A 57,671-nucleotide genomic window follows, 5' to 3' on the forward strand; every position below is an offset into this window, starting at 1 on the left:
GGCTTCACCGGCTATACCGATGCAACCAGCATCTCCAGTTACCTCTCCCGCGTAGAGTATGACTATAAAGGCAAATACTTCTTCTCCGGATCACTGCGCCGCGACGGTTCTTCCAGGTTCTCGCCTGACCGCCGCTGGGGTACCTTCTGGTCCATCGGTGGTTCCTGGAAAATGACGGAAGAAGCCTGGCTGAAGAGCAGCAACTGGCTCGACCTCCTGACGCTCCGCGCCAGCTACGGCGCCCAGGGTAACGATAACCTCGGTTCCTTCTACGGCTACAAAGCGCTGTACGTAGTGAACAGCAACCTCGGCGAAGGAGGTACCTACCGCGATACGCTGGCCAACAGCAACCTGAAATGGGAAACAAACCTCAACCTCAACGTAGGGGTGGACTGGTCCATGTTCAATAACCGCTTCGGCGGTACCGTGGAGTTCTTTGAGCGCAAATCCAAAGACCTCCTGTATCAGCAGCCACTGGCGCCTTCCACCGGTTATCCGTCTATTGCCCGTAACATCGGCGCCCTGCGTAACCGTGGGGTAGATATTACCTTACGCGGCGTGCCGGTTAACACCCGTGACTTCAACTGGACGATCGAATTGAACGCGACCCATTACAAGAACGTCGTTACCTCTCTCCCGCAAAAAGAAATTATCAGCGGCACCAAGAAGCTGATGGAAGGCAAATCCATCTACGAATTCTACCTGCGCCAATGGGCCGGTGTGGATGAAAAAACAGGCGCGCCGCTCTGGTATGTGATTGATGCGAACGGTAATAAAACCACTACTTCCAACTATGCCGCCGGCACCCTGGCCTACGCTGGTTCTGCGCTGCCGGACCTCTATGGCGGTATCAACAACACCTTTACTTATAAAGGCCTGTCGTTCTCCTTCATGTGGGCGTATAGCCTGGGCGGTAAGGTGCTCGACAACGATTATCCGTTCCTGATGCATACCGGTAACAACTTTGGCCGTGCATGGTCCGCCGAAATGCTGAACCGCTGGACGCCGGAGAATACCAAAACCGATGTGCCGGCGCTCACGACCAATAATACCAACTGGACTTCCGCTTCCACCCGTTTCCTCTACGATGCATCCTATGCGCGTCTGAAAACGGTGAACCTGAGCTATCAGCTGCCTAAGGCCCTGATGGATAAAGCCCACCTGAATGGTATTACCGTGTACGTGCAGGGCGAAAACCTCATCACCATTTATAATCACAAGGGTATGGATCCCGAACAGGCTGTCAGCGGTGTAACCTACTACCGTTATCCGGCTATCAAATCCGTATCTGCTGGTATTAACCTTAGCTTCTAAAAACTGAACCATGAAAAAGAACAGATATATTCTAACCGCTATATTGGGCGCCGGGTTGCTGGTATCGTGCAGCAAGAGCTTCCTGGATCAGAACCCAACCAACCAGGTGCCGGAAGAACAGGTATTTACCACCGCCGATAACGTGGAAACGGTGATCAATGGTACCTGGTCCTACGCCATGGAAACCTTCTTCACCTTTTCCGTGCCGGGGTTTACCTCCATCCTCCGCGCCAGCGACGCGATGGGCAGCGATGTGGCCATCACCACCAAATACGGCTTGCGTGACGCCTATACGTTTGTGGAAATGGTGGACAATACCAAAAACCGCGTGAGCGCCTACTGGACCATCCTCTATAAAGTGATCGATAATGCAAACAGCATCATCGCCCGGGTGGACGGCGTTACAGGCGATGAAGCCAAGAAGGCGCGCCTCAAAGGCCAGGCCTACGCCCTCCGCGGCTGGTGCTACCTGACCCTCGCTTCTTTCTACCAGTTCAACCCTATCGTGGATCCAAACGCGAAGGCAGTGCCTATCTACCTGACGCCTACCACGCCGGATACCAAAGGCAATCCCCGCGCTACCATCAAACAGGTGTACGATCAGGCCATTGCTGACCTGGTTGCAGCAGAGCCGCTCGTGCAGGGCTATAGCCGTGGCGATGCCAGCAAGAAATATAAAATCGATATCAACGTAGTGGAAGGCCTGCTGGCCAGGGCTTACCTCCAAACCCAGCAGTGGACGCTCGCGCAGCAGAAAGCGGCAGCCGCCAGGGTAGGCTACCCGCTGATGTCGCCGGATGATTACCTGAAAGGTTTCAACGATGTAAGCAATGCGGAATGGATCTGGGGGCACCCGCAAACGCCCAACCAGAGCAACGCCAGCTACAACTTCCATTTCCTGGATGTAAGCTCCCCGGGCTCTTACTACTATAGCTTCATGGCGGATCCTTTCTTCAAAAATTTCTTCGATAACGGTGACGTACGTACGAAATTATTTGACTGGGATACCCTGCCTTCCCAGGAAGGTTACCTGCGCTATAAAAAATTCCGTTTCCGGGATGAAACCGCGCTGATAGGCGACTTCGTGCTGATGCGCTCCGGCGAAATGGCGCTGATCGAAGCCGAGGCCTATGCCCGCTCCGGTAATACCGCCGCCGCTGCCGCCAGGCTGAATGAACTGCGTACGGCCCGTAGCGCGTACAACTACGTTCCGGGCGCCGGCAATATCATCGATACCATCCTCGTGGAGCGCCGCAAGGAGCTCTGGGGCGAAGGCTTCTCCCTGTCCGATATCATCCGTACCAACGGAACCGTGGTGCGCAAAGCATTCACCGCCTACAACGGTACGGATTCTGTGATCAATGTACCCCGTGGCAACGGTACTTTCAAACAGGTGAAAGCCAAAGGCCACCGCACCCTGCGCTTCCCGGACGGTACGCCGTTTGTGCCGCAGAGCAAGTACTACTTATTCTCCATTCCGTTATCCGAAGTGCAGAATAACCCGAATCTGTAAGTATTCCGATTGTTGATTTAAATGATAAAAGACGCTGTCATGGCGTCTTTTGTCGTTTTGTAACCGCTTGTTTTTTTGGGGGAGAAAAGATTAATATACGAATGGCAGTAAACGTTTCGTCCTCGCCATATATTCACTATACTCACTGCCGAAATTTTCCAGTAGCACTTTTTCCTCCACGTTCATCCTGTACAGGAATGCCGCAAATACAGGAATGACGCCTACTGCCAGGCTGATCCAGTTGTTAAGGCTGATGCCATAGCCCACGAAAGAGAGGAGGGAAGCGGCATACGACGGATGGCGAACATACTTGTACATCCCATCCTTCTTCACCTGGTGCCCTTCCCGGATGCGGACGGATACAGTGAAAAACTGCCCCAGGCTTAGCACTGCCGCCAGGCGCAACACAATGCCCAGCAGGATGATGCCCAGGCCGGCGTACAGCATCGTTTGGTAGGATGGCGCGATGGGCGTGCGGTTCAGCGCAGCAATGTTGCCAGCGGCAATAATGCTCACGATGATGACGATCCAGATGATCACCAGGCTCCCGCTGTCCTTGCGGGTCTTGTCCGAACTGCTGCCCCGCATCACGCGGTTCAGTACGATTTCAGAGAACAACCATAGTAAGTACACAAATGTTGCGGGCGTATTCATAGCGAAAGTATTAGGTTCCAAAATATACAAATAATTCCTGATACCTTGCCGGGGGCCTGCTTTTGTTTCTTTCCCCTTCATCCCTTACATTGCGGTAAAATACGGAACTATGGAAAATCTGCAGACGTTAATCCAATCCTCCACGCCGCTGTTAATCGATTGCTTTGCTACCTGGTGCGGCCCGTGTAAAATGGTACCGCCCATCTTAAAGGAAGTGAAGGACAAACTGGGCGACCGTCTCCGTATCATCAAAATCGATGTCGATAAAAATCCGCAATTATCCGCCCAATGGCAGATCAGCAGCATACCTACATTATTACTCTTCCGGGAAGGGAAGTTGTTATGGCGGCAGAGTGGAGTAGTGCCGGCCCATCAGCTGCTGCCCTTATTGCAGCAGCATATTTGATGCAACAAAAAAGCAGCGGTTCGTAACCGCTGCTTTTTTATGATGAGGAAGGTCTTAGATATTGTTGTAGAAAGTTCTTAATTCCCTTTCCAGGTCACTGTAAATCGGTTTGGTGAACTCGAGGAAGAGCTGGTCCGGCGGTGGCGGCGCCATTTCCCGGCCGCCTATCTGCCGCAGGTCTTCTTCGCTGAGGGCGCGCTTGTCGCCTTTGTAATACCCGTACTCATTCAGCCAGGTGAAGCTGCCGGGGATGCGGTTCTGCCGCAGCGTCTGCCCGTTGGCGGTAGCAATAATACGGTAGTCCAGCAGTCCTTTGGAAACAACGGTTTGTTTCGTCAAAAAGAGTGTAGCCTTCACCGTTATATATTGTTTGATCTCCTTACCACTGGTATCCTTTACCACGCCATCCTGTATTTCCCTGCTCACATCGCGCTGTACGCGGTCCACATAGGTTTGGCCCACCACAAAATCGAAGAAGCGCAGTTCCAGGTATTCGTCTGCCGGAATGTTATTGGCGGCGGCATAGCGGTCGTCATAAAACTGCACAAACCGGTTGATGTTCTGCCGCTGCACGCTTTGCACGAGGTAATCCCGGAACTGGTCCGCCGAAAACTGGAAATAAGGGGAACGCACTTCCAGCTGGCTGATCACCACACGCACTACGCCCAGGTTAAAAGCCTCTTCCTTCAGCGCTTTGGTATCGCGGAAGTTAGGCACGAGCTTTTCCGCGGCGGCAAATTCGCTGTAAGCCTGGCGGGCGCTGGCTTTATCGCCGTTGTTGAGCAGTTGCACGCCACGGTCGTAACGCACTTCTGCGGCATTTTCCTGGGCCCCGGTGATGGCGGCGGAATAATCCTTCGGCTGTACCACGGTAAGGGCGGCAGGGGAGGATTTAATGGCGTTATAGAGATGCTGCATTTGCCGGTATTCGGACCGTACGCTTTCCCATTTAAGTTCGTTGTTGGAGCGCAGCAGCTGGTTTACCCGCTCTTCGTGCTGTTGCAGGGAATGCTGGTAGGCGGCCGGCAGCAGTTGCAGGGCCTTGGCGTCGTTGGGGCGCTTTTGCAGCTTTTTGACGAAGGTTTGCACGGCCTCATCGTAGCGGCCTTTGTTGTACAGCTTTTCGCCTGACTTGCAGGCGCACAGGCACAGCAATGCCAGTCCGCAAAGCAGGGCTTGCAGCTGACGGTAGGATGGGAGATGAACTTTCACTTGAAAAGGGTTTATGGGATAAATGATAGGTGCAACTATTTGAATTGTCGCCTCAGTTCTCTGTCCGACTCACGTTGTTTGATGGACTCGCGTTTATCATGCAGTTTCTTACCCTTACCCAGTCCGATTTCCATTTTAGCGAGGCTTTTCTCATTGATGAAGATACGCAGCGGCACAATGGTATAGCCTTTCTCCTTGATCTTGTTCTCCAGTTTGCGGAGTTCTTTTTTGGTGAGGAGTAATTTCCTTTCCCGGAGGGGATCGTGGTTGGCGGCGGTGCCGTGGGAGTATTCTGCGATGTGCAGACTCTTAACAAACAATTCTCCTTTGTGGAAATAGCAGAAAGCGTCATTAAAGCTCACCTTTCCCAGACGGATGGATTTGATCTCCGTTCCGGTCAATACAATGCCGGCAATATACTTGTCTTCTATTGCGTACTCAAAATATGCCGATCTGTTTCTTAATTCTGCCATAGTGATTGCTTACAAAAATGCTTTATGGATTTGCAGTGTGTGGCTCCAAATCCATAAAGCATGCAATGTAAAGGTTATTTTTTGAACAGGGAGAGTACTGTTGCCAGTTTGGTCTTCAGTTCTTTCCTGTCGATAATAAAATCGAGGAAGCCGTGCTCCAGGAGGAATTCCGCGCTTTGGAAGCCTTCCGGAAGATCTTTCTTGATAGTTTCCTTGATGATCCTCGGACCGGCAAACCCGATCAGGGCGCCCGGTTCGGCCACGTTGAGGTCGCCCAGCATCGCATAGGATGCAGTAACGCCACCGGTGGTAGGATCGGTCATCAGGGAAATATAAGGTAGCTGCGCTTCAGCCAGCTGGGTTAATTTAGCGGAGGTTTTAGCCATCTGCATCAGCGAAAACGCACTTTCCATCATACGGGCGCCGCCGGATTTGGAAATGATCATCAATGGCTTCCTGTTCGCAATGCAGTAATCGATGGAACGGGAAATTTTCTCACCTACAACGGAACCCATGGAACCGCCGATGAAGTTGAAATCCATACATGCCACCACGAGGTCGTTCCCTAACACAGTGCCTGTACCCACGGTCATGGCGTCTTTCAGGCCGGATTTCTTCTGAGCGTCTTTCAGCCTTTCGCTGTAAGGCTTCAGGTCTTTAAAGCCCAGGAAATCAGTAGGGTTAATATTTGGAAACAGCTCTTCGAACTGACCTTCATCAAAGATGATCTCAAAGTACTCTGCAGAATTGATACGGTTGTGGTAGTTGCATTTATCACAAACGTAATAATGCTCCTTCAGATCCTTAACAGTGGTGGTTTTCTTACAGTTCGGGCATTTGTGCCATAAGCCATCAGGAGCTTCTTTCTTCTCACTGGTGGTGGTGGAAATGCCTTGTTTAATTCGCTTAAACCAGCTTGACATATTCTTCTGTTAGATTAGAAAATAGTGGTGCAAGATACGAATTAATGAATTATTTAGATAAAAAATCAAATAATTATAATATAATACGTTATAGATCAGAGAAATTTAGCACCTTTTAAACGGAAAAACGCCCCTACCGGTGGGGTAGGAGCGTTTCCTGCATTATTTCTCAACGAATTAAGCGTTGCGGTTGATACAGTTAAGATCATGGAACGCTTCTTCCAGGCGCTTAACGAAGGTTTCTTCACCTTTACGCAGCCAAACGCGCGGATCGTAGTATTTTTTGTTGGGTTTATCCGGCCCTTCAGGGTTGCCCAGCTGAGCCTGCAGGTAATCTTTCTTCGCTTCGTAGAAGTCGTGCACACCTTCCCAGAAAGCCCACTGCATATCCGTATCGATGTTCATTTTGATAACGCCGTAACCCAGGGCCTCAGTGATCTGATGCTTTGGAGAACCGCTACCGCCGTGGAATACATAGAATACAGGTTTAGCTTTGGTGCCGAATTTCTGCTGGATATATTCCTGGCTGTTGTGCAGGATCACCGGGCGCAGCTCCACGTTACCAGAGCTGTACACGCCATGTACGTTACCGAAAGCGGCAGCTACGGTGAAACGGTTCCCTACTTTGGAAAGGACCTCGTAAGCATAAGCTACATCTTCAGGCTGGGTGTAGAGTTTGGAGTTGTCTACACCGGAGTTGTCCACCCCGTCTTCCTCACCGCCGGTTACGCCCAGCTCGATTTCGATAGACATGCCCAGTTTGGCCATTCTTTCGTAGTACTTGTGAGAGATCTCGATGTTCTCGTGCAGCGGCTCTTCAGACAGATCCAGCATGTGGGAGCTGTACAGCGGCTGACCGTTTTGTTTATAGAATTGTTCGCCGGCGTCCAGCAGACCGTCGATCCATGGCAGCCATTTTTTAGCGGCATGGTCAGTATGCAGTACCACAGGAACACCATAATATTTAGCTACCTCATGTACGTGTTTTGCGCCGGAGATGCCACCTGCAATGTTTGCCTGCAGTTTGTCGTTAGGCATTCCCTTACCGGCAAAGAATTGAGCCCCGCCGTTGGAAAACTGAATGATCACCGGTGAATTCACCTTGGCGGCAGTTTCCAACACTGCGTTTACGGAGTTTGTTCCCACCACATTCACAGCAGGCATCGCAAATCCGTTGTCTTTGGCATCATTATACAGCGCATCCAGCTCTTCGCCGAATAATACGCCAGCTCTGTATTTTCCCATACTCTAAAATGTATTTGATTTTTTAGGAAAGCAAATATAAGGAGTTAAACAGAAGATTTATAATGGAAAAAGATTTTGCCTCCGCCTTTCATTTGTCGGCATATAATCGTAATTTTTACCCCGAATAATACAACATGAAATATTTTAACATCCTTATATTTACCCTCCTGCTCTCGCTCACAGGCTTTACCCGTGCGGCTGCGCAGGCGGCTTCCTCCTCTGAAACATTCTTCCGCTCCTTCGATAATACCCGCATTCATTACACGGTAGCCGGCAAAGGCGAACCGGTAATACTACTTCATGGGTTCATCCTGAATGGGGACTCCTGGCGCAAGACGCCGCTGTACGATTCCCTGCTTAAAGCCGGGTACATGGTGGTCACGCTGGATATGCGCGGCAACGGCCTGTCCGACAAGCCGCATGATTCCGCCGCCTACGCCAATGATGCGGAAGCAAAAGATATCATGGCCCTGGCCGATTACCTGAAACTCGGGAGTTATAAAACGGTAGGTTATTCCCGCGGCGCCATCATCGTATCCCGCCTGCTGTTGATGGACGGGCGCGTGAAATGTGGCGTCATGGGCGGTATGGGCACCGGCTTCACCGATCCGGAATGGCCGCGCCGTAAACTGTTTTACCGCGCCCTCTCCGGGGAAAATATCCCTGAACTGGCCACTATGGTCAAAAGCGTACAGGCAGCAGGGTTAGACCAGCAGGCCCTCGCATTGCTGCAAAAAGAACAACCCGCTACCACGCCCGCAGAACTGGGAAAGATAGCGCAGCCCGTATTGGTTATCGGGGGAGATAAAGATCCGGACAATGATACCGGCGGCGCGCTCGCCGCTATGATGCCCGTTGGTTTCCATGCCACCGTGACAGGCGATCACGGCAGCACCGTTCGTACAGCCAACTTCGCCAGCTGGGTGGTCGACTTTCTGAACAATCACTAAGGTTAACTCACCGTCAGGATATTACCACTGATCGTCACGGTGTAAGGCGTCAGCGGGCTCGCCGCAGGGCCGGTATTCACCGCGCCGCTCGTAGCATACCTGCTGCCATGGCCGCAAGGCGCATTGCATTCAATCAATCCGGTAGTTTTGTTGTAGGTAGATACCGTGCATCCCTGGTGGGTGCAGGTGCTGGACAAGGCGGCAAAATCCGCCGCGGTATTGCCACTGCCCGTGCGGATCAGGATGACGCCGCCGCCGATTTTTGCATCGCCCACCGCCGTCAGCTCATTGTTAAGATTGATGGATAATTTAGCGGTACCGCCACCGGCAGGAGGAGTAGGGTTGGAGTTGTTATATCCTCCGCCACCGCCGCCACAGGCAGCCAGGCCCGCTGTACACGCCAGTGCCAGCGTGATGCCAAGGTTTGCAACAAAGTCGCGTCTTTCCATAATAATAGATTTAGCAGTGAAACAGTTTGTATCTATCCTGTTTACGCTGCCCGCAATTATTAGGTTGCCCCGCGCTGAAAAATTATTGGAAACCGGCTTCCCGCAGGGAAGCGATTAGCCCGGAAAAGTAGGCGGGCGCGCCTTTCAGGCGGCTCCCGTACCAGGAAAAATATTCCCCGTCTACCAGTTGAATATTGGCCGCCGGCATTATCGCCTGCAGCTCCGCAATATGCTTTTCCCTGAAAGGATATGGCTCTGAGGACAATAAGACCAACTCACAGCCGCTGTCGGTCAGTTGTTGGGGAGAGATGGAAGGGTAGCGCGGCACATGGCTGTAAACATTTACCAATCCGCAGCGCAGCAGCATCTGGTGGATAAAGGTATCGTTACCCGCCACCATCCAGGGTTCCCGCCAAATGAAATAGGCCGTGCGGATACCGCTCAACGGTTGCAGCGCGGAAAAATCGCTCTCAATTTCCGCAATCATCGCCGAAGCGCGGGCCGTCGTCTGCGTCAGCGCGCCCACGCCGGCAATCATGCCCAGCGCGTCTTCCAGCGTATGGATGTCGCTCACCCACACGGGAAATTCCTGCATTAACGTCTCAATATCGGATTGGGTATTTTCCTCCTTGTTGGCAATAATCAAATCCGGTTGCAAAGCCCGCACCTGGTCCAGATGCACATTTTTGGTGCCGCCCACCCGGGTTTTGCTGCGGAACCACTCCTGCGGATGGATGCAGAATTTGGTGATGCCTACCACGCGCTCGCCGAGCCCGAGGCTATGCAGCAATTCGGTTTGAGAAGGCACCAGCGACACAATGCGCGCCGGCGCCTTTTCCAATGTTATCGTCCGTTGTAACTGATCTGTAAATTCCATTATCTTCCCAAAGCCTGGATGATATCGTATTTGGTGACGATGTGGTAATCGCCGCTTTCATCTTTGGTTAACACGGCGCCGTTCTCCTTGTTGATATACATGGAAAGTTTTTCTATCGGCGTATTTTCCGTCACCACGGGGAAAGGGGCCTGCATCACCTGCTTCACGGAAGCGTCTTTGAGGTTCGCATCGTCGATCAGGCGGTTAAACAACCCGTTTTCGGATACGGAACCCACCAGCTCCGCGCCTTGTATCACCGGCAGGTGCTCAATGTCGAATTTGCGCATTTTCGCAATCGCCTCGCTGACTTTATCATCCGGCGTAATGCTGACCAGCGGCTGGTTGCGGCGGGAGCTCACCACGTCCTTCACGGTTTTTACATCCAGGAAGCCACGCTCCATCATCCATTGGTCATTGTACACTTTACCTACATAACGGCTGCCATGATCGTGGAAGATCACCACTACCACATCTGTAGGCTTCAGGTGTTCCTTCAGCTGCAACAGCCCCGCCATGGCGGAACCTGCGGAGTAGCCCACGAAGATGCCTTCTTCCTTGGTAATGCGGCGGGCCATTACTGCCCCGTCCTTATCCGTTACTTTCACAAAGCGGTCAATCACGCTCATGTCGTAGTTCTGCGGCACAAAGTCTTCCCCGATGCCTTCCGTAATATAAGGATACACCTCGCTCATATCGATCTGCCCTGTTTCAAAGTATTTTTTCAGCAGGGAGCCGTAGCTGTCTATCGCCCATACCTGTATGTCCGGATTCTTTTCCTTCAGGAATTTGCCCGTCCCGGTAATGGTGCCGCCGGTGCCGGTAGCTACCACCAGGTGGGTGATTTTTCCATCCGTTTGTTCCCATATTTCCGGGCCGGTCTGCTCATAATGCGCATCCCTGTTGGCCAGGTTATCATATTGGTTCACGTAAAAAGAGTTGGGTATTTCCTGCGCCAGGCGTTTGGATACGGAGTAGTAGGAGCGGGGATCTTCCGGTTCCACGTTCGTGGGGCAAACAATCACCTCGGCGCCTACGGCCTTGAGGATGTCCACCTTTTCTTTGGATTGCTTATCCGTAGTGGTGAATATACACTTGTAGCCTTTGATCACCGCGGCCAGCGCCAGGCCCATACCGGTATTGCCGCTGGTGCCTTCAATGATGGTGCCTCCGGGCTTCAGCAGGCCTTTTTGCTCTGCTACCTCTACCATTTTCACGGCCATGCGGTCCTTGATAGAGTTGCCGGGGTTAAAGAATTCTACTTTCGCAAAAACCGGGCATGGCAGCATGGCGGACACGCGATGTAACTTTACTAGCGGAGTATGGCCGATCGTTTCGAGGATGTTTTCACAATATTTCATATTCTATGAGGTTGTACTTTACTAAGATAGGTTTTTTTGCCTTTCACCCCGCATGCCTGATAAATACTATCTTTGCCGGGATGAATAAAAAAATTTTTATAACCGGTACCGGCACCGGCGTAGGTAAAACCGTGACGGCGGCATGCGTGACGGAGGCCTTGCAGGCCGACTACTGGAAGCCGGTGCAGACGGGCCTTGCCGAAGGAACGGACACCCATACCATTCAATCCCTGATCAGCAATCATATCACTGCCTGCCATCCTGAAGTATATGCGCTGGATGCGCCGGAGTCGCCCCACCTGGCTGCCAGGCTGCAGCAGCAAACCATTGATACGGACCTGATCCTGGCCCGGCTGCGGGAGTTTGACCCGGCCCGCCCCCTGGTGATCGAAGGCGCGGGCGGACTGATGGTGCCCATCAACGAAGAGGTATTCACCCTGGAAATGATCTCCCGTATGGAAGCACGTGTCATAATTGCCGCCCAGAACTACCTTGGCAGTATTAACCATGCCATGCTAACGGCCCGCGTACTGCAACATACAGGCGTTCCCGTTATAGGCTGGATCTTCGGCGGGGACTGGCATTCCAACGAAGAGGATATCATCCGCTGGTCCGGCATCCCGCGGATTGGCCGCATCCCGCGCGCTTCAACTGTCGGAAAGGCATTTATACAGGAGCAGGCACAATTGTTGTCCCCCTCGTTACACCAACTGTTATAATGACAACTAAAAAGGATATACGAAAACAGTTCCTGGAACGCCGGCTGAACCTCGACGAACCTGCCGCGGCCCTGTTGAACAAGGCTTTGCTCGAACGGGTATTGGGCCTGGACTTTACGCCCTACCGGTACGCACATATCTTTCTCCCCATACTGGAAAAGAAGGAAGCGGATACCTGGCCCCTGATCGCCGCCCTGAAAGCCCGTTATCCGCAGTTGCAATGGGTGCTGTCCCGCTCCGATATGCAGTCGGGCGTCATGGAGCACCTGTTATGGACGCCCGCTACCATCCTGGTTAAAAACCGGTTTGGCATTACGGAACCGCAAGGCGGGGAGCGCATTGACCCCTCCGCCCTTGACGTCGTCTTCGTGCCGATGCTGGCCTTTGATGCCCATGGCCACCGGGTAGGCTATGGCAAAGGGATGTACGACCGCTTCCTGAAACAGTGCCGCCCCGATGTGCATACCATCGGCCTCTCGCTCTTTGAGCCGGTCGATGCCATACCGGATGCGGATGCATACGATGTGCCATTGCGGACGGTGGTAACTCCGGAGAAAATTTATCAATTTAATAACGAAGCTTAAACATACTAACGTGCTGAAATATTTGTCTGTACTGCTTTACCCCTTTTCCCTGCTGTATGGTTTGGTCATGTGGGTGCGTAATAAACTCTACGACAGGGGACTGCTGACCGCGGTGGAGTTTGACATTCCTACCATTGCGGCCGGCAACCTGTCCGTAGGCGGTACAGGCAAAACCCCGCATGTGGAATACCTCATCCGCCTGCTCAAACAGCATTACCAGGTAGCCACCCTGAGCAGGGGCTATAACCGCCGCACCAGCGGCTACATCCTGGCGGACGCCACTACCACGGCTTCCGAAATAGGGGATGAGCCCATGCAGTTTCACCAAAAATATCCCGATATTCATGTAGCGGTAGGCGAAGAGCGGATGCTGGCTATTCCGCAGCTGCTGATGGACGAACCCGGCACGCAGGTTGTATTGCTGGATGATGCCTTCCAGCACCGCAGCATTAAACCTGGCATGAATATTCTTATCACAGAATACGGTCGCAGGTTTACCAAAGATCATGTGGTGCCCTTCGGGCGTTTGAGAGAGGGAAGGAAAGGCTACCAGCGGGCCAATTGCATCATCGTTTCCAAATGTCCGCCTGATTTATCACTGGCAGAAAAGGCGGCCATCGAAAAAGAAATTGCGCCATTGCCCCATCAGCAGGTGTTTTTTACTACCTTGCAATACGGAGCCATGTACGACCTGATGACACAGGAGCCGGTGAACATCCCCGGGGATGCCACCGTGTTGCTGGCCTGCGGCATTGCGCGGCCGGAGCCGCTCCTGGATAAACTCAGGTCCTCCTTCAGCCAGGTGTACCTGCTGTCTTTCCCGGACCATTACTATTACTCCGAAAAAGATATCGCCAAGATCATCAGGGAGCGTGATGGTTTGCCGGGCAATAAAAAAATGGTCGTGACCACTGAAAAAGACGCAGTAAGGCTGCACCTGCTACAGAAAAACCTGACAGAACAAAACATGCAAATGGCTGTTATGCCTGTTGAAATTGCATTCCTGTTCGATGGAGCAGAAAGATTTAATAATTTTATTTTTGATTATGTAGGACAGTATTATCCTACGGCCAATCAATGAAGAACTACCCTGAAACATGAGTAAAAAGAAAAAACATAAGAAAGGCGGAAACAACCACGGAGGCGGAGGCCCCAAAAAAACCTTTAAAGGTATAGTGGAAGTAACCCGCTCCGGAATGGCCTTCGTAATTGTACAGGGCCTGCCACGCGATATCCTCGTTAAACAGAAAAACCTGAACACTGCCCTGGATGGCGACGAAGTCCTGGTCGACGTATTGAAACCCGGCAACCGCGATAGTCGCATGGAAGGCGTTATAACTGATATCCTTAAACGAAATAAAACGGAATTCACCGGCACCCTGCAGGTAAGCAAGAACTTCGGCTTCCTGATCCCTGAAAAAGGGATGTTCATGCCGGATATTTATATTCCCGCCAACTCCCTCGGGGAAGCCAAAACAGGCGATAAAGCGGTCGTGAAGATCGTAGCCTGGGGCGAGCAGTCCCGCAAGCCCGTGGGCGAAATCATCGAAATCCTGGATGCCAGCGATACCAACGACCTGGCCATGAAGGAAATCCTCATCGAAGCCGGCTTCCCGCTCAACTTCCCGAAAGAGGTGATGGATGAACTGGCGCAGATCGATGAAACCATAACGGAAGAGGAAGTGCGAAAACGCAGGGACGTCCGCAACATCCTCACCTTTACCATCGACCCGGTGGATGCCAAGGACTTTGACGACGCCATTTCCATCCGCCCGCTGAAAAACGGGTTGTATGAGGTGGGCGTGCATATTGCCGATGTAAGCCACTATGTGAAACCCGGTACAGAGCTGGATAAGGAAGCGGAACGCCGGGCTACTTCCGTGTACCTGCCGGACAGGGTGCTGCCTATGCTGCCGGAAAAAATCTCCAACGAACTATGCTCCCTGCGCCCGCATGAAGATAAGTTCACCTTCTCGGCCATCTTCCAGATGAACGACAGGGGAGAGGTGAAGCAGCACTGGATAGGCCGTACCGTTATCCATTCGGACCATCGTTTCACGTACGAGGATGTACAGGAAATTATTGAGAAAAAAGAAGGTAAATATCTCGACGAGATCCTCCTCCTGAATAAAATTGCCCAGACGCTGCGTGCCGAACGCTTTGCCCAGGGCGCTATTAATTTCAGTTCCCAGGAGGTTCGTTTTAAACTGGACGAAACAGGCAAGCCTGTTGGCATCGTAATCAAGGAAAGCAAGGAAGCGCACCAGTTGATTGAAGAGCTGATGCTGCTGGCCAACCGTACGGTGGCCACCTACGTATCCAAGATCCGGGTGAACAAACAGCCGGTGCCTTTCCCATACCGCGTACACGATACGCCGGACCCGGAAAAGCTGAAGGTATTTGCCTCCTTCGCCGGTAAGTTCGGCTATAAGTTTGACCTGAGCACGCCGGATGGCATCGCCCGCTCGTTTAACAAGATGTTGCAGCTGGTGCAGGGCAAGCCGGAACAGCATGTGCTGGAAACCCTGGGCATCCGCACCATGGCCAAAGCCGCGTACACGGTGGAAAACGTTGGGCACTACGGCCTCGGCTTCGAGGACTATTGCCACTTCACTTCGCCTATCCGCCGTTACCCGGACGTGCTGGTACACCGGGTGGTGGCCGAATGCCTCGCCAACGACGTGCATCCGAACAAGCAAATGGAAAAAGAGTGCAAGCACTGCTCTGAAATGGAAAGAAAAGCCATGGAAGCAGAGCGCGCCGCCAATAAATACAAGCAGGTAGAGTACATGCAGCAATACATCGGGGAAACCTTCAAAGGGGTGATTTCCGGCGTGGCGCACTTCGGGTTCTGGGTAGAAACCGTGGACACCAAGTGCGAAGGCCTCGTGAGCGTACATAACCTGAATAAGAAGGAAGACTTCGTGTTCAACGACGCTGAGTACGCGTTGGTGGGCGCCCGCAGCGGACGCAGGTTCCGCATCGGCCAGGAAGTGGAAATCAGGGTGGTAGCCGCCAACCTGGCGAAACGCCAGCTGGATTACGAGCTGGAAGAAGAACTGCAACAGGGCCAGCCAGCCGTACGCGGCCAGCAGCCTAAACAGCAGTTCCAGCAGCCACGCCAGCAACAGCAGCCGCAGCAACAGGGCCCCGGCAAGAAGAAAAAGAAGAAGGACAAACAGCGTTGGCCACAGGGGCAACCGCAGCATCAACCGCAGCCAAAGCCGGCGGCAACCTGGGTGGCGCCTATCAAGGCCGACGTGCCACCGGTGGACCTGCCAGCGATTTCCGACAGCGTGGTAACGCCTCCGGAAGTTCCTGCTATCCTGCAGCCGGACGTAACGCCTGCCGCCCTGCCGAAACCTGTGGAAGCAGCGCCGGCAGCCACCGCGGCCGATACCCCGCTCACCGGCGTGGTAAAAACCAAATCCGGCAGGCCCGCTGCGCCTAAAGGCAAACGCCCGCCGGTGAAGGAACAGCCAGGGGGCATTGCGCCGGAAATAGCGCCTGAAGCGCCGGTAGTAGTAGCCCAGGGGCAGCGTGAAGAGGCGCCGGCGAAGAAAGTCGCCACTAAAAAGGCCGCGGCAAAAGCAGCCGCTAAAACAGCGGCGCCTTCGCCAGCCAAAGCTGCAGCTGCCAAAACTACCACTAAACAAGCCACTGCTACAACCGCCGCTGCAACGCCGGCTAAGAAGGCAGCAACTACCACCGCGAAGAAAGCAGCCGCTAAGAAAGCAACCGCTGCTAAACCTGCCGCTAAAAAAGCCGCCGCAACGCCGGCTAAGAAAACGGCCGCAACTGCTACTGCTAAAAATGCCGCTCCTAAAGCAGCCACTAAAAAAGCTGCAGTACCGGCTAAGAAAACAGCCGCCAAAGCAACGGCCACAAAAGCCACCGCTAAAAAAGCGGCTCCTAAAAAGGCGGCCGTAAAAGCGCCGGCAAAAAAAGCGGTCACAAAAACAACGGCCACAAAAGCCACCGCTAAAAAAGCGGCTCCTAAAAAGGCAGCCGTAAAAGCGCCGGCAAAAAAAGCGGTCACAAAAACAACGGCTTCAAAAGCCACTGCTAAAAAAGCGGCTCCCAAAGCTTCCGCTAAAAAAGCCGCTGCCAAAGCGCCGGTGAAAAAAGCGCCAGCCCGGCAGACAGCTCAAAAAGCCACTGCTAAAAAAGCCACGCCTAAAGCCGCCGCTAAGAAGGCCGCCGCTAAAAAAGCCGCTCCTAAAAAAGCAGCCACTAAAGCGCCCGCTAAAAAAGCCGCCGCCAAAAACATAAAGAAGAAAAAATAATTCATTAACCGTTTCAGAGAAATGCAATCATTTAAAGAGTTAATAGCACAGTTCAGTCAACATTTCGATCAACAACACTTTCCGGCAGAACCGGCAAAACTGTATAAAGCAGCCAGCCATATCCTGGAAATCGGCGGTAAACGCATCCGCCCTGTACTGTGCCTGATGGGAAATGAATTATTCGATGATCTGCATACCGACGCATTTCACGCGGCCAGCGCAATTGAATTGTTTCACAATTTCACCCTGATACACGACGATATCATGGACAAGGCGCCCCTGCGCAGAGGCAAGCCCACCGTGCATACCGTCTACGGCGATACGGCCGCCATCCTCTCCGGGGATGTGATGCTGATTACCGTGTACGACCGCCTGAACCGCGTGAACGCGAAATACCAGAAAAAACTCATCTCCGTATTCAACAAGGCAGCCGTGGAAGTATGCGAAGGCCAGCAGCTGGATATGGATTTTGAAGACCTGGACCCCGAACAGGTGGACTATCAGCATTACGTCCACATGATCGGCCTGAAAACTTCCGTACTGCTGGCCGCCAGCCTGCAGCTCGGCGCCATCATCGGCGGCGGGAGCGAAGGCAACCAGGAACACCTCTATTCCTTCGGCAAAAATGTGGGCATCGCCTTCCAGATCCAGGACGACTACCTCGACGCCTTCGGCGACCCGGAAAAATTCGGCAAGCAACAGGGCGGCGACATCCTCGCCAATAAAAAGACCTTCCTGCTGCTCAAAGCCTTCGAACTTTGCAACGATGCGCAGAAGGCCGAGTTAAAGGCATTACTGGCCGCAAATCCTGCCGATAAGGTGGAAAGGGTACTGGGTATCTACCGGGATTGCAAAGTGGATAAATGGGCGGAAATGGAAAAAGAACGCTTCACCACGGAAGCCTTCTCGCACCTGGAAAAAATTGCGGTGCTGAGTTCCCGTAAGCAGCCGCTGAAGGAGCTGGCCGATTTCCTGCTGAACAGGCAACAATAACAGCGAAATTATATCCTCCGGGGGTAAGGTGCGGGCATGCATAAGGCCGGCGCTTTACCCCCGGCATATTTTGGGGATAGTCCTGCCGCGGATACGGAACCTGCCTGCGGCGCAGCATTTATATCTGCCGAAGGCCCCCATAAAAAACCGCCCACCTGCCGGAATGTAAAAATTTTTTTATAAATTTTCCCCTATATTCGCGCCCAAATCAAAACTGTAATATCCTCGCCGATGTCCAATTCGCTTTTTCGTAAAAAATCAATCGCAACAATATTGAAAGATGCCAACAGTGGGTTGGGAGACGGACATGAAAGCGGAATGCACAAAGTGCTGAAAGTGAAGGACCTCACTGCGATGGGTATTGCGGCTGTAATTGGCGCCGGCATCTTTTCCACCATTGGGGAAGCCTCCTTCCACGGCGGCCCCGGCGTTTCGGTTCTCTTTATTATCACTGCCATTACCTGCGGCTTCTCCGCCCTTTGCTACGCGGAATTTGCTTCCAGGGTACCCGTATCCGGCAGCGCTTATACCTACTCTTACGTGACCTTCGGGGAACTGGCCGCCTGGGTCATCGGGTGGTCCCTGATCCTGGAATACGCCATCGGGAATATTGCCGTGGCCATATCGTGGAGCGGCTATTTTAACAACCTGCTCAACGGGCTGGGGATCGGCTTCCCGGAGTGGCTTACCAATAATTACGACAGCGCGTCGCCGGAGCTGATGGCGGCCGCCCCGCACATCTTCGGCATACCGGTGATCCTCAACCTGCCGGCGTTTATCGTGGTGGTACTCGTCACTTACCTGGCCTATGTGGGTATCCGGGAAAGTAAGCGCAGCGCCAACTTCATGGTAGGCCTTAAAATACTGGTGATCCTTTTCGTGATCGTGGTGGGTTTCTTTTATGTGAACCCCGCCAACTGGTCGCCCTTTATGCCAAACGGCTTCTCCGGCGTGCTGAAAGGCGTGTCCGCCGTGTTCTTCGCCTATATTGGCTTTGACGCCGTCAGCACCACCGCGGAAGAATGCGCCAACCCCCAGCGGGACCTGCCCAAAGGCATGATCTATTCCCTGATTATCTGTACCGTTTTATACATCCTTATTTCGTTTGTACTGACGGGTATGGTGCCCTTCACCGAGCTGAAAGTGGCGGACCCCCTGGCCTTTGTGTTTGACCAGGTACAAATGCCCTGGATCAGTTACATTATTTCCGTAAGTGCGGTGATTGCCACCACCAGCGTGCTGCTGGTGTTCCAGATCGGGCAGCCCCGCATCTGGATGAGCATGAGCCGGGATGGCCTGCTGCCCAGGAAGTTCAGCAAAATACACCCCCGTTTCAAAACGCCTTCCTTCTCTACGATCATCACGGGCATTATCGTAGGGGTGCCGGCGTTATTCCTGAACCTGACCATCGTAACGGACCTGACCAGCATCGGAACCCTCTTTGCGTTCATCCTGGTGTGCGGGGGCGTGTTAATGCTGCCTCCGCAGGAAAAGAGCCATGAAAAACGCTTCCGGATGCCGTATATCAACAGCCAGTATATTGTGCCGATGGTATTGATTGGCACTGCGTTAGTGTTCCATAAGGAGATCCTCCAGCGCCTGTCCATGGCGGAAGGGTGGAACGTATGGAAGCACAATATTCCTTTCTTCTTATTCGTGATTGTGGCGGCTATCACCATGGTGGTGTCTTACCTGCGCAAACTCTCCCTGATCCCGGTGCTGGGCATGCTCAGCTGCTTCTACCTCATGACCGAGATCGCGCTGAAAAACTGGATCGTTTTCACCGTTTGGCTTATTGCCGGCCTTGCTATTTATTTCCTCTACAGTTATAGCCACAGTAAGCTTAAAAAATCATAATATTTCGTAACTTCAGTGTAGCTCTTTGATCCATAAAATTCAATTTTATGAACACGCTACAACGAATCGAAAAATGGGGTGACACGCATCATCCCAAATGGCTTAGCGTTGTCCGTATAGCGCTGGGGATTTTCCTCATGTACGTGGGTATCATGTTTGTGCAAAACAGGGACGCCCTAGTACGTGTGATCGATGAAAGCCCTACGCTGGCAGCTATGTCTATCGGCATCGCGCATTACATTGTATTTGCGCATACTGTAGGTGGATTATTCATTATGATGGGCCTTTTTACCCGCATCGCTTCAGCGCTGAATTTACCGGTGCTGGTGGGTGCGTTGTTCTTTGTTCACTCGCCGACAGGCCTGTTTAATGTTTACCCGGTGTTAGGCCTTTCACTCCTTGTGATGTTTCTGCTGGTCCTTTTCCTTATTGAAGGCAGTGGCCCCATTTCAGTAGACGACTACATGCGCCGTCATCCGGAAAAGAAGCACAGCCGCAACTATTCTGCGGGCATCAAAGATTGAGTCTGTTTTCATACAGGCCTTCACGTTAGACGGGTTTGTTAACCCTGTCTTTTCTTGCCGCCGGGGATCGCCACCCCGACCGTTAATCCTTTTTACGCCTCCTTCCAACGCCTTCTCCACTTCCCGCTGAATCTTTAAAGGAAAAAATTTAGCTTTGCGTTCAAGAATGCAATTATGAAATACGAAATAGGAGATAAAGTTCTGCTGCTCAGTTCCAAGGAAGAAGGAACCGTGGTGGAGATTGTGAATGATAATATGGTCATGATTGAAGTGAAAGGCACCTCTTTCCCGGTGTACCTGGACCAGATTGACTTTCCGTACTTCCATCGCTTTACGAAGGAAAAGCTCGTGAAACCTAAGCCCAGGCTGATTCCCGGGGATGAAATAAAAGTTAACCGCAGTAAATACGAGGACCTGAAGACAGATAAAGGGATGTTCATTTCCGTGCTTCCCGTGTACCATCACGATGGTTTTGATGAAACCATCAAGCTGATGAAATTCCATCTGTTCAACGATACGCCGCATGCCATGCGCTTTTACTTCCAGGTATGGCTGGCCAATAAAATGGAGCTGGAAATCAAAAATGAAATCCATCCTTACAATCATTTTTACCTGACGGATTTGCACTTTGAATCGCTGAACGACAATCCCAGGTTCGAGTTCACCTTTGTGCTGAAAGAGCAGCAGCCCAACCTGGCGTCGTCCGTAAAAAAGACCTGGAAGATCAAAGCCAAACAGATGTTTACCCAGCTGGAAGAACTGCGTACCAAGGCGGAAGCCACGCTGACGATCCCGCTGTTTGAAAAATACCCGGACAAGGCTGAAGAAGCGCCGCCACCGCCGCCGGCTACATCCGCTGCTGCGGCGCCGGGCAAAAAGCAGCAGCAAAAAATCGTGGGCACGGGCACCATGGCCAGCCTGCTGAGTAAGATACAGCTGCAGCCGGAAGCCGCGCTGGAACCCAAGCACGAGGTGGACCTGCATATCGAAAAGCTGGAAAAAAACTGGAAAGGGCTGAGCAACATCGCCATCCTGGCCATACAGCTGAATGAATTCCAGCGTTACCTGGACCTGGCCATCACGCACAAGCTGCATCATATGGTCGTGATACACGGGGTAGGGAAGGGCAAGCTGAAGGATGAGATCCATCACATCCTGCGCCAGACGCCGGAAGTAGCGAACTTCGTGAACCAGTACCATGCCCGTTACGGTTACGGTGCTACGGAAATTACTTTCAGATAATGTTTTAATTCATATCATAGAACTCAATGCAGTAAAGGGATTGGAGCTATCGAACGCTTCAATCCCTTTACTGTTCAAGGTGTGCAAACTTTTCACTACCTTTGCAGTCAACTACAAACCGTGCTACCGTCTTTCAGACATGAGCTGAAAGAAGGAAAGTCTGGACAGCGCAGAGCAACGCACCACCTAACGGGTGGGCCTGTTCGCAAGAGCAGGACAGCCAGTGCCACAGAAAATAACCGCCGGGCAACCGGTAAGGGTGAAAATGTGGGGTAAGCGCCCACGGTATAGGCAGGTAACTGTTTATTCGGGTAAACCTTGCGTGCTGAAATGCCATGTAAACGGTCGCTCGAGGGCTGCTCGCCCGATGACCGAGGGTAGGCAGATACAGGCGATGTGCGAGCATCGTCGCAGATAAATGGTAGCAGTTCCCCGGCTTGCCGGGGATCACAGAATCCGGCTTACAGGTTTGTAGTTTTCTTTTTTACTCCGATTGCTTATCTTCTTCCTAAAATTTATAATCCTACATCTTATGAACGAAAGAGACGAAAGAACCTGGGCCACCCTATTGCATATTGCCGGCGTATTCGCCTATATTTTCCTCAACTGGGGTTGGGCCGGAAACATAGTGCTGGTGCTGGTTTTATGGCTGATCAAGCGCAATGATTCCGCCTTCGTGGATACGGAAGGCAAGGAGGCGCTCAACTTCCAGATCACCATCAGCCTTTGCTCCGCGGCCGTGATGATCATCGGCGGTATAACTTCCGGCATATGGGCGCTGGGCACCGGCATTTTCACCGGAAATTTCAATACGATGCATGTGGGCTTTAGCTGGCTCTGGATCTATTCCCTGCTGAAATTATTCAACCTGATTTTCTCCATCCTCGCGGCTGTGGCTGTGAATAAGGGAGAGCATTACCGTTATCCGTTCTGTTTACGGTTGGTGCGGTAGTGGCGTTTATACCAAATAAAAAGCCCGGTCGTTTGTGGCGACCGGGCTTTTTTTATGCGAACATTTTTTAGTTCTTCCTTACGGGCTTCATCTTCGCCTTTACTTTTTTAGGCTGCACGCGCTCGCCTTTCAGGGTGGCGGCGAGTTTCAGGGCTTCGTAGCTGTTCACGATACCGCCTGATACGGAGAGGTCCGCAAAGGGAACCTGCGTATCTTCCGCGCCTGGTTTGTTCACCATAACGGAGCCGTCAGGCAGTGGCGTCGCGGATTTTTCCAACACATACTTCAGTTGCTTTGCGCTGAGGTCTGGATAGTAGGAAAGAACTAATGCCGCTACGCCAGCCACCACCGGAGATGCCATACTGGTTCCACTCGCTGCTCCGTAGGTAGTACCGCCGGGAATGGTAGAATAGATCTGGACACCCGGGGCAAAAAGGTCCACCCCTTCTTTACCGTAGTTGGAGAAGCTGGCTACCTTATCCTTACCGCGGCCGTTACCGATAGCGCCGACAGTAATGAAGTTGCTGGCTTTGCCGCCGGTGAGGTAGTTCGGGTTAGGGTAGTTGGGTACGGAGTCGTTATTCTCCCCGTCGTTGCCGGCGGCATGTACGAGGAGCACGCCTTTTTCTTCCGCGTATTTCACGGCATCGTCCACCCAGCTTTTATGCGGGGAGAAGCCTTTGCCAAAGCTCATGTTGATGATTTGCGCGCCGTTGTCTACCGCGTAGCGGATAGCCAGGGCTACGTCTTTATCGCGCTCGTCGCCATCGGGTACCGCTTTCACGGCCATAATGCGCACGTTGTCCGCCACGCCGTCCATACCGAGGCCGTTATTGCGCACTGCCGCGATGATGCCGGAAACGTGGGTGCCGTGGAAGCCGAATTTACCCATCACGTCGTTATTGCCGTAATGGCGGTCGGTGATGTCTTCGAACTTATCGCCTACGATCTTTTCCCGGTTGGCGTTGGGCTGCACATCGGTGCTTTCCGCTTTGCGCTTGATTTCGCTGATGTATTCATCGAATTCGGATTTGAATTCGTTGAAGCTGCCGGGAACTTCTTCCCCGGAGGATTTCAGCAGGCGGGAAACGAAGTTGCGGGCCAGCAGCACATCCTGGCTGGTGGTCTGGATGCTGTCCAGCTGGGCCACGGTAAAGTCTTCCTTACCGAGGTAGTTTTTGAGGATGGTGGCGCATTTATTCAGGTTGTCCTGCAGTTTGGACATGGTCTTGTAAGAGACCTTGTACTGGGAGGAAGGCTTTTCCACCTTTGCCTGCAGGCGCTGCCAGTAGGCGTATTCCTTGGAATCCTTGCTGAGCGCGGAATCCGGGTTGATATACAGCTGTTTGTAGCGGTAGTATTCGCGGGTAGCTTCGTCAGAGTCTTCTTTCAGGCTGCTGCCGTCTTTACCGCCGAGGAAGTTCCATCCATGGATATCGTCGATGTAGCCGTTGCCGTCATCGTCCTTACCGTTGTTGGGGATTTCCCTGCGGTTGGTCCACAGGATGGGCTTGAGGTCCTCATGGGTGGTATCGATACCGGAATCGATCACCGCCACGATTACCGGCGTGCTTTTCTTACCTTGTAACAGTTGTTTGTAAGCTTTTTCAGTAGCAGTACCATAAACGGAATCAGTGTCGTAACTCAACAGCTGCCAGTTTTTCGGCACTGGGGTTTTGCTTTGCGCAATGGTTTTGGTATTCAGCGCAGTCGTCATCGCTACACAAACCACCGCGACTGCTATCTCCCGACTAAACAATTTCATGTTCAACATTTTCCCGATATAAGAGTAAAATAAACTAGATAGGTTAAAGGTATGGAAAAAGCGGTATAACATTAAAATTTAATGATAAACGCACCTGAATGTAGTTGACTGGTTATTATCCTCCCTGAATATTTATAAGGATAAGCTTATATATATTAAGGATTTTATTAAAATAATAAGGAATTTGTTATGTAACCCCTTTTTGCTGATGGAATGTTTACTGCCGTAGCACAAACGTTGAATATGAATATTCAAAAATTAGTACCATATTTATGGCCTGAAGAGTATATGATAGCGTCCCTGCTATCAGATATTTTTCTCATAAGCATGGTTTCCGTTTAACGAAAAGCGGGGTTCTCTAGCCTCGCTACTATTTTTGCAAACCATGTACCACGTTGATGTATGTAGAGAAGGCGTTTACCCGGGGCCGCGTCACACCGGGCGGAGTAGACGGACAATTTATCAACCGCTTTTAAAAATCTGATCGGGCAGTAACCTCCTGAAATGAAATTAAAAGCTCCGGCGCAAGGCGTCGGAGCTGGAGAAAAAGAATTCCACCCTTCGTTTTACAGGTCGAACTTGATACCTTGTGCCAGTGGCAGTTTGGTAGAGTAGTTAATCGTATTCGTCTGCCGGCGCATATAGGCTTTCCACGCGTCGGAACCGCTTTCGCGGCCGCCGCCTGTTTCCTTTTCACCGCCAAACGCCCCGCCGATTTCCGCGCCGCTGGTACCGATGTTGACGTTGGCAATGCCGCAGTCGGACCCGGCAGCGGAGAGGAAGGTTTCCGCCTCGCGGAGGTTCAGGGTCATGATGGCTGAGGAAAGCCCCTGTGGCACATCATTCTGGAACGCGATGGCTTCTTTCAGCGTCTGGTATTTCATGACATAGAGGATGGGCGCAAAGGTTTCGTGCTGTACGATGTCGAAATAGTTCTGCACTTCCGCGATACATGGTTTTACATAGCAGCCGGTTTCGTAGCCGGGGCCTTCCAGCACGCCGCCTTCCACGAGGAATTTGCCGCCCTGTTCGCGGATCTTGGCAATACTGTCCAGGTATGCGTTGACGGCATCCTTGTCGATCAGCGGGCCCACGTGGTTATTCTCGTCCAGCGGGTTGCCGATGCGCAGCTGTGCGTAGGCTTTTACGAGCCTTGCGATGAACGCGTCATAAACCTTTTCGTGGATGATGAGCCGGCGGGTGCTGGTGCAGCGTTGCCCTGCGGTGCCCACCGCGCCGAATACCGCGCCGATGAGCGCCATATCCAGGTCCGCATGTTCTGATATGATGATGGCATTGTTGCCGCCCAGTTCCAGGATGGATTTGCCGAGCCTTGCCCCGACGGTGGCCGCTACCGCTTTGCCCATGCGGGTGGAGCCGGTGGCAGAGATCAGCGGCGCCCGCGGGTCGGCTGCCAGCCATTCCCCGGCGTCCCGGCCGCCTATGACGAGGTTGCACACGCCTTCCGGTACGCCATTGGCGGTAAATACGGTTTCGACTATACGCTGGCAGACCAGTGCGGTCACCGGCGTTTTTTCGGAAGGCTTCCAGATGCATACATTTCCGCAAACCCATGCCAGCATGGAGTTCCAGCTCCATACCGCTACGGGGAAGTTAAAGGCGGATATAATGCCGGTGATGCCCAGCGGGTGCCATTGCTCGTACATGCGGTGGCCCGGGCGTTCCGAGTGCATGGTGAGGCCATGCAGCTGGCGGGACAAGCCCACGGCGAAGTCGCATATATCGATCATTTCCTGCACCTCTCCAAAGCCTTCCTGCAGGCTCTTGCCCATTTCGTAGGACACGAGCCGGCCCAGGCCGTGTTTATGCTGGCGCAGCGCTTCCCCGATCTGGCGTACAATTTCGCCGCGGCGGGGCGCCGGCCACTCTCTCCAAATTTTGAATGCCTCATGGGCGGTGACTACCACCGCATCGTAATCCTCTTTGCTGGCTGCTTTCACGGTGGCGATGGTTTTGCCATCCACGGGGGATACGGAGGTGATTTTAGCGCCTCCGCCCGGTAGCCAGTGTTTCCCGGTACTTACGCCGCTTTGCTTGCCGGTGATACCGAATGATTGTAATATCTCTTCCATGATAATAAGGTCTGTCTTAAATTTAAGAAGTTTTTTTCGTCTGGGTGGAGTAGGTGCTTTCGAATATCTTGTCGGCATTGCCGGCTTCGAAGCCCTCCCGGCGGTGTTCCCGCCGTATCTGGTCCGCCGGCAGGGAGGCAAATTGCGGCAGCACCCTGCGCTCTGCAAACTCCACGTACGAGCCGGCGATCTTATACTTTTCCCCGCCTGCAAATTCTGCTTCAATCATGCGGGCTACCGTTGAGCTTTGCAGCAGGTTGCCATCCGGGCTCGCTTTGATTTTTCCGCCGGCATCGTTGAGCACAAACCCGTGTTTTTCCAGGAATGCGTTGAATCCCGCGATGGTGTTATATCCTTCCGGCAGGTTGTGTACACTGACGGTGAAGTGGTTCAGGTAATACCTGTTATAGATGACCCAGGCGGCGTACTCGCTTTCTGCGGCCAGGGTTTTAAAGTCGTCGAGGGTAGGCGTGCGCCAAAGGCCGCTGTGGAGGAAGGTATCCACGGCCTGGCTGTCGTCCAGGTTCAGCTGGTCTACCGGGTCGCTCTTCACTTCGTCCGTATAGCTGCGGATGATGCGTTGGGCTGTTTCACTGAGGTCCTGCACCCGCAGTTCGCTGATGAAGATGCGGGGGTATTGCGGCTCGGGCGGGGCGTACCACCAGGCGTCCAGTTTTTTACCGGCGAAGTAGTAATGTTCCCTTTTCGTATAGCCGTAGTGTAAGAAGATTTTTTCCAGGGATTGTACGCCCAGCAGGGGTACGCCCATGGTACGGAAAGCAATATGGTCGTTTTCAATATCGGAGGCCTGTTGGATGATGCCTTCCCCGATCATTGCGTCAATAACGGCGGCCACGTCGGGAACGCGTTCCTGGTAGCGACTCATAAGGCCATGTAAAATCTCGCTAAGCATAGTAAGCTGTTTAATTCCTGTTGTAATAAATGGCAAATCTGTTGCTGATGAGGTCCTGGAAAATTACGTCTTCCTGGCGGATGAAGCCTTTGGAGGGCAGTGTACCTTTTGCGTGCAGGTCGATGACTGCGCAGGCAGCGCCGGCGGTGGTGAGCTGAATGGCTGTAAACGCTCTCCCGTTTACCTCCTGGTTATAGATTTTGCGGGAGTAGGAGCGCTGCACATAGCGGCCGCCGATCTTTCCGGCTACGGATACGAATACCAGTACCACATCTTGCGGGGTGAAAGGTATGCTATCCTCCATAATTTCTTTCAGTACCTGCCTTTTTTTGTTCAATTTTAACTCATTCAATAAAATCTTCATGAGTTGGCAATGGCCGGGATAGCGCACGGTTTTGTAATCGAGGTTGCTCACGCGGCCTTGCAGGATTTCCGCCAGGGCGCCGAGGCCGCCGGAGGTGTTAAACGCCTCGTACTCCACGCCGTCCAGGGCGAATTTTTCCAGTCCTTCCAGGGGCATGACTTCCTTGCGTTCCCCTTCATCGATGGCGTCGCAGGGGTTGCAGTATTCATTGATCAGGCCATCGGTACTCCAGGTGAGGTTGTACATCAGGCTGTTGGTAGGGAATTGCGGCAATGCGCCTACGCGCAGGCGCACGCTGTCCAGCTGGTCAAACTCTTTGGCGATATCATGTGCGGCGATGCTGATGAAGCCCGGCGCCAGTCCGGATTGCGGCATAAAGCTAACGTCGGCATCGGCGGCAATTTCCCGGATGGCATTGGTGGTGGCTACATCTTCCGTGAGGTCGAAATAATGCGTTTGCGTGGCGGCAGCGGCGGTGGCGATTTTCACGTTGAGGAAATAGGGGCAGGCGCTCAGCACCATGTCCTGCGATTGCAGGGCGCTGGTAAGGGCTGCGGCATCGTTCACATCCAGTTGCAGGCCGGTAACGCCTGGCGAAAGGTGCGCCTTGAGCATAGCAGGATTATTGTCGGCCATGGTAACCTGGTAGTCGCCGGAGTTTTGCAGTAAGAATGCGGCAGTTTCGCCGATTTTGCCGGCGCCGATGATCATGATTTTTTTCATTTGCGATGGAATTGGTGATGATTGAATATGGATGTCCTGCAGCGCTGTGGAAGCGTGGAGGCAGTGATGTATTTATGGTGAATTATTGCGGGTATGGCGTTTAATTCCGGGTAGGATATTTTATTCCGCATAGGGCCTTTTATTCGGCGTATGACGTTTTAATCCGCTTATGACGTTTTATTCCGCTTATGGCGTTTTATTCCGCGTACGACATCTTATTCCGCGTACGATATTTAATCCCCCGTACGGCGAGGAGCGTCGCCAGCTAACGCGCACGCATATACGAATAACGCATACGCCTGCCGCTATGCAGGTAACCATAAAGCCGTTAAAGGAAATTAAACGCTGAAATGCACGTCCATCAAGGCACGTGGGAGCAAGTGCTCCGCAGGTAGGAGAGTAGAGAAAGCTGTATGTTTAACAGGTAGTTCATTTCAGTGAAGCGAATATAGGAAAAAAACTACTGCAAAACAAAAACGACGCACGGGAAAGGTGCGCCGTTTTATATTGGTGATTTTAGTATTGGTCTTTGTTGCAGCGGAAGGCCGCTGATGTGGCGTTAGTACTGTTCCTTATCGTTCGGGAAGTCCCTCGTTTTCACATCATTGATGTAAGCCTGTGCGGCGCCGTATATCTCGCTGTACAAGTCCAGGTAGCGGCGCAGGAAGCGCGGCTTGAAGTCCTTGTTGATACCGAGCATATCATGCATCACCAGCACCTGCCCGTCCACATATTTTCCCGCGCCGATGCCGATGATGGGAATGGCCAGTTCTTCCGCCACGCGTTTGGCCAGCAGGGCGGGGATTTTTTCCAGCACGATGGCAAAGCAGCCGGCTTCCTGCAGCAATTTCGCATCGTTGATCAGTTTGGCCGCTTCGGCTTCTTCTGTGGCTCTTACGGCGTAGGTGCCGAATTTATAGATGGACTGCGGGGTGAGGCCAAGGTGGCCCATTACCGGCACGCCCGCGCTGATAATACGTTTTACGGATTCGATGATTTCTTCGCCGCCTTCGATCTTCACGCCATGCGCGCCTGTTTCCTTCATGATGCGGATAGTGGAGTTGAGGGCTTCCTTGGAGTTGCCCTGGTAGGAACCAAAAGGCAGGTCCACCACTACAAAGCAACGTTTGGCGGCTCTTACCACGGAGGAGGCATGATAGATCATCTGATCCAGCGTAATCGGCAGCGTGGTTTCATGACCTGCCATCACGTTGGAGGCGGAGTCGCCCACGAGCAGAATATCGATGCCGGCATCATCCAGGATGCGGGCCATGGAATAGTCGTAGCAGGTAAGCATGGAAATACGCTCCCCGTCTACCTTCATCTTCTGCAATACGTGCGTGGTTACACGCTTGATTTCTTTATTCACAGACATAAGCAGTCAGCATTTGCTTTCCGCAAAGGTGGGGATATAAATAATAATATGGAAATGTTTTTTACAACTGGCTGGTGGCAGCGGCAATTTCGCTGTGGAGGGCATGGATCAGGCCATCTGCCAAACCTATCTTGGGCACGTAGATTTCCGGCGTATCGGCCCAGCGCATGACGTTGATGTAGATTTGCAAAGCCGGCACGATAACATCGGCGCGGTCTTCCCGGAGGTTGTATAAATGAATCCGTTCTTCCACGGTGAAGCTGCTGAATTCCTTGTAGTAATCTTTCAGCGTTTCCAGGGATAGAGGTTTGCCTTCCTTGCGTTTTGACAAGCTGAAGACCTTGTTGATATTACCGCCGGAGCCAATGGCCATAACGGGGCCGAGGCCTTTGAGGTTGGATTTGATAAAGTCCTTCATCTGCTGCCAGGCGTTCTCGTCCACCTGGTTGTGGAGCAGGCGGATGGTACCGATGTTGAAGGATTCCTTGAATACCAGTTGCTTTTTGCTGAAGAGGGTAATTTCCGTACTACCGCCGCCCACGTCGATATACATGTAGGATTTGGTATTATCCAGCTGCTCGGCCACATGGTTTTCGTAGATGTAAGCCGCCTCTTCGCGGCCGCTGATCACCTTGATGTCGATGCCGGTTTGCTCCTTCACTGCGCGGAGGATTTCCGGGCCGTTGCTTGCATCCCGCATGGCGGAGGTGGCGCAGGCTTTCAGGTATTTCACTTCGTACACATCCAGCAGCAGCTTATAGGCACGGATGGTATCAATGAAGCAGGCGGCGCGTTTTTCAGAGATGGCGCCGGTGGCAAATACATCGAAGCCGAGGCGCAGGGGTACTCTCACGAGGTTTACTTTCGTGAAATCCATTTTCCCGGCGCTGTTCGGCGATGCTTCTGAAATCAGGAGCCTTGCAGCATTTGATCCTATGTCTATCGCAGCTAACTTCATCTATACGAACTGATTAAGAAAGCAAAAGTAATTATTTTCACCAACCCTAAAAAACAATACCAGTAAAAAGCTTACTGGTATTGTTTCTCGTGGAGGTATTTATAAATTTCAACCTGTGACCGGATTTTTTTATCGCCCTCCCTGTAGTATTCGTTTCGCTGCTCATTGTCCAGCACGCGGGCTTTGACATTGCCGCTGAGCTGGATTTTCATGATGTCTACAATTTCCTTGCGTATAGCCGGGTCCGTTATCGGGGCGGCGGCTTCCACGCGGTGGTCCAGGTTGCGGATCATCCAGTCGCAGGAGGCGATGTACACTTTTTCCTGTCCGCCGTGGTGGAAGATGAACACGCGGGCATGTTCCAGGTATTCGTCTACAATGCTGACGGCGTGGATCTGTTTCTTCCACTTTTTATTCTCCGTATAGGCGCAACAGATACCCCGTATCACCATCCTGATATCCACGCCGGCTTTGGCCGCGTCGTAGAGTTTGTTGATCAGTACGGCATCGGAAAGGGAGTTCATCTTGATGATGATGCTGGCTTTCTTTTTATTACGGGCGTTTTTGATTTCCTTGTCGATCAGGCGCAGGAAGGTATTGCGCATATTGAGCGGACTAACGGGCAGGGTTTTACAGTTTTCCAGGATTTTGATATCATGGTGCCCGTTTTCCAGGTAGGCGAAGATCTTATTGATGTCCGCCATGATGGCGCGGTTGGCCGTGAGCAGGCAATGATCGCCGTAGACCCTGGCTGTGCGTTCGTTGAGGTTACCCGTGCTGACAAAGCCGCATTGAATGGTTTTGTTGCCGATGCGTTTTTTGATGACGCATAATTTTGCATGCACTTTCATGCCGGGTACGCCCAGTAGTACTTTCACGCCTTCTTCTTCCAGGCGGGCCTTCCAGTCGAGGTTGGCCGCCTCGTCGAACCGGGCGCGCAGCTCCAGCACGATGGTTACCTGTTTCCCGTTGCGCACGGCGTTGATCAGGGCGTTGATGACCTTGGAGTTTTTGGCAAGGCGGTACGCGGTGATCTTGATGCTGGAAACATTCGGATCGATGGCGGCTTCCCGCAGGAGGTCGATGATGGTATCGAACGAGTGGTAGGGGAAGTGCAGCATTACATCCTGGCGTTGCACCACGTGCATCACGCTGGTCGCGTTCTGGAACAGCGGATGGATAAACGATTTGCGGTGCGAATGCGGCGGGAAGATGGATTCCGGGAAATCCATGAAGTCCTTGAAATTATGGATACGCGCCCCGGGGATCAGGTTGTCCTTCCCGGAGAGGCCGAGGCGCCGGATCAGGTATTCCAGCAGCAGCGGGTCTATATCCTTATCGTACACAAAGCGTACGGGTTTGCCTTTACGCCTGTCTTTCAGTCCTTTTTCGATCTGGTGGATGATACTGTCGGCAATATCATTATCGATATCCAGCTCGGCATCTCTCGTCACCTTGATGATGTGGGAGGTGAACTTGTCGAAACCGAAGTAGGAGAAAATATTCGGGAGGCAGAAACGCACGAGGTCTTCCAGCAGCATGATATCATGCTCTCCTGGTTTGGAGGGCAGGATGATGAAGCGGGGCAGCACGGAAGTGGGGATTTCGATCAGCGCGAACTTCTGGCTGATGGAGTTATCCGCCCTTGCCAGTACGATGGCCAGGTAAATGGATTTATCCCGGAGGATGGGGAACTGCTGGATGCTTTCAATCATCAGGGGAATGATGTTGGTACGCACCTGTTCGTTGAAGTAGTTGAGTACAAACTTTTGCTGTTCCCTGTTGAGTTGTTTTTCCGTGCGGAGGAAGATGTGCTGTGATTCCAGCTCCTGCGCGATATCTTTCCAGATGCGGTCAAACTCGCGTTGTTGCTCCATTACGATGGTTTGAATGGAGTCGATGATTTTGCCGGGGTTTTCTTCCAGGTGCATTTTGGCGGCGGATTTGCCAAAGGAGAGCATACGTTTTAAGGTGGCTACACGCACACGGAAGAACTCATCGAGGTTGTTGGAGAAGATACCGAGGAAGCGGATACGCTCGTAGAGCGGCACAGTTTTGTCGGCAGCTTCCTGAAGTACTCTTGCATTGAATGCGAGCCAGCTGACATCGCGCGCAATCATCTTCTTTTTGGCTGCGGGGGCCTTTTTGCGGGCTAATTTCTTTGAGTTAGATTCTATGGGCATCGTCATAATATCCAGGTTCTCACCTTGCTGCAAACGCATACAGACTAATTTACATTCAAAAAATTCACACTAATTGGCGGTGCGATGATACGGTTTTAGGTCCAGTTTCAGTATTAAATTAAAGTTAACGAAAAGTGGCGGAAAATGTTCAGCGATTGATGGCTTTACCGCGGATCCATTGATTCCAGGCCGTGTACACGAGCAGGAAGAGAAATAACGGGATCACCTGGAACCGGAAACGGTTATTTTCTCCCAGCTCCAGGAAGTTACCTGCCAGCATGAGATACAAAATGTTAAAAGCCGTGTAGCAGGCGGCGATATCCTGCCATTCCCATGCGGCGAGGCCTTTGCGCACCTGTTTCCAACGCCTGAAGCCCGTCCAGGCCAGCATCCCGAAGGAAACAGCGTATAGCAGTACCAGTATGGCATTGGTGAGGAAGATGTAGTCCTTATGGATTTTGATGTAGCCCAGGTTGAAGAAGTATTCATACCCCAGTATCCGGCTCCTGTTCTTTACCAGGTTGAAATAATTGGTAGTAGGGGAAAAGTAGAGAGAATTAGCCGTGAACGTGAGTTTGAGGTATTTTTTAGGATCGGCCTTCAGGCAGGCGATGCCGGCCTTCTGGAACTGATCGGAGATGTAGATGTAGCGGATGTTGTTGAAATTACTTTCGCTGGTGCCCTTGCACCAGTCGTGCAGCGCGCGGATGCCCGGATACTGCTTGTTTTCCGGCAGCCATTGCACGCCGTATTCTTCCAGGCAGCGGAAAGGTCCGATGTCCGCGTAGCGGCGGATGGTATCGTTGGTGATGGAGGGCGGCAGCTGCCTGTCCAGCGGCAGCATGATGCGGGCCACATTCATACCCATCCAGGTGCTGGCGGTAAAATGGCCGAACATGATTTTATTTTTCCCGTACCAGCCGGTGACCAGCAGTAGGGGAAATAACGCGGCGAGGATGGTTTTTTTGCGGAGGCCTGGTTGGCACATCAGCAGTACCAGCGCGGCTGCGGCTACGAGCCATACCAGGTGGAACATGCTGATGGTAAGGCATATGACGGCCAGGGTGAGGAATAACGCGAACCCCCATACGAATTTTTCTGTCCGTAAAAAGCGGATCAGGAAGAAGAGGGAGTAGGAGAGGAAGATCATGCCCAGGTAGGTATAGAAGTACCAGGCTTCGTACAGCAGGAATGCCGGCGTGATGCAGAAGTAAGCGCTAACGGCGAAGCCTGCCCACCGTTTGCCGGTAAGTTGGTATATGGAGAGATACAGCAGTATCGTTTGAACGTAGCCGAGGATGATCCACAAGGCTTCCATTACCATCGTATAATGGTCCGGAAACGCATTCATGAGCAGGCTGCAAAGTCCGTTGAAGAGCGGCGGCTGGGAGTGGAGGTACCACATACATTCCCAGGGATGATCGATGAGTAACTGCTTATCCAGCAGGTGCCAGGTTTCCAGCACGGGAACGGCGTTGAAATCAAAGTGGCAATAGTATCTGACGATAAAGCGGCTGATGACGGTAAGGAGCGTTAACAGCAATATCGCCGGCAAGTGCTTACGGGGCATAAGGTGCATCATATCTGCGGTACGGGATTATATATAGTAGTTAGGGCGGATGCAGGTGCATCCGGCTCCAAAATACAAAAATATTGTCAGTGTGGGGATTAATTCTCCGCTACCGCCTGCAGGGCTTCTTTTTGCAATCTTTTGCGGTTGTAGATGGGGAGCGCCACGAGGCTGACGAAGCCCAGGACGATGACCAGCAGGGTTTGCACCACCCAGATGATCCATCCGAAGGCAAAGCCGATCACTTTATTGATGTGGTAAAGTTCCAGCGTTTTTTGCACGAGCGTTTGATATGCGCCGATGCCCCCGGGGGTAACGATCATGCCTATACTACCGATTACCAGTACGGCCAGTGCGGCGCTGATGCCGAGGTGCGTGGTTTCCTGCAGGCAGTAAAAACCGATATAGACCTGAGAGAGGTAGCAGCACCAGATCAGGATGGATTGAATGATAAAGGCCCATTTATTTTCCATCTTGCCGATAGACAAGATGCCTTCCATGACGCCACGCGCCAGGTTTTTGATGGTGATGGCCGCTTTGGAGCGGGCAAACCTGCGCAGCAGCCAGACGATGATGCCGATGCCGGCAGCGGCGGCCAGCAGGAGCAGAGCCAGTTGCAGGAAGTTGGCATTGGCGAATTTGTTGCCGATGGGGATGAGTATTTCCTTATTGACGTAGGCGCCGAGTACTTCCACCTGCGTGAGTACGGTGATGGCCATGAGCAGGATGAGGCAGACCATATCCACCGCGCGTTCGGCAATCATGGTGCCTACCAGCTTATCAGCGGGAATTTTTTCGTATTGGGCAAGGATGCCGCAGCGGGTTACTTCCCCGAGGCGGGGCACCGCCAGGTTGGCCAGGTAGCCCACCATTACGGCAAAGAAGGTGTTGAGGGTAGTGGGCTGATGGCCGAGCGGCTTCATCAGCAGCTTCCAGCGGGTAGCGCGGAACCAGTGGCTGGCAATACCGAGTATCACCGCAGGTATTACCAGCCAGTAATTCGCCCGTTGAAACGCCTCTTTCATCATCTCCCATTCGCGGGGAGTGAGGTCCTTTGTAACCAGCCAAATCAGTAACACGCCTATGCCAAAAAAACAGATGAACTTAATGACATTCTTCAATGATTTAGGCATAACTAAAGCTGTTTAGGGTGTTACAATATTTACAAATGGTTACAAACCGGCAAGGGTATTATAATTTGTTTCCTTCTTTAGGGAAAATGGCAACAGGCTGATATTTTTTCGCCTCTTCAAAATCCATGGTCGCATAGGAAATAATGATCACTATGTCGCCCGGGGCTACCAGGCGCGCAGCAGGGCCGTTCATACAAATAACGCCTGAACCGCGCTTGCCTTTTATTACGTAAGTTTCCAGTCTTTCGCCGTTGTTCACGTTGAGGACCTGTACTTTTTCGTATTCAATCAGTCCCGCCGCATCCATCAGATCTTCATCGATGGTGATACTGCCAACATATTGCAGGTTAGCCTCTGTCACTACTGCGCGGTGAATCTTACACTTTAAAATTTCAATTTGCATAACTCATATACTCCCTGTGAAAAGGAGCGTCTGCAAAACTAGGGAAAATAATGTTTTGTGCCAAAGCTGACAGCCTCCTCCGGAATGCTGCGGGGAAATGTTTTTTCTGCCCGACTTTGTAAATACTGCATAATTTCCTGAAATTAGTAGCAGCAGCGTAAGAATAACTGGAAAATCCGGTAAAAAAAGAAATGTTAATATGTTTAAGTAATTGTCAACCAGAATCGTATAAAATTAATTTTTAGTTATTTCCTGCGCTGCCGGATCTGTGTATTTGACGCTGACCTAGCCACCCTGAAATTCATGTTTACAAAACGACTGTTGATTCCACTGTTAATGCTGTTCTGCCTGCAAGCGCCGGCGCAGGACTTTATTTCCCTGAATGTAAATGATGGCCTCTCCAATAACCAGGTAAACTGCATCTACAAGGACAGTAAAGGGTTTATGTGGTTTGGCACCATGAGCGGACTTAACCGCTATGATGGCACCACGTACCGCGTGTACCGCCATAAGCCTTCGGATTCGCTTTCCATCAGCGATAACTACATCCTGGCGATATACCCCGCTCCCGGGGACCGGATGTACATCCACACCCGCAACGGCGATGTGGTGTACAACCCGGTTACAGAGCAGTTCGAAAAAGCTGCCGCCTGGCTGGCCGCGCTGGGCCTCCCTGCATATGGCATCACCTGCATGCAGCGCAGCGGCAATACCTATTGGTTTGCCTACCAGGATGGCCGTTTGTTCTGCAAAAAACAAGATTCCCCTGTAAAACAAATAGCAGTAAAGCCGGACAGCGAAAATCCCGTGACGGGTTTAGAGGGAACTCAAAGCGGTTATATGCTGGCACTGCATAAGAATGGAGAACTCGATAAGATCGCTGTGAATACGATGCAGTTGACCGAACGGAAAAATTTAATCTCTCCCCAACCCCTAAAAAAACCACTCAGCATGCGACTGTTCATAGACAGTGACGACGACCTGTGGATATACATGGAGGGAACCGATTACGGGGTGACTTATGTGGACGGTAAGACCTGGCATACGCAGCGGCTCAACAGCCGCAACAGCGAACTGAATAACGATATCGTCAACAGCATTGTGCAGGACGATAAAGGGCAGATCTGGATCGGGACGGACCACGGGGGCATCAACCTGCTGAATAAAAAAACTTTCTCCGTGCAACACCTGCTGCACCGGGACGATAACAGTAAAAGCATTGCGGAAAACGCCATCTACGCGCTGTATAAAGACGACCTGGGCATCATCTGGTGCGGCACCTATAAAAGCGGTATCAGCTACTATGCGGAAAGCATGCACAAGTTTGCGCTGCACAACCGCCGCCCGGAGGAGAGATCGCCCATGGCGTACAATGATGTGAACTGCTTTGCGGAGGACCAGCAGGGCAACCTCTGGATAGGCAGCAACGGCGGGGGACTGATGTTTTACGACCGGCAGAAAAATACCTACCGCCAGTGGAAACATAACCCCAACGATCCCGGCAGCATCAGCGCGGACGTGATCCTGAGCCTGCTGGTGGACAAGGATAACAGTCTTTGGATCGGATATTACTACGGGGGACTGGATCACCTGGTAAACGGCCGCATTACCCACTATGCGCCGGACCCGGAGAACAGCCTGAGTATGGCCGATAAAACGCCGTGGAAACTCTTTCGCGATAGTCAGAACGACCTCTGGATAGGCACGCTGGGCAGTGGTTTGGACCGTTTTGATCCCAAGGGGCCGGCATTTTATCACAACAACGTGAGCATGCATAATTCCGTGCATAGCAATTTTATTACGGACCTCACGGAAGATAAGCAGGGTAACCTCTGGATTGCGACGGCTTACGGGATTGATATGATGGACAAGGCAAAAGGGCTGTTTATCCATTACCTGCACGATACGCACGGGCTCAGTAACGATAATGTGAACGCGATACTGTGCGATTCGCGGGGCTTCATCTGGGCGGGTTCCCGGGATGGGCTCTGCGTGTTTAATGCGGCTACGCAACGCTTCCGGACCTTCCGTATGGAAGACGGCCTGCCGGATAACAATATCATCGCTATTTTGGAAGACAACGGCGGTCACCTGTGGGTCAGCACTTCCAACGGCCTTTCCAAAATAACGCCCCGGCAGGAAGCCGGCAAGGGCATTGTAGGCATCAGCTGCCGCAATTTCAATTACAAGGACGGCCTGCAGGGCGATGCGTTTAACGTCAACGCGGCGTTGAAGCTGCGTTCCGGGGAGCTGGTGTTTGGCGGGGCCAATGGCTTCAACCTCTTTGACCCGGCCAGCATTATACAGGCCCGTACCGAGCCGCCGCTGGTGTTTACCAGTCTGCAACTCTTTAACCGCACGGTAGGCGTGGACGAAAAAATCCATAACCATGTGATACTGCCTGCCGGCCTCCCGGAAACAAAGGAGATCACGCTGCGCTATGATGAAAACGATTTTTCGCTGGACTTTGCCGCGCTGGATTTCCTGAATACGGACAAGAATAAATATACCTATGTGTATATGCTGGAAGGCTTCAACCGGGAGTGGCAGACGGCGGATGCGCGGTCTAAACGTATCACCTATACGAATATCAATCCCGGTACCTACACGCTGCGGCTGAAAGCCCTGAACGACGACGGGGACGCATCCTGGAAAGGCATCAGTCTGAAGATTACCATCCGCCCGCCCTTCTGGGCGACGGGATGGGCCTACTGCGTATATGCGTTACTGTTGGCCGGCGGGTTATTCCTCCTGCGGCATATTACCCTGCAAAGGGTACACCGGCGTTTTGCCCTGGCCCAGGAAAGGAAGGAGGTCCAGCGTTTGCATGAGTTGGATATGTTGAAGATTAAACTCTTTACCAATCTTAGTCACGAGTTCAGGACACCGGTGTCCCTTATCCTTGCGCCATTGGATGAAGTCATCCGGCACGAAAAAGAGCCGGTTTACCGTCAGAAATTATACCTCATGCGCCGCAACGCCAGGCGGTTGCTCAACCTGGTGAACCAGCTGATGGATTTCAGAAGGATGGAGATGCATGAGTTGAAGCTGGACCCTACGCCCGGGGACCTGATTGATTTTATCCGCGAGGCGGTGTATAGTTTTTCCGACCTGGCGGAGCGCAAGCAAATGCAGCTGGAGTTCCAGACGGATACGGCGCAGTTGTTTACCTCTTTTGATCATGATAAGATAGAGCGCATCCTGTTTAACCTGTTGTCCAATGCATTCAAGTTTACGCCCGTTGGCGGCGCAGTGCGTGTAGGCGTGCAGGTGAGTACGGACGGGGAGGACGCCGTGCTGGAACTGAAAGTCCAGGATACGGGCATCGGCATCCCGGCGGACCGCCGGGAGAGCGTGTTTGAGCAGTTCTTTAAGCACGACGTGCCGGGGGGTATCAACACCCAGGGCAGCGGGATAGGGCTGGCGATTACGCGGGAATTTGTGAAGCTGTGCAAAGGACAGATTGGGGTGGAGAGCGAGGTGAATAAAGGGACGGTGTTTACGATTCTGCTGCCGTTTAAGCGGGAAGCGGGGATTGCAGGGGAGGATAAACCGGGAGTAGCAGCGTGGTCGGGAGGTTGGGAGCAGGAGGGTAAACCGTTGGTAACAGGGCTGGAACCGGTGGCAATACTAAGGCCGGCAGCCTCCGGGCCGGAGGATAAACCATTGGCAACAGCGCATGAGCCGGAACTCAAACAACCTGCAACACCCCATGAGCCGGGGCTCAAACCGGCAGCATTACCCAGGGATAAAGCTACCGTCCTCCTGGTGGAAGACAATGACGATTTCCGCTTTTACCTGAAAGAAAATATGCAGGAGGATTATAACGTACTGGAAGCCGCCAACGGCGTGGAAGGCTGGCAAAAGGTACTGGCGGCGCATCCCGACCTAGTGGTGAGCGATGTGAACATGCCGTTGATGGATGGTATATCCCTCTGCGCAAAAATCCGGAGCGACAGCCGGACACGCCGCATCCCCGTGATACTGCTCACGGCCATGGCGGGAGAAGAGCAGCAGCTGAAGGCGCTGGACCAGGGCGCGGCGGATTACCTCGTGAAGCCTTTTAATGTGGAGATCATGCTCTCCCGTGTGCGCAATGTGCTGGCCGCAAGAAATGTAGCGCCAAAAGTTATTTTGCCTTTGCAGGCAGATGAAGCGCCTGCCCTTAGCCCGGATGAAAAGTTTATGCAGAAAGCGCTCGAAATCGTGGAGCGCAATTTATCCAACCCTGACTTTTCCGTGGAAGAGCTGAGCAGGGAACTTTGTATGAACAGGGTATCCGTGTACCGGCGGATTTTCGCTATCAGCGGTCAGCCCCCGATAGAATTTATTCGTGGCATTCGATTGCAACGCGCGGCGCAGCTGTTGAGTCGCTCCGAAATGAACGTAGCCGAAGTAGCCTACGAAGTAGGATTCAACAACCCGAAATACTTTTCAAAATATTTTAAAATGGTCTACCACATGCTGCCAAGCGCTTACCAGGCGGCCAACAGGAAGCAGGTCTGAAACAAAACGATACCCTTCCTGTTACATTTGAACCCCCACGTTTGTAACAATTTAGGTAGTTAATATAAACAACGCAGTACCTATGAATCCGCTGCGATGGGATAACTTTATGCTCATCGTTATGAAAGTAATCTACTAATGGACCAAAATCAAGAGATCGCCAATTTTTAAAACTTAATTCCTCCACGTATGAAAAGAGCCAGTATTACTGGAAAATCATTCCTCCTGGTATGGTTAGTGGCCTCCTGCATGGCATTTTTAAGCCCTGTATATGGTCAGCAGCCTACCGGCGCATCACCCAAAGTAACAGGTAGAATTACCTCCGAATCCGGGGACCCCATTCCCGGCGCTTCCGTGGCCGTTAAAGGCACGCGTACCGGCACTGCCTCCGATGGCGACGGCCGTTTTAGTATAGACGCCGCCGTTGGGGAAATACTCGTCATCTCCTCCATGGGATACAATACCCGCGAAGTAAAAGTGCCGGCCAACAGGGTAGTGGCCATGCGCCTGCAGGAAAATGCCACCAAGCTGAAAGATGTGATGGTGGTAGGTTATGGCACCATGAAAAAAACAGACCAGAGCAGCGCGCAGGTCTCCATCTCCGCGGCGGATATTAACAAGACCATCAACACCACGATGGATCAGGCCATACAGGGCCGCGCCGCCGGCGTGTACGTTACCCAAAATACCGGGCAGCCGGGCGGGGGGATTTCCGTAAACGTAAGAGGGGTGAGCACCATCAGCTTCACCACGGAGCCGCTCTATGTGATCGACGGGGTGCAGATACAGCCCAAGCAGATCGAGTACGGCAACACGCCTTCGGTGAACCCGCTTGCCGGTATCAACCCTGCGGATATTGAATCCATGGAAGTATTGCAGGGGCCTTCCGCCACTGCCATCTATGGCTCCAGGGGTACCAACGGCGTGATCCTGGTGACCACCAAGCGGGGAAGCAAGGGCCTGAAAGTGGGTTACTCCTATCTCTACACCAACCAGGAACGCCCGGAACAGGTGCCTACCATGAATCTGCAGCAGTTTGCCATCATGAGCAATGCTATTGCGCATGACCTGAACAGGACGCCGACGCCGGAGTTCCAGAACCCTTCCGTACTGGGGCCAGGCACCAACTGGCAACGGGAACTATTCCGGCCTTCCCCACTTCAGAAGCACCAGTTTAATGTCAGCAACAGTAACAACATTACCAACTACTACATCTCCGGCGAATACCTGAAACAGGATGGCGTGGCCACGGGTTCCAATTTTGAAAGGTATTCCTTCCGCGCCAACATGGATAACCAGGCGTTTAAATGGTTGAAGCTGAGCACCAGCGTTAACTTCTATCAAACGAAAGAACGCCTGTCCAGCACCTCGGAAGATGTGATCCGCACGGCGCTGAACCTCGCGCCCAACGTACCGGTGAAGAACCCGGACGGCAGCTGGGGCGGCGCTACCACCAACGAATTCGGCTCCAACGCGCAGTACGCCCCGCTCAACCCGGTGGCTATCGCCAGCCTGATCGACAATACATACAAACGTACCGGCGGATTAGGCGGTATGACGGTAGATATCACACCCATCCCGGGCTTGCTGATCCGTACCAACTTCAACGGGAACTTTGAATATGCCGATGGCTCCAAGTTCACGCCTACCTATCAACTCGGCTACCAGCAGAATACGGCGGCGACCATGAACGTGACCACCGCCAAAAACTTTTTCTGGATGCTGAATGAACTGATACAATATAACAGGTCGTTCGGCAAGCATGCCGTTGGCGTTATGGCCAGCCACGAAGCGCAGGCCAACAACTGGGAAGGCCTGAGCGCCACCCGCACCGGCTTTGCCAGCAACTCCGTGCAATCCATCAACCTGGGTAACGCTACCGGGCAAACGACGGGCGCGTACAAAGGCTGGGGCTCCATGGAATCCTACCTGGCCCGTATCAACTATACCTACCACGATAAATACATTGTCCAGTTTGTAGGCCGCGCCGATGGTTCCGCCAATTTCGGGGTGAACAGCCGCTGGGGGTACTTCCCTTCCGCCTCCGCCGCATGGCGTATTTCCCAGGAGCCGTTTATGCAATCGCTCACCTTTGTGGATGAACTGAAAATCCGCGGGGAATGGGGTAAGACGGGCAACAGCGGCCCGGGCAACCGGCAGTTCTCTAACCTGGCAGCGGTGACCACGCCGTTTGGCTCCTCCTTCCTCACTGCGCAATATGGTAACCCTGACCTGGCCTGGGAACCGACTGAAACCAAAAACATCGGCTTCAACCTGAATATGTTCAACAACCGCATACAGCTGGAAGGTGATTTCTATATCCGCAATACGGATAAGCTGTTGCTGGAAATGCCGCTGCCGGCGCTGATGGGAACCGTGTCCGAAGGGTCTATCCGCCCGCCGGTAACCAACATCGGCAGCATGAAGAACAAAGGCTTCAACTTCACGCTGAATACCATCAACGTGCAGAACAAAGCAGGCTTTGTATGGAAAACGAATTTCAATATCTCCGCTTTCCGTTCCACCATCACCCGGTATTATTCGGATAATGCCTTCGTTACCAAAACCCTCTGGAGCCTGAACAACTTTGCGGAACGCGCGGCGGTGGGCCAGGCTCCATGGCTGTTCTATGGTTACATATCCGAAGGATTGTTTACCTCTGTCGACGAGATCAACAAAAGCGCTGTACCCACACAGGCGGACGGGAGCCGCCTCCCGACAGCCCGCGATGGCGGCGTGTGGGTAGGAGATGTGAAGTATAAAGACCTCAACAATGATGGCGTGATCGATTCCCGCGATCAGACCTATATCGGTAACCCCTGGCCGAAATTTACATTCGGGTTTAGCAATACCTTCTCCTACAAAGGGTTTGACCTGAATATCATGATCACCGGCTCCCAGGGCAACCAGATATTCAACTATCTCCGTTTTGAAAATACACAGCCCAACAACATCGCGCTGGGAAGGAATCTTTTCCAGGAAGCGTTTGACTATGCGCGGGTGACCAACGACGGCGACAAGTCAGTAATCACCAACGCAGGTACCAGGATACCGCGGCTGGTTGCCAACGATGTAAACGGTAACGGCAACCGCTTCACGAACGATTACGTGGAAGACGGTTCCTACATCCGCATTAAAAATGTGCAGCTGGGCTACAGCTTCCCTTCCTCGCTGCTGAATATGCAACGCATTGTGAAGGCGCTGCGTGTATCCATTGGCGTACAAAACCTCGCTACGTTTACCAAATACACGGGCTTTGATCCGGAAGTGGGCGCCTTTGTAGGCAAGGAAGCGCAGGTAAGCGCGCAATATATTGGCGTGGACGCAGGCCGTTACCCGCTTACCCGCATGTATTCAGCGAGCATTGCTGTTGATTTTTAACAGAGAAAAAAAGATTATTATGACGTACAGATATTATCAATTCCTGTTTTTGATGGCGCTGGCAGCGGGTATGCTGGCCGGTTGCAGCAAAGACTTCCTGAACCGTCCACCGAAAGATCAGATTGTAGATGCCAACTTTTATCAGACTGCTGAGCAGGTTATGGCCGGCACCGGCGGGTTATACAACCAGGTATGGTTTGCTTATAACGACAAGGCCTCCCACGGCCTCGGTGATGGCAGGGGTGGAATACTGATGTCAGGCTCCTACCAGGTGGCCAACATCCGCATGCAAACCACCGATGTAACGCCGGAAGTGTACAGCGCATGGAGCGCATTCTATAACGTGGTGGCGCAGTCCAACATGGCGATCAATAACATCACCAAATTTGCAGGCCCGGGCGTGCCGGATAATATCAAGCGCTATGGCATTGCGGAAGGCCGCTTTATGCGCGCCGTAGCCTATACCTACCTGGTGATGAACTGGGGCGCTGTGCCGGTGATAGAGGACAACCTGCAACATATGACGGATACCAACCTTACCCGCAACACGGTGGAATCCGTATGGGCGTTCATTATCCGCGATCTGCGCTATGCAGAAGAGAACCTGCCTGCTACGCCGTACCAGAAAGGCCGCATCACCAAATGGGCCGCTAAAGGCATGCTGGCAAAGGCTTACCTGACCCGGGCAGGACTGAATCAATCCGGCGCCCGCGTACAGGCGGACCTGGACAGTGCGGCCATCCTCGCAGACGACGTGATTAAAAACAGCGGCGCATCCCTCATGGAGAATTATGAAGACCTGTTTTTAACCGCGAATAACAACAATACCGAAAGCCTCTTTGCGCTGCAATGGAAATACGACGGGGACTGGGGTACGCAGAACAGCGTGCAGGCCTTCCTCGCGTTTAGTCCGTCTATCACCGGTTTCGGAGATGGCTGGGGGTCAGATATCGGCGCCTCTTACGATCAGCTGAAACTATATTCTCCGAACGACAAAAGGCGGAAAGCCACCTTTATGTTCCCCGGTGATCACTATTCGTATATCCATCAATCCGTGGACGATCCCAATAATCCCGGTAAGAAAATCATACAGGAACTGGATGTGCCCTGGAACTACGTAGGTACGGAACGTTATAACAACCGCGCCTGGGTGAAGAAGTATGTAGTAGGCAGGCCGGAGGATAACAATGGCAAGGTAACCCAGCAACATACCGAGATCAATACGTACATGCTGCGCCTCGCGGACGTGTACCTGGTTTATGCAGAGGCCAAACTGGGCAACGCGGCTGTGACCACGGATGCTGCCGCGCTTTCGTACGTGAATGCGCTGCGCAGGCGTGCCGGCGTAGGCGCAAAAACTTCCCTTACCTGGGAGGATATTTATGTGGAGAGAAGATTGGAGCTGGCGATGGAAGGGCAGGCGTGGTACGACCTTATCCGGCTTTATTATTATGACCCGGCCAAAGCGCTGTCCATTTTGGGCAGCCAGGATAAAGGGACTTACCGCATCGTCCCCAATGCCGAGAAAAACGCGACCAGCTGGACGATCACTTCCGATACGCCGGACTATTACCCGGTTACGGCCAGCAATTTCCAGCTGCCGATTCCGGCGCAGGAATTATCCGCCGCGCCGAGTTTGCGCAAGCCTCCTGTTCCGTATAAATTCTAATCTCAAAAAAATCACTTATGAAAATTATAAAGAAAGGCTGGTTGCACATAGTGATGGGATTAATGATGATGGGTTATGTGGCCTGCTCCAAGAACGGAGATCAATCCGCTCCGCCCAGCGTTCAAAAAATCACCCTGCTGGATTCCACCCTGCAGGACAGCTCCTTTACCAAAGCCCTGCCCAATACGCTGATACTGGTCACCGGGCAAAACCTGCATGGTATGGTGAAGGTGTTGTTCAACAACCAGGAAGCCTATTTCAATCCAACGTATAATACCAGTACGCACCTGATCATCGTAATACCGGAAAAAGCGCCTACAGAGGCCATTGACCCGCAGGTGCCGAATAAGATTAAATTCATTACCACACACGGCGAGTTTGAATACAACTTCGTCATCGATATTCCGCCTCCTTCCATTGCGAGCATTTCCAATGAGAATGCTTTGCCCGGCGATTCGGTATTCGTAAACGGCAGCAGCATGTACCTGATCAGTAAAGTGGTGCTGCCCGGCAACCGGGAGATTACGGACCTCACGACCAACCCGGCGGGAACCCGCATTGGCTTTGTGATGCCGGACCTGGGGTCGGATACCGGCCGGCTGGTGATCCATGCTAAATACGGCGCCGCCATGAGCGACGGGCCGCTGAACGACCACGAAAGCGGGGATGTGATCAGTAACCTGACCAATACGGACGAACCAGGGGAGAAGCCGGTATTCAACTGGGCCTGGTGGGGCGCGGTGCGCACCAGCGATCCCGTACTGTTCCCCGGCACCCGCGGCGGATACCTGCAAAGCGTGTTCGGTGGGCTGGGCCCCAATGCCGGCGACTGGTGGAACGATAACAGGTCCGGTAACTTCACCAACGTACCGATGTTTACCAGCGGTATCCCGAATGCCGAAGCGGGCAATTACGCGCTGAAGTTCGAGATGAATACGAAAGAGGCATGGTCCGCCGGTATTATGGTACTGCGGTTCAATGATAAGTTCTGCTACCGTTTTATGCCATACCTCTCCGCTGCGGACGGTAAGTTCTCTACCAAAAACAAATGGCAAACCGTTACCATTCCTATTTCACAGTTCCGCCAGACAGCGGATGGCATTGAAGGTACCGGCGCGCCGGCGCAGATGTTCGCAGATATCCTGAAGAAAGACACGGTGATATTCGGTTACCGGTTTATTACCGAGAAGGACCCGGTGGACGTCTACAACGCTGCATTCGACAATTTCAGGATCATAAAAATCAAATAGCTGGGTGATAAAGCGTAGAAGTGCCGGGTGTTTCCAATTGCAGGGAACACCCCGGCCTTTTATTTCGCCTTTCAAATTACAATTCATGAAGAGAGCGCATTTAAAATACCTGTTACTGCCGATGCTGATGCCATTGATGCAGGCTTGCGGCAGGCATAAGTCGGGCGCGCCTGAAGCAGGTAACGGAAACGACACAACGAAAGTAATGGTACCGCCGGACCCGGCGGTAGCGCCTACCACCGGATTTTTTATGGACAGCTGGCAGCCCGTGCGCTTTACCGCGCCTGCGGCCGTACCGGGTACTGTGCCGGCATCGGGAGGAGTGAAGGTAATGGTGGATGCGTCGACCGTCATCTGCCGGATATCGCCGGCGTTGTTTGGGAATAACGCGAACCCCTATATGACGCAGATTGTGACGCAGCCGGTGTTGATGGAGCATATCAAGCACCTGCAGCCGGGGATTATCCGCTTCCCGGGCGGTAACCTGAGCAGTTTGTATTTCTGGAATGCGGCCCCGGGCTCGCCGCCGGCCGATGCGCCGGCCAAAATCCTGGATGGGGATGGTAAAGAGATTGATCCCAACTATTGGTACGGCAATAACGAGTTCGGACATACGCTGTCGCTGGCGAACTATTACAAGCTGTTGCAGCAAACCGGCAACGAAGGAATTATCACGATCAACTACGGGTATGCCAGGTATGGCCTTGGACCTGATCCGGTGGCGGCTGCGGCGCACCTGGCGGCGGATTGGGTGCGGCATGATAAGGGCAGGACCCGCTTCTGGGAGATCGGGAATGAGAGCAACGGCAACTGGCAGGCAGGGTATCGGATCCGGACGGCCAACAATAAGGACGGGCAGCCGGAGTTCGTGACGGGGGAGCTCTATGGGCGCCATTTCCGGGTATTTGCGGACTCTATGCGGCGCGCCGCCGCCGAAACCGGCGCGAGGATCTACATCGGGGCGCAGCTGCTGGAAAAAGAGCCGGCTTCCTGGGCTACGGCTACGGATAAGAACTGGAATACCGGCGTGCTGACGCAGGCCGCAGCGCAGGCGGATTTCTACATCGTGCACAGCTATTTTACGCCCTATATGACCAATGCCGCACCGGCGGAGATACTGGCTACCGCCACCAGCGGTACGGCGGAAATGATGGCCTATATCGATAAAAGCCGTAAAGCGACGAATGCGCCTGCCCGCCCGGTAGCGCTGACGGAGTGGAACATCTTTTCCGCCGGCAGCAAGCAGATGGTATCGCAGGTAGCGGGGCTGCATGCGGTTATTGTGGTGGAGGAGCTGATCCGGCAGCAGTACGGCATGGCGAGCCGCTGGGACCTGGCCAACGCCTGGGAGAACGGCAACGACCACGGGTTGTTCAGCAAAGGGGAACCCGCATCCGGGGAATCCCTCTGGGCGCCGAGGCCGGCGTTTTATTACCTCTGGTTGCTGAAGAAGACGTTGGGCGACCGCTGCATACCGGCCACGGTGACCACCGGGCAAAAAGACGTGCTGGCTTATGCGAGCAGTTATAGCAGCGGGGAGATGCAGGTGGTGCTGGTGAATAAGGGAACAACGGCCGCGGATATTACGGTGGACTTTAAGAATTTCAAACCCGGCGGAAAGTATTACTGGTACACGATTTCAGGGGAGAGCACGGGGTTTAGCCGGAAGGTGGTGATCAACGGCCAGGGGCCGGCGGCGAGTATAGGAGGGCCGGCGGATTATATGGCGGTGAAGGCGTTTAGCGCGGAGGCGGCAGGAGGAGTGAGGGTGAATGTGCCGGCGATGGGAGTGGTGATTGTGCAGGTGGAGAAGTAGGAGGGAAGTGGATTGGTATTTTATGAAGGGGATAAGGCGGGAGCCTTATCCCCTTTGTATGGTTAATCTATTGCCTGCATCGGGCTAATGCTTATGGAGCCAGGCTGTCATGGAGTTATAATACCCCTGCATCCAATCATTTTTACTCTATCCAGCCAGGCTGTCATGCAATTATAATACCCCTGCATTAATCCCCTCTAAATCCTTCCCTGGATAATCATATTATCAATCAACCTTACCCCATCCAGCCACGCGGCCACTGCTGCCACCACCGTGGTATTTTCATCCGCAGGATGGTCCAGCGGATGCAAATCTCCATTGTTCAGCGTGAGGATATCCACGTATTCCGGCTCAAACCCCTGGGCTTTGAGCCCATCAAACGCCTCATGGGCGCTTTCCATGAACAGCAGGCCTTTGCCGAAGTTGTTGCGGATATGCAGGAGCGCCTGGTAGATGGCCACGGCTTTTTTCCGTGCAGCCGGCGACAGGCGGGCATTTCGGCTGCTCATGGCCAGGCCGTCGCTCTCCCTTTCCGTTGGACATACAACTAATTCCGCGGAAGATCCGATGATTTTGAGTAACTTACTGACGATAAGGCACTGTTGCAGGTCTTTTTGTCCCATAAAAAGCTTATTCGGTTGCACGATGTCCAGCAGTTTATGCACAATCTGGCCTACCCCCTGAAAATGGCCCGGGCGGAATTTCCCTTCCAGGATGGTTTCCAGGTCGCCGAAATCATAGTGAATGTTTTCGGAGAGTCCGTTCGGATACATCTCCTCAACAGATGGCAGAAATACTATATCTGTTGATACGTCGTTTAATTTTTTAATATCAGCTTCAATAGTAATGGGATATTTTTCAAAATCTTTCGGGTCGTTGAATTGAGTCGGGTTGACGAAGATGCTGCAGACCGTCACATCGGTTTCTTTTTTTGCGGCCTGAATAAGTGACAGGTGTCCCTGATGCAGGGCGCCCATAGTTGGCACAAAACCAATCGTTTTGCCACTCTTTCTTACCAGGTCCAGGTGCTTCTTCAGGTCAATGCTGCGCTTAAATTGATACATAAAACATTGTTAAAAAGGATGTTAAAACTGACAGATTGGCCAATATTCCTAAAAAAATCCGTAATTTTGCAAGCCAAATTAAAAATTACTGCATTAATAATCAGCGTTAAATGTCCACAAAGAAAAGAATTCTTTTTATTGCCCAAGAGATGTCGCCTTACCTGGAACTGAGTGATTACGCGGCTATGGTCAATAAAATGGCAATTAAGTCCAATGAGGCCGGACTGGAAGTGAGAGTGATCATGCCGAGATTTGGAATTATTAATGAGAGAAGACATCGTTTACACGAAGTGGTACGGTTGTCCGGTATTAACATTGTGATCGACGGGGATGATTATCCGTTGATTATCAAGGTGGCTTCATTGCCTAATGCCAGATTGCAGGTCTATTTCCTGGACAACGAGGACTATTTCAAGCGTAAGACAGTGTTCGCGGATGAGAACGATCAATTCTTTGATGACAATGCTGCCCGTGCTGTATTCTTCTGCAAAGGAGCCCTGGAAACTGTAAAGAAGTTCGGTTGGCCGCCGGACATCATTCATTGCAGTGGCTGGATGACCTCCCTGATCCCCATGTATTTAAAGACTGCTTATAAAAAAGAACCGGTTTTTGCCAACAGCAAAATCGTGTACTCTCTCCTGCCTAATACTTTCAAGGAAAAACTGGGAACGACTTTTGTTAAGAAAGCGACCATCAGCAATCAGATCAAAGAGAAGGACATGGAGCTGTTTAAGGATGGTACCAACACCGCCCTCAACAGAGGCGCTGCCAAATACGCAGATGCCGTAGTGCTTGCAGCCGATAAACTGGAGAAAAAAGTAGTGGATGAAGTGAAGGCTGAAAAAGGTAAGATTATTTTACCTTTCAAGAAAGATAACGAAGATCTGGGCGACTACCTGGGACTGTACAACCAGTTGCTTGGTAAATAGCTTCTAACGATACAAATGTTCGGCAACTCAACACAAAAACACCTTAACGCGTGAAGATCAAATTCAGGAACCTTAGCTACATAGCTGCCATTGTATCTGTACTGTACGTGTCCTCCGGTTGTAATGAGGCTACCCTGCTGGGTAAGAACCTGATTCCTCCCGGCGACCTGGTATCTGCAAGTGATACAACCATCACCGGCATCATCACCAGGAACGTACTGCAATATGATTCCTCCATCATCAACGGATTTAACTACTATACCAAAACCCTCGGTTCCATCACTGCTGATCCGGTGTTCGGTAAAACCCACGCCTTCGTGTACATGCAGGTTGGCCTGCCCAGCTCCGCATTCACCTTCGATGGCGTTAGCCAGACGCTCGACTCCGTGGTCCTGTCCCTCAGCTACCTCGGCTACACCGGCGACTCCACCACACCGCAAACCTTCAGCGTTTACCGGATGACAGAACCCGGTTTCAAAATCGATTCCAACTACGCTTATAACAAGCCGCTGCAATACGATCCTTCCCAACTCCTGGGTACCGCTACCGTAACCCCGCTGACCGCCCGCGACTCCGTGAGCATCTACGGTAAAAAGGAAGCCGCCCAGATCAGGATCAAACTCAGTAACGCTTTCGGTAATGAGCTGCTGGCACAGAAGTCAGACGGCGCCTTCAAAAACGACTCCGCTTTCGCCATATTCCTCAAAGGCCTGGCCATCGTACCCGATACCATCCAGGCTAACCACAAGAATATGCTCTATGTGTCCATGAACAACGCCAATACCAAACTGACGGTGTTCTACAAAAACACCACCACGGATTCCCTGCGCGCTACCTTTACCTTCAACAGTGCTACCAGCGCACATTCCAACTACTTCGTAAGAAATTACAACGGCTCCGAAGCAGCCAACTATATCAATACCACCAACCCGCAGGGCGACAGCCTGATGTTTATCCAGGCCCAACCCGGACTTGTTACCAAATTGACGATCCCCGGACTGGAAAACTTCCCCAACGTCCTGATCAACAATGCAGAACTGATAATAACTCAGGTTACAGTCGGAGAAAGTGATCAAAATAATATTTATTCTGATCCAACTAGCTTAATTTTGCGCCAGTACACCAACGGAGATTCCACCAAGCTCCCGGTGGATGCCAGCGGCGGAACCGCCTACTACGGCGGAACCAAGCAGGTAGTGACCAACTTTGGAGGTATGATGATCTCTCAGTATAAGTTTACACTGAATCATTACCTTCAGATGCTCATTAAAAAGACCGAAACTAACAAAGGATTCTTACTGATGGGGTATTCCCCGCTTGTAATGGATGTCAACCGTTTGAAAGCTGGCGGTGGCTCCCATTCACAATACAGTGTGAAGCTGAGAGTTATTTATACTAAACCATAAAACTGCTAATCCAAGTCTTTTATGCCTTATTTATTTACATCCGAATCCGTTTCTGAAGGACACCCTGACAAAGTTGCGGATCAGATTTCCGATGCATTGATCGACAACTTCCTTGCATATGATGCCAAATCTAAAGTTGCCTGCGAAACACTGGTAACCACTGGTCAGGTGGTATTGGCCGGTGAAGTGAAATCAGAAGCTTACCTCGATGTACAGGAAATTGCCCGTGAAGTGATTCGCAAAATCGGTTATACCAAAAGCGAATACATGTTCGAAGCCAATTCCTGCGGCATTCTCTCAGCTATACACGAACAATCTCCGGATATTAACCAGGGCGTTGACCGCACCTCTCCTGAAGAGCAGGGCGCCGGCGACCAGGGTATGATGTTTGGTTACGCTACCCGCGAAACCGAAAACTATATGCCGCTGGCACTGGACCTCGCACATAAACTGCTGCAGGAACTGGCCGCGCTCCGTCGTGAAAATAAAGACATCACTTACCTGCGCCCGGATGCCAAATCCCAGGTAACGATCGAATATTCTGACGATAACAAACCTCAGCGCATCGATACCATCGTGATCTCTACCCAGCACGATGACTTCGATACCGATGAGAAAATGCTGGCCAAGATCAAGGAAGATATGATCAACATCCTGATCCCACGCGTAAAAGCACAGCTGAAACCTGAACTGCAAAAACTGTTCGATGGTTTCGATATCCAGCACCACATCAACCCAACCGGTAAATTCGTGATCGGTGGCCCGCACGGCGATACCGGCCTCACCGGCCGTAAAATCATCGTAGATACCTACGGTGGTAAAGGCGCGCACGGTGGTGGCGCATTCTCCGGTAAAGATCCTTCCAAGGTAGACCGCTCTGCTGCTTACGCTACCCGCCACATCGCCAAAAACCTGGTAGCTGCCGGCGTTTGCGATGAGGTACTGGTACAGGTATCCTACGCTATCGGCGTGGCCAAACCATGCGGCGTGTATGTAAATACCTACGGCACTGCCAAAGTAAATCTGAACGACGGCGAAATCGCACGCAAAGTAGAAGAAATCTTCGACCTGCGCCCTTACGCTATCGAACAACGCCTGAAACTCCGTAACCCAATCTATTCCGAAACTGCCGCTTACGGCCACATGGGCCGCGAACCGCAGGTGGTTACCAAAACTTTCAACAAAGGCAAAAAGAACGAGAAAACCGTTGAAGTAGAACTCTTCACCTGGGAAAAACTCGACTACGTAGATAAAGTAAAGGCTGCTTTCAACATCTAAGCAAAACCTTTTAAAATACGCGAGGCTGGCTCATTTGAGCCAGCCTCTTTTTTTATTCCGATATACGCATTGTTCCGATGTAGGCATTATTTCAATAAGGGCATTAGCCTGGTATATGTATTGTTCCAGTTTTTAATCACCCCGCCGGCAAATTATCCTTGTCTATGTATCATCCCCCTTCATAATCCCTCCACCGGCAAATTACCTTGACATACGCCCATTATCACCCGCTCCCCTCATCAATACACCACCGCCCTCACCGACGCCGGCATCTGCGCCTTAAAAGCTTCCAGGTTCCTGCGCAACCCAGGCGCATCCGCACTGTCCAGCGCAAAGAAATGCACGATCTTATCCGCGCACACCACGTTGTCCTGTATCGTCCAGTCGCCCACAGCAGCCCATTTACCATACAACTCCGGGCTATACCAATTTTTATAAATCACGGCTATCTTCACGCGCTCCTTTTTCAGGAAACCTACCAGGTAGGCATCGCTGTAATGCCCCGTGAGCTTACTCTTAGCTACTTCGTTATTGCCCAGGCCCCAGACGTCAATAATCCGGCTGTCGGACAAAAAGCTGACCGCCCCGATATCATTGGCCGCTACGGATGTTTCCGGGTAATACTGCTGCAGGAACCTGCCCATCTGCACCTGCTGCTCGTAAATATTGCGGCAGGCGCGGTATTGCACCCGGTAGCCGGATAAAGCCCTGGCCAGCAGCGGACTGCCGGCAAAGAAGAGCAGTAACAGCAACACCGCCTTTTGCGGCAGATTGATCCCCTGGTAAATAGCAGTCGCCTGCGGCCATACGCACCAGAGCAACAGGCTCATACTCACCAGCGCCAGCCCCACGAGGTAAGCTTCGTACCGGAACATCCAGCCCACGGCCGCCAGCGCCAGGTGCAGCGCGCAGCCAATGCTTACCAATATGCCAAAGTTTACCGCCTGCCGGGTAGTATTACCGGCTCCCTTCACTTTCACCACCACCACCAGCAACGGCAAAATAATCAGGATGCGGATCAATGAAGTACCTGAAATAGAAGATGCATACGCCTTGGAATGATCCGCATTGAACAACCCCAGCACCGTACTGTTACCATACATCAGCCGGTACACAATAATATCCTGCAGGGCCTGCAGCACGCTGCCGGTAGAAGCGCTGCCACCGCTGCTTTTCAGCAATACGGAATTCGGCAGTATATAGCCGCCATAGGCCACCGATACTACGGCAAAAATAACCACCGGCAAAACGGCGATCATCCCCACCACCAGGGCCGTTCCTATCTTCCTGTAAAATAATAATAACAAACCCGCCGCGCCCAGCAAAAAGAGGGATTCAAAGCGCGCGCCTGTCATCAGTGCGCCATAAGCGCCGGCAATCAGCATCTGGCGCAGCGTTACCCGCTCCGCAGTAATCATCTCCACCACCGCCTGCACAAACAACAACGAAAACCAGAGATGCAGCAAATGCTCCATACCGGTAAGTATCATCACCGTAAACGGCAACAAAATAATCAGCGCCACCAGCACCAGGGTGCGGCCAAATTCCGGCATGCCATACTTCGCCAGTATGCGATGCGTGCTGTACAACAGCAGGTAAGCCGCTGCCACATTGATCCAGAAGCCTACCATGTAACCGTTGATGCCTGTACGGTACACCGCCGCCAGCATCACGGTAAACAGGGGAGAGGAGGAGGCAGAGCCATAGGCATCGCTGGTAATACCCCATACGCCATGCAACGCGAAGTTTTTAGCTACGGCCATATGAATGAATGCATCATCCAGCGAATAGCAGAAATGACCGCCTGTCAGGCGGGAAATCTTATACCAGGAAAAAAGCAGCAATAGGGTCAGTAATATCCAGGCGGTGTAAAGCGGTTTGTTATTTTTCATTCCTTAAACTTATTTATTCAATAAACGGATGGCCGACTCCAAAGGCATGTTGATAGTCGTTTCCAGCTCTATTTTCGTGAGATTGTAGTTCTTGCTGAGGTTAATCTGCTGCACCATTTCCTGGTTGTAAGCCTTGTAGCCGGTACTGTACACCTCCAGGCTGATTTCGCCGGCGGAGAATTTCTTCTCCAGCGCCTGGTGATTGTTGTAAGCATCTTCCAGGATGGGCATATGCAGTTCCAGCAGCTTTTTGGCGGCCACAAAATTTTCATAGTCGTTCAGCACTTTATTGCGGCTCCCCCGCAGGTCGCTCTGCCGCTCCGCTTCCAGCAACTTCTTTTGCGCGGTAGCTATCTTCACCATTTTCGGGGTGGTGAACAAATCCCCCAAAGCAAAGGACAGGCCTACGTTGTAGGTAGGGTAGTAGTTATTTTTGTTCATATCCGGTTTAGGATCGTTGGGGTTATAGTACACCGTGCTGCGGTTAAAACTGTTCTCGTTCAGGTTGGTGAAAAATGCCAGGTGGTTCAGCCATTGCAGCTTCGCATTTGCAATCTGCAGATCGGTGATTTTCTCTTTCGTTTCAACGGCGTCCTGGGTGGGCGTTTTGCTGGCGAGGTTGATCAGCACCTGCTTGAAACGCTGTTCCAAACCAGGATTTTTGAGGATGGAATTAATATCGAGGGTGTCCGCCGACTGCGCAGATGCCAGGAGCGCCAGGCACAGGGGTATAGCGAGTAACAGCAATTTTTTCATTTCTGTCAGTTTTCAGTATTTACAAATATTTTGATCTTACAATTACGCCCACAAGGGCATTCATGAACACGGCCATCTCCATCAGCCCGCCGGATTCCTGGGCATACATCGAAATGACGAACGCAAACAACATTGAGGCCGTCGCAATCGCCAGCAGCTTATCCTTTTCCTCCGTAAACCGGAAGTAGTTGGCAATGCAGTAACGCAACTGCATGTAATGCACCACCAGCACAATGATCAGCATCACCCAGCCGCACTCCAGCACTACCCGCACCAGGTTACTGTCCGGCGGAAAGCCCGCCAGCGGATGCCCGGGATTATACGCCGTGCCTTCGCCGCCAACGGTAAACAGCCCGCCCCCAAAGGGATGGGAGTGTATGAAAGGCTGCACGCTGTGCCGGTTCATTTCCCGCACGTTCAGGGAAGCGTCCTGCGTGCCGATGAAAGCCGTACGCACCCTGTTGATAGTAGGGTTGCCATAGAATGGCCCAAACAGCAGCGTACCGCCGGCGAATATCAGGAACATCGCCGCCAGGATGGTATTGCGTTTATGAATCGTCACCAGCAGGAAGAGCAACAGCCCCGCAGGGATCATCACATAACCCGTACGGGTACCGGAATATCCGAGCGCCAGCAGGTGCAACAGCAGCGCAACGATCAGCAGCGCCTTGCGTTGCAGGCTGACGACGGCATTGCTGGCCGTCAGCAGTATAATCAGCAGGATGCTCGTAATGGCCATCATCAGTCCGTACACCGCGGGGTCGCTCATCGTGCCGTTTACCCGCAGGTGCCCGCCGATCATCGTCGTCATCAGCTTTTCCGGCGTAGTCATAATCAGCGCCATCTCCCAGCTGGGCAGGCCAAACCATTCCTGGTAACAGCCATAGGCAGCGGAAATAGTCGACAGCCCAATCCAGAATTTGAAGAAGAAGTAAATGTCCTTTTTCGTCCGAAGGGCAATAGTAGTTAGGATGGCAAACAATAAATAACGTAGCAATATCCTGAAGAAAATGCCCAGCGTGGCTTTGTTCGGGGCCATCGGGTTCAGCGATTCCAGCAGGTAACAACCGAACTGGATGAAAAGGATCACAAATACCGGCTCGCGGAAATAGTTGATCGCTCCTTCCGTTTTCCGGCTTTTTTTGAGCATCGTACCAATGGCGGCGCTGAATATCATCAGGTCCAGCACAGCCCCCACGGGCACTTCCTGCTGGTAGATGCGTTCAAAAAATCGTACGGTGATCACCGTAGCCAGCGCAATGTAGAAGCCCACCTTGGCGCTGTTCAAACACGCAATGGCCAGCGCAATCCCAAACATGGCAAAGAGGATCAGCACCCCCGTGCGGTAGTTGCCCGCCGTCAGGTACGGGATCGCCGGCACTGCAATCGCCATCAGTGCAAACAGGACCAGATCGGATCTATATGCTTTTATCGTTTGCAACATCAGAGAAATACAACTTTTACAAACAGCGCAATCAGCACAACGATGATGAATATATTAATGAGCGCCTGGTGGTAGGCAGGGCTCATCGGTTTATTTTGTTTTTTCATAAATGACTTGCCTGGATTTAAAGGGTCCTTTAAACAGCCAGCCCATACCCATCCAGTCCAGCAGCCGGTAAGCCGCTATGGATAAGGGGATAGAGGTAGCGATCAAAATCAGCAGCAGCGGCGTTGCCTGTTGTACCCATCCCGTTTTCAGCAAAACAGCCC

Annotated in this window: 44 protein-coding genes and 1 other RNA gene (2 of these 45 running past the window's edge); 22 read left to right on the forward strand and 23 right to left on the reverse strand. The window is 52.3% G+C overall.

Features of this window, described 5'->3' with window-relative positions:
* On the forward strand, positions 1-1,314 hold the 3' end of the coding sequence (locus tag BOC67_RS02840; protein ID WP_291907005.1) for a TonB-dependent receptor. It extends 1,773 nt beyond the left edge of the window; the window shows 1,314 of its 3,087 coding nt (coding positions 1,774-3,087); its start codon lies beyond the left edge, outside the window; the stop codon is at positions 1,312-1,314.
* Between the two features lie 10 nt (positions 1,315-1,324).
* Positions 1,325-2,827 (forward strand): RagB/SusD family nutrient uptake outer membrane protein, encoded by a 1,503-nt coding sequence (locus tag BOC67_RS02845; RefSeq protein ID WP_291907006.1) that lies wholly within the window; start codon positions 1,325-1,327, stop codon positions 2,825-2,827.
* Positions 2,828-2,917: 90 nt separating this feature from the next.
* On the opposite strand, the gene BOC67_RS02850 is transcribed toward BOC67_RS02845, so the two are convergent.
* Positions 2,918-3,481 carry an isoprenylcysteine carboxylmethyltransferase family protein gene (locus tag BOC67_RS02850; RefSeq protein ID WP_291907008.1) on the reverse strand — a complete coding sequence of 188 codons (564 nt, stop codon included), beginning with the start codon at positions 3,479-3,481 and terminating at the stop codon, positions 2,918-2,920.
* Positions 3,482-3,590: 109 nt separating this feature from the next.
* Here BOC67_RS02850 and trxA point away from each other — a divergent pair, with 109 nt between their 5' ends.
* Positions 3,591-3,887 carry a thioredoxin gene (gene trxA, locus BOC67_RS02855; protein ID WP_291907011.1) on the forward strand — a complete coding sequence of 99 codons (297 nt, stop codon included), beginning with the start codon at positions 3,591-3,593 and terminating at the stop codon, positions 3,885-3,887.
* 54 nt (positions 3,888-3,941) lie between these two features.
* Here trxA and BOC67_RS02860 read toward each other — a convergent pair whose 3' ends face one another.
* The 4 genes from BOC67_RS02860 to fbaA all read right to left on the reverse strand — a co-directional run bounded on the left by BOC67_RS02860 (position 3,942) and on the right by fbaA (position 7,740).
* Positions 3,942-5,099, reverse strand: a complete 1,158-nt coding sequence (locus tag BOC67_RS02860; protein WP_291907013.1) for a hypothetical protein — start codon at positions 5,097-5,099, stop codon at positions 3,942-3,944.
* A gap of 35 nt (positions 5,100-5,134) precedes the next feature.
* Positions 5,135-5,572 (reverse strand): SsrA-binding protein, encoded by a 438-nt coding sequence (gene smpB / locus BOC67_RS02865; RefSeq protein WP_291907015.1) that lies wholly within the window; start codon positions 5,570-5,572, stop codon positions 5,135-5,137.
* Positions 5,573-5,646: 74 nt separating this feature from the next.
* The gene (gene accD / locus BOC67_RS02870; protein ID WP_291907017.1) at positions 5,647-6,495 is read right to left on the reverse strand and encodes an acetyl-CoA carboxylase, carboxyltransferase subunit beta; all 849 of its coding nucleotides are present in this window, start codon (positions 6,493-6,495) and stop codon (positions 5,647-5,649) included.
* A 177-nt stretch (positions 6,496-6,672) separates the two neighbouring features.
* Positions 6,673-7,740 carry a class II fructose-bisphosphate aldolase gene (fbaA, locus tag BOC67_RS02875; protein WP_291907019.1) on the reverse strand — a complete coding sequence of 356 codons (1,068 nt, stop codon included), beginning with the start codon at positions 7,738-7,740 and terminating at the stop codon, positions 6,673-6,675.
* A 134-nt stretch (positions 7,741-7,874) separates the two neighbouring features.
* Between fbaA and BOC67_RS02880 the strand changes: the two genes are divergently transcribed.
* Positions 7,875-8,690, forward strand: coding sequence for an alpha/beta fold hydrolase (locus BOC67_RS02880; RefSeq protein WP_291907020.1), 816 nt, complete (start codon positions 7,875-7,877; stop codon positions 8,688-8,690).
* Positions 8,691-8,692: 2 nt separating this feature from the next.
* On the opposite strand, the gene BOC67_RS02885 is transcribed toward BOC67_RS02880, so the two are convergent.
* From BOC67_RS02885 to BOC67_RS02895, 3 genes are all read right to left on the reverse strand, one after another.
* Positions 8,693-9,139 carry a Rieske (2Fe-2S) protein gene (locus BOC67_RS02885; protein ID WP_291907022.1) on the reverse strand — a complete coding sequence of 149 codons (447 nt, stop codon included), beginning with the start codon at positions 9,137-9,139 and terminating at the stop codon, positions 8,693-8,695.
* 82 nt (positions 9,140-9,221) lie between these two features.
* Positions 9,222-10,016: a helical backbone metal receptor gene (locus tag BOC67_RS02890; protein WP_291907024.1), complete on the reverse strand. Its 795-nt coding sequence runs from the start codon at positions 10,014-10,016 to the stop codon at positions 9,222-9,224.
* Entirely contained in the window at positions 10,016-11,374 is a 1,359-nt protein-coding gene (locus BOC67_RS02895) for a pyridoxal-phosphate dependent enzyme (RefSeq protein ID WP_291907026.1), read from the reverse strand. Before BOC67_RS02895 ends, BOC67_RS02890 begins: the two co-directional genes overlap by 1 nt.
* Positions 11,375-11,454: 80 nt before the next feature.
* On the opposite strand from BOC67_RS02895, the gene bioD reads away from it, so the two are divergent.
* The 10 genes from bioD to BOC67_RS02945 all read left to right on the forward strand — a co-directional run bounded on the left by bioD (position 11,455) and on the right by BOC67_RS02945 (position 22,531).
* A complete protein-coding gene (gene bioD, locus BOC67_RS02900) occupies positions 11,455-12,093 on the forward strand; it encodes a dethiobiotin synthase (protein ID WP_291907029.1) in 639 nt (212 codons plus the stop codon).
* Positions 12,093-12,677 carry a 5-formyltetrahydrofolate cyclo-ligase gene (locus BOC67_RS02905; protein ID WP_291907030.1) on the forward strand — a complete coding sequence of 195 codons (585 nt, stop codon included), beginning with the start codon at positions 12,093-12,095 and terminating at the stop codon, positions 12,675-12,677. Before bioD ends, BOC67_RS02905 begins: the two co-directional genes overlap by 1 nt.
* A gap of 10 nt (positions 12,678-12,687) precedes the next feature.
* The gene (gene lpxK / locus BOC67_RS02910) at positions 12,688-13,758 is read left to right on the forward strand and encodes a tetraacyldisaccharide 4'-kinase (RefSeq protein ID WP_291907033.1); all 1,071 of its coding nucleotides are present in this window, start codon (positions 12,688-12,690) and stop codon (positions 13,756-13,758) included.
* A 16-nt stretch (positions 13,759-13,774) separates the two neighbouring features.
* Positions 13,775-16,963: a ribonuclease R gene (gene rnr, locus BOC67_RS02915; RefSeq protein WP_291907035.1), complete on the forward strand. Its 3,189-nt coding sequence runs from the start codon at positions 13,775-13,777 to the stop codon at positions 16,961-16,963.
* A gap of 21 nt (positions 16,964-16,984) precedes the next feature.
* On the forward strand, positions 16,985-17,956 hold the full coding sequence (locus tag BOC67_RS02920; RefSeq protein WP_291907037.1) for a polyprenyl synthetase family protein: 972 nt from the start codon (positions 16,985-16,987) through the stop codon (positions 17,954-17,956).
* Between the two features lie 273 nt (positions 17,957-18,229).
* On the forward strand, positions 18,230-19,813 hold the full coding sequence (locus tag BOC67_RS02925; protein ID WP_291907038.1) for an amino acid permease: 1,584 nt from the start codon (positions 18,230-18,232) through the stop codon (positions 19,811-19,813).
* A gap of 47 nt (positions 19,814-19,860) precedes the next feature.
* Complete coding sequence (locus tag BOC67_RS02930; RefSeq protein ID WP_291907041.1) at positions 19,861-20,337, forward strand: DoxX family protein; 477 nt, start codon at positions 19,861-19,863, stop codon at positions 20,335-20,337.
* 174 nt (positions 20,338-20,511) lie between these two features.
* Positions 20,512-21,579 (forward strand): Smr/MutS family protein, encoded by a 1,068-nt coding sequence (locus tag BOC67_RS02935; RefSeq protein ID WP_291907043.1) that lies wholly within the window; start codon positions 20,512-20,514, stop codon positions 21,577-21,579.
* Between the two features lie 110 nt (positions 21,580-21,689).
* Positions 21,690-22,059, forward strand: an RNA gene (gene rnpB / locus BOC67_RS02940) — RNase P RNA component class A.
* Between the two features lie 52 nt (positions 22,060-22,111).
* Positions 22,112-22,531: a DUF4870 domain-containing protein gene (locus tag BOC67_RS02945; RefSeq protein ID WP_291907045.1), complete on the forward strand. Its 420-nt coding sequence runs from the start codon at positions 22,112-22,114 to the stop codon at positions 22,529-22,531.
* Between the two features lie 67 nt (positions 22,532-22,598).
* Here the strand turns inward: BOC67_RS02945 and BOC67_RS02950 are convergent, their stop codons facing one another.
* From BOC67_RS02950 to panD, 10 genes are all read right to left on the reverse strand, one after another.
* Positions 22,599-24,296: a S8 family peptidase gene (locus tag BOC67_RS02950; RefSeq protein ID WP_291907048.1), complete on the reverse strand. Its 1,698-nt coding sequence runs from the start codon at positions 24,294-24,296 to the stop codon at positions 22,599-22,601.
* 566 nt (positions 24,297-24,862) lie between these two features.
* Positions 24,863-26,389, reverse strand: a complete 1,527-nt coding sequence (locus BOC67_RS02955) for an aldehyde dehydrogenase family protein (protein ID WP_291907051.1) — start codon at positions 26,387-26,389, stop codon at positions 24,863-24,865.
* A 22-nt stretch (positions 26,390-26,411) separates the two neighbouring features.
* A complete protein-coding gene (locus tag BOC67_RS02960; RefSeq protein WP_291907053.1) occupies positions 26,412-27,302 on the reverse strand; it encodes a DUF1338 domain-containing protein in 891 nt (296 codons plus the stop codon).
* A 10-nt stretch (positions 27,303-27,312) separates the two neighbouring features.
* Positions 27,313-28,389 carry a saccharopine dehydrogenase C-terminal domain-containing protein gene (locus tag BOC67_RS02965; protein WP_291907056.1) on the reverse strand — a complete coding sequence of 359 codons (1,077 nt, stop codon included), beginning with the start codon at positions 28,387-28,389 and terminating at the stop codon, positions 27,313-27,315.
* Positions 28,390-28,948: 559 nt separating this feature from the next.
* Positions 28,949-29,764 carry a 3-methyl-2-oxobutanoate hydroxymethyltransferase gene (panB, locus tag BOC67_RS02970; RefSeq protein ID WP_291907059.1) on the reverse strand — a complete coding sequence of 272 codons (816 nt, stop codon included), beginning with the start codon at positions 29,762-29,764 and terminating at the stop codon, positions 28,949-28,951.
* A 61-nt stretch (positions 29,765-29,825) separates the two neighbouring features.
* Positions 29,826-30,722: an exopolyphosphatase gene (locus tag BOC67_RS02975; protein ID WP_291907061.1), complete on the reverse strand. Its 897-nt coding sequence runs from the start codon at positions 30,720-30,722 to the stop codon at positions 29,826-29,828.
* A gap of 71 nt (positions 30,723-30,793) precedes the next feature.
* Positions 30,794-32,944, reverse strand: a complete 2,151-nt coding sequence (ppk1, locus tag BOC67_RS02980; protein ID WP_291907063.1) for a polyphosphate kinase 1 — start codon at positions 32,942-32,944, stop codon at positions 30,794-30,796.
* A 109-nt stretch (positions 32,945-33,053) separates the two neighbouring features.
* Positions 33,054-34,487, reverse strand: coding sequence for a hypothetical protein (locus tag BOC67_RS02985; RefSeq protein WP_291907065.1), 1,434 nt, complete (start codon positions 34,485-34,487; stop codon positions 33,054-33,056).
* Positions 34,488-34,573: 86 nt separating this feature from the next.
* Positions 34,574-35,608: a lysylphosphatidylglycerol synthase transmembrane domain-containing protein gene (locus BOC67_RS02990; RefSeq protein ID WP_291907066.1), complete on the reverse strand. Its 1,035-nt coding sequence runs from the start codon at positions 35,606-35,608 to the stop codon at positions 34,574-34,576.
* Between the two features lie 58 nt (positions 35,609-35,666).
* Entirely contained in the window at positions 35,667-36,011 is a 345-nt protein-coding gene (gene panD, locus BOC67_RS02995; protein ID WP_291907069.1) for an aspartate 1-decarboxylase, read from the reverse strand.
* Positions 36,012-36,314: 303 nt separating this feature from the next.
* Here panD and BOC67_RS03000 point away from each other — a divergent pair, with 303 nt between their 5' ends.
* The 5 genes from BOC67_RS03000 (at position 36,315) to BOC67_RS03020 (ending at position 48,633) form a co-directional block, all read left to right on the forward strand.
* A complete protein-coding gene (locus BOC67_RS03000) occupies positions 36,315-40,517 on the forward strand; it encodes a hybrid sensor histidine kinase/response regulator transcription factor (RefSeq protein WP_291907072.1) in 4,203 nt (1,400 codons plus the stop codon).
* Positions 40,518-40,706: 189 nt separating this feature from the next.
* Positions 40,707-43,898 (forward strand): TonB-dependent receptor, encoded by a 3,192-nt coding sequence (locus BOC67_RS03005; RefSeq protein ID WP_291907076.1) that lies wholly within the window; start codon positions 40,707-40,709, stop codon positions 43,896-43,898.
* A gap of 19 nt (positions 43,899-43,917) precedes the next feature.
* Positions 43,918-45,567: a RagB/SusD family nutrient uptake outer membrane protein gene (locus tag BOC67_RS03010; protein ID WP_291907079.1), complete on the forward strand. Its 1,650-nt coding sequence runs from the start codon at positions 43,918-43,920 to the stop codon at positions 45,565-45,567.
* A 17-nt stretch (positions 45,568-45,584) separates the two neighbouring features.
* Positions 45,585-46,817, forward strand: a complete 1,233-nt coding sequence (locus tag BOC67_RS03015; protein ID WP_291907081.1) for a glycan-binding surface protein — start codon at positions 45,585-45,587, stop codon at positions 46,815-46,817.
* Positions 46,818-46,902: 85 nt separating this feature from the next.
* Positions 46,903-48,633 carry an alpha-L-arabinofuranosidase gene (locus BOC67_RS03020; protein ID WP_291907083.1) on the forward strand — a complete coding sequence of 577 codons (1,731 nt, stop codon included), beginning with the start codon at positions 46,903-46,905 and terminating at the stop codon, positions 48,631-48,633.
* A 197-nt stretch (positions 48,634-48,830) separates the two neighbouring features.
* Here BOC67_RS03020 and panC read toward each other — a convergent pair whose 3' ends face one another.
* On the reverse strand, positions 48,831-49,697 hold the full coding sequence (gene panC / locus BOC67_RS03025; protein ID WP_291907085.1) for a pantoate--beta-alanine ligase: 867 nt from the start codon (positions 49,695-49,697) through the stop codon (positions 48,831-48,833).
* 110 nt (positions 49,698-49,807) lie between these two features.
* Between panC and BOC67_RS03030 the strand changes: the two genes are divergently transcribed.
* From BOC67_RS03030 to metK, 3 genes are read left to right on the forward strand one after another with little or no spacing between them, the layout of a single operon-like run.
* Complete coding sequence (locus BOC67_RS03030; protein ID WP_291907087.1) at positions 49,808-50,626, forward strand: glycogen/starch synthase; 819 nt, start codon at positions 49,808-49,810, stop codon at positions 50,624-50,626.
* Positions 50,627-50,676: 50 nt separating this feature from the next.
* Positions 50,677-52,032: a DUF4270 family protein gene (locus BOC67_RS03035; protein WP_291907089.1), complete on the forward strand. Its 1,356-nt coding sequence runs from the start codon at positions 50,677-50,679 to the stop codon at positions 52,030-52,032.
* Between the two features lie 21 nt (positions 52,033-52,053).
* Positions 52,054-53,310 (forward strand): methionine adenosyltransferase, encoded by a 1,257-nt coding sequence (gene metK, locus BOC67_RS03040; RefSeq protein WP_291907091.1) that lies wholly within the window; start codon positions 52,054-52,056, stop codon positions 53,308-53,310.
* A 239-nt stretch (positions 53,311-53,549) separates the two neighbouring features.
* Here the strand turns inward: metK and BOC67_RS03045 are convergent, their stop codons facing one another.
* From BOC67_RS03045 to BOC67_RS03060, 4 genes are all read right to left on the reverse strand, one after another.
* Positions 53,550-55,202 carry a hypothetical protein gene (locus BOC67_RS03045; RefSeq protein ID WP_291907094.1) on the reverse strand — a complete coding sequence of 551 codons (1,653 nt, stop codon included), beginning with the start codon at positions 55,200-55,202 and terminating at the stop codon, positions 53,550-53,552.
* Between the two features lie 9 nt (positions 55,203-55,211).
* Positions 55,212-55,958: a TolC family protein gene (locus BOC67_RS03050; RefSeq protein WP_291907096.1), complete on the reverse strand. Its 747-nt coding sequence runs from the start codon at positions 55,956-55,958 to the stop codon at positions 55,212-55,214.
* Between the two features lie 19 nt (positions 55,959-55,977).
* The gene (locus BOC67_RS03055) at positions 55,978-57,402 is read right to left on the reverse strand and encodes an O-antigen ligase family protein (protein ID WP_291907098.1); all 1,425 of its coding nucleotides are present in this window, start codon (positions 57,400-57,402) and stop codon (positions 55,978-55,980) included.
* A gap of 90 nt (positions 57,403-57,492) precedes the next feature.
* On the reverse strand, positions 57,493-57,671 hold the 3' portion of the coding sequence (locus tag BOC67_RS03060; protein ID WP_291907101.1) for an acyltransferase. 871 nt of this gene lie beyond the right edge of the window; only the last 179 of its 1,050 coding nucleotides appear in the window; the start codon falls outside the window, past its right edge — the gene reads right to left on this strand; its stop codon occupies positions 57,493-57,495.

The organism is Chitinophaga sp. CB10 (genome assembly GCA_001870995.2).
Lineage (GTDB): Bacteria > Bacteroidota > Bacteroidia > Chitinophagales > Chitinophagaceae > Chitinophaga.

Coding starts and splice junctions, on each gene's coding strand:
- metK (WP_291907091.1), top strand. CDS start 52,054: ATGCCTTATTTATTTACATCCGAATCCGTTTCTGAAGGACACCCTGAC.
- BOC67_RS03020 (WP_291907083.1), top strand. CDS start 46,903: ATGAAGAGAGCGCATTTAAAATACCTGTTACTGCCGATGCTGATGCCA.
- BOC67_RS02965 (WP_291907056.1), bottom strand. CDS start 28,389: ATGAAAAAAATCATGATCATCGGCGCCGGCAAAATCGGCGAAACTGCC.
- smpB (WP_291907015.1), bottom strand. CDS start 5,572: ATGGCAGAATTAAGAAACAGATCGGCATATTTTGAGTACGCAATAGAA.
- BOC67_RS02955 (WP_291907051.1), bottom strand. CDS start 26,389: ATGGAAGAGATATTACAATCATTCGGTATCACCGGCAAGCAAAGCGGC.
- BOC67_RS03030 (WP_291907087.1), top strand. CDS start 49,808: ATGTCCACAAAGAAAAGAATTCTTTTTATTGCCCAAGAGATGTCGCCT.
- BOC67_RS02945 (WP_291907045.1), top strand. CDS start 22,112: ATGAACGAAAGAGACGAAAGAACCTGGGCCACCCTATTGCATATTGCC.
- BOC67_RS02950 (WP_291907048.1), bottom strand. CDS start 24,296: ATGAAATTGTTTAGTCGGGAGATAGCAGTCGCGGTGGTTTGTGTAGCG.
- BOC67_RS02905 (WP_291907030.1), top strand. CDS start 12,093: ATGACAACTAAAAAGGATATACGAAAACAGTTCCTGGAACGCCGGCTG.
- BOC67_RS03050 (WP_291907096.1), bottom strand. CDS start 55,958: ATGAAAAAATTGCTGTTACTCGCTATACCCCTGTGCCTGGCGCTCCTG.
- trxA (WP_291907011.1), top strand. CDS start 3,591: ATGGAAAATCTGCAGACGTTAATCCAATCCTCCACGCCGCTGTTAATC.
- ppk1 (WP_291907063.1), bottom strand. CDS start 32,944: ATGCGTTTGCAGCAAGGTGAGAACCTGGATATTATGACGATGCCCATA.
- BOC67_RS03045 (WP_291907094.1), bottom strand. CDS start 55,202: ATGAAAAATAACAAACCGCTTTACACCGCCTGGATATTACTGACCCTA.
- BOC67_RS02895 (WP_291907026.1), bottom strand. CDS start 11,374: ATGAAATATTGTGAAAACATCCTCGAAACGATCGGCCATACTCCGCTA.
- BOC67_RS02850 (WP_291907008.1), bottom strand. CDS start 3,481: ATGAATACGCCCGCAACATTTGTGTACTTACTATGGTTGTTCTCTGAA.
- panB (WP_291907059.1), bottom strand. CDS start 29,764: ATGTCTGTGAATAAAGAAATCAAGCGTGTAACCACGCACGTATTGCAG.
- accD (WP_291907017.1), bottom strand. CDS start 6,495: ATGTCAAGCTGGTTTAAGCGAATTAAACAAGGCATTTCCACCACCACC.
- BOC67_RS02935 (WP_291907043.1), top strand. CDS start 20,512: ATGAAATACGAAATAGGAGATAAAGTTCTGCTGCTCAGTTCCAAGGAA.
- BOC67_RS03015 (WP_291907081.1), top strand. CDS start 45,585: ATGAAAATTATAAAGAAAGGCTGGTTGCACATAGTGATGGGATTAATG.
- BOC67_RS02930 (WP_291907041.1), top strand. CDS start 19,861: ATGAACACGCTACAACGAATCGAAAAATGGGGTGACACGCATCATCCC.
- bioD (WP_291907029.1), top strand. CDS start 11,455: ATGAATAAAAAAATTTTTATAACCGGTACCGGCACCGGCGTAGGTAAA.
- BOC67_RS02990 (WP_291907066.1), bottom strand. CDS start 35,608: ATGCCTAAATCATTGAAGAATGTCATTAAGTTCATCTGTTTTTTTGGC.
- panD (WP_291907069.1), bottom strand. CDS start 36,011: ATGCAAATTGAAATTTTAAAGTGTAAGATTCACCGCGCAGTAGTGACA.
- BOC67_RS03000 (WP_291907072.1), top strand. CDS start 36,315: ATGTTTACAAAACGACTGTTGATTCCACTGTTAATGCTGTTCTGCCTG.
- BOC67_RS02985 (WP_291907065.1), bottom strand. CDS start 34,487: ATGATGCACCTTATGCCCCGTAAGCACTTGCCGGCGATATTGCTGTTA.
- BOC67_RS02920 (WP_291907037.1), top strand. CDS start 16,985: ATGCAATCATTTAAAGAGTTAATAGCACAGTTCAGTCAACATTTCGAT.
- fbaA (WP_291907019.1), bottom strand. CDS start 7,740: ATGGGAAAATACAGAGCTGGCGTATTATTCGGCGAAGAGCTGGATGCG.
- BOC67_RS03005 (WP_291907076.1), top strand. CDS start 40,707: ATGAAAAGAGCCAGTATTACTGGAAAATCATTCCTCCTGGTATGGTTA.
- BOC67_RS02880 (WP_291907020.1), top strand. CDS start 7,875: ATGAAATATTTTAACATCCTTATATTTACCCTCCTGCTCTCGCTCACA.
- BOC67_RS03010 (WP_291907079.1), top strand. CDS start 43,918: ATGACGTACAGATATTATCAATTCCTGTTTTTGATGGCGCTGGCAGCG.
- BOC67_RS02885 (WP_291907022.1), bottom strand. CDS start 9,139: ATGGAAAGACGCGACTTTGTTGCAAACCTTGGCATCACGCTGGCACTG.
- BOC67_RS02960 (WP_291907053.1), bottom strand. CDS start 27,302: ATGCTTAGCGAGATTTTACATGGCCTTATGAGTCGCTACCAGGAACGC.
- rnr (WP_291907035.1), top strand. CDS start 13,775: ATGAGTAAAAAGAAAAAACATAAGAAAGGCGGAAACAACCACGGAGGC.
- BOC67_RS02890 (WP_291907024.1), bottom strand. CDS start 10,016: ATGGAATTTACAGATCAGTTACAACGGACGATAACATTGGAAAAGGCG.
- BOC67_RS03055 (WP_291907098.1), bottom strand. CDS start 57,402: ATGTTGCAAACGATAAAAGCATATAGATCCGATCTGGTCCTGTTTGCA.
- BOC67_RS02975 (WP_291907061.1), bottom strand. CDS start 30,722: ATGAAGTTAGCTGCGATAGACATAGGATCAAATGCTGCAAGGCTCCTG.
- BOC67_RS02845 (WP_291907006.1), top strand. CDS start 1,325: ATGAAAAAGAACAGATATATTCTAACCGCTATATTGGGCGCCGGGTTG.
- panC (WP_291907085.1), bottom strand. CDS start 49,697: ATGTATCAATTTAAGCGCAGCATTGACCTGAAGAAGCACCTGGACCTG.